Origin of the sequence: Streptomyces sp. NPDC048337, from assembly GCF_043201175.1 — a bacterium.
In the GTDB taxonomy this organism is placed as follows: domain Bacteria; phylum Actinomycetota; class Actinomycetes; order Streptomycetales; family Streptomycetaceae; genus Streptomyces.
This window is the reverse complement of the sequence record NZ_JBICYR010000014.1, coordinates 140,787-195,945: the sequence shown is the minus strand read 5'-3', so window position 1 is coordinate 195,945 and position 55,159 is coordinate 140,787. Positions and strand designations below refer to the sequence as shown.

Genomic DNA, 55,159 nt, shown 5'->3' with positions numbered 1-55,159 from the left:
ATGGACCGGGAGCAGGCGCGGCAGGTGCAGGCCGCCGGGCGCGCGGCGGTGAACGTGATCAAGGCGTGGGGCGCGCCGTTCTCCGACGGCTGGGAGGACTGGCGGCCCGATCCGGCCTGGGCGGTTCCGGTTCTGCCGAAGGACTGGGACCGCACTCCGGCGCATATGACCTCATGAGACCCTTGATGCGCCCCCGGGGTTCAAACGTAGGATCGTCCTCCGCAAGGTCGCGCGCGCGGGGCCGCATCTACGGGCCGTCCCTCCGCAAGTGTCGCGCCGTACGCGGGACTTGACCGGAGGTAGCGCAGAGCGAGAGGTAACGAGGGGGACGCGGAAACCCCGGGTGATGGTGCCCGGGCCGCTGAGCGGGTATACCGCGACTGACCGAGTTGAGTGCAGCGCACATCGAGCGCAAACGGACGGAATTGCACGCGTGACGGAGTACCCCACCTCTCAGGAGGGCCCGCAGCCCGTCGCCTCCGGCGGAGGTACGGACGAGGCCGGCCACGGCAAGGCGCCCATCGCCGCCGAGGCCGTACGCACGCATGCCGCGGGCGCTGGCGCTGGCCCTGCGGCGGAGCCCGGCGGCGCGGCCGCCGCGGCCCCCGGCACCCGTGCGGCCCGCTCCGCGGCGGGCGCGGGCGCCGGACTCCCGCGCCCCCGCGGCAAGGCTGCGGCCTCGGCCGCCTCGACCGATGTACCGACTGCCGCCGGCCTGCCCGGCGAGGTCGGGACCCGCCCACGGGACGCCGCGGCCGCCCGCAACGCGGCGAGCGGCGGCGCTGCCGCCGGGCTCCCCCGACCGCACGCCGACGCGGTGGACACCTCCGGCGACATCCCGGCCCAGCCGAACCCCGACCAGGGCACGTCCCGCCCGCGCGGCGGAGCCGGCGACCCGGCCGGGGACACCTCGCCCGGGACTCCCCGCCCACGCGGCGGAGCCGGTGACCCGGCTGAGGGCATCTTGCCCGGGGCCGCCCGCCCGCGCGGCGGAGCCGGCGACCCGGCCGGGGACACCTCGCCCGGGACCGCCGGGCACGGCGGCTCCGCCGCCCCCCGCCCGCGCGACAGGAACAACGACCCGGTCAGGGACGCCTCGCCGGTCGGCGGGAGCGGCGACGGCGCCGCTCCCGGTGCGGGCGAGGCCGCCGGACAGGGAGCCGCGTACCGCGCCGGAGGCGAACCGGCGCGCAGCGCCCAGGACATCCCCGGCCAGGCGACCCACCCGGCCGGAGGCCCCGGGCAGAACACCGCCCACCCCGCCGGAGGCGAGGGGCGCCGCGAAGGCGACCGGCTGCGGTTCGTCGGCGCCGCCACCCGGCGGATCGCCCGCGGCATCGACCTCGACGAGATCGTGCTCGGCCTGTGCCGCGCCACCGTGCCCACCTTCTCCGACGCCATCCTCGTCTACCTGCGCGACCCGCTCCCGGTCGGGGACGAGCGCCCCGTCGGCCCGGTCGTTTTAAGGCTCCGGCGCACCGACCGGCTCCGGCCGATCGACGACCTCACCGACAGCAGCAGCACGATCGGCGCGGGAGTGGACCTCGCCGGGGCCGCGGGGGCCACCGGCGAGCTCGACTTCAGCCAGCTGCCGCTGGTCGGCCCGCAGGGTGACCTGCCCGCGGCCGAGCTGTGCGAGATCCGGCCCGGCGGCGCGCTCGCCGAGGTGCTGCGCGGCGTACGGCCCGTGTTCGGCTCCTCCGCCGCCGCCAAGGCCGCGCTGCCCGAGCTGCTGGGCGCGGACCATCCGCTGCCGCGCGGCAACCGGGCCGTCCTCGCGCCGCTGCGCGGCCGCCGCCGGGTGATCGGCGCGGCCGTCTTCCTGCGCAGCCCCGAGCGGCCGGCCTTCGAGCAGAACGACCTCCTGGTCGCCGCCCAGCTGGCCACGCACACCGCGCTCGGCATCGACAAGGCGGTGCTGTACGGCCGCGAGGCGTACATCGCCGACGAACTCCAGCGCACGATGCTGCCCGACAGCCTGCCCCAGCCCACCGGGGTACGGCTCGCCTCGCGCTACCTGCCCGCCGCCGAGACGGCCCGGGTCGGCGGCGACTGGTACGACGCCATACCGCTGCCCGGCAGCCGGGTCGCGCTGGTCGTCGGCGACGTCATGGGCCACTCCATGACGTCCGCCGCGATCATGGGCCAGCTCCGCACCACCGCGCAGACCCTGGCCCAGCTGGACCTGCCCCCGGCCGAGGTGCTGCACCACCTGGACGAGCAGGCGCAGCGCCTCGGCTCCGACCGCATGGCCACCTGCCTGTACGCCGTCTACGACCCCGTCTCGCACCGGATCACCATCGCCAACGCCGGCCACCCGCCGCCGGTGCTCCTGCACCTGGGCGGCCGCGCCGAGGTGCTCCGCGTACCGCCCGGGGCCCCCATCGGCGTCGGCGGCGTGGACTTCGAGGCCGTGGAGCTGGACGCGCCCGCCGGGGCCACCCTGCTCCTCTACACCGACGGGCTGGTGGAGTCGCGGCTGCGGGACGTGTGGACGGGCATCGAGCAGCTCCGCGAGCGCCTGGCGACCACCGCCCAGCTGACCGGCCTGGACCACCCGCCGCCGCTGGAGGCCCTGTGCGACGACGTGCTGGACATGCTCGGCCCGGGCGACCGGGACGACGACATCGCGCTGCTCGCGGCCCGGTTCGACGGGATCGCGCCCAGTGACGTCGCGTACTGGTTCCTGGACCCGGAGGAGACCGCTCCGGGCCGGGCCCGCCGGTTCGCCCGCCGCGCGCTGACCCGCTGGGGCCTGGAGGAGCTGAGCGACTCGCTGGAGCTGCTGGTCAGCGAGGTGGTCACCAATGCCGTCCGGTACGCGGAGCGGCCGGTGACCCTGCGCCTGCTGCGTACGGACGTCCTGCGCTGCGAGGTCGGCGACGACTCCCCGCAGCTGCCGCGGCAGCGCCGGGCCCGGGACACCGACGAGGGGGGCCGCGGCCTGTTCCTGGTCAACCGGATGACGCGCCGCTGGGGCGCCACCCGGCTGAGCAGCGGCAAGGTGGTCTGGTTCGAGCTCCCGCTGCCGGGGGCCCACGAGCGGCGCTGACCGGCCCCGAACCGACACGACACCGCCCCGCGAGCCGTACAGGCCGCGGGGCGGTGTCGTATGTCTCCTGCTCGTCTACTGCTCGGGGAACAGCGGCGGGTCCGGCGGCTTCGGACCATTGGTCTTGGTCGCCGTCGGCGTCGGGGTCCCAGTCGGCGTCGGCGGCTTGGTGCTGCCGCTCTTGGTCGGCGTCGGGTCCTGTGTCGCCGGCGCGCTGCTGGTCGGCGGCGCGCTGCTGGTCGCCGGAGCGCTGGAAGACTGGCTCGACGACGGCGACGTGGAGGCGCTGCGGGACGGCGCCTGCGAGGCGCCCATCTCGGCTTCCTTCAGGTCGAACTCGGCGGTGTTCACGCCCTTGAGGGCGGCGAGGGTGTACGCCTTCCAGATCGCGGCGGGGAAGCTGGAACCGCCCGCTCGGCCACCGCCGGCGGTACCGGTCAGGGTGACCTGCTTGTGGGTACCGGGCTCCTCGCCGAACATCGCGACGACGGTGACGAGCTCCGGGGTGTAGCCGGTGAACCAGCCCGCCACGTTGGACTCGGTGGTGCCGGTCTTGCCGGCTGCCTCGTAGGCGCTGCTCTGGACCTTGTTGCCGGAGCCGTCGTTCACGACGCCGGTGAGCACCTTGGTGACGGTGTCGGCGGTCTGGCGGGAGATGGCCTGGGCGCCGATGGCGGGCTCGGGCTTGTACTCGCGGTCCTTGTTCTCGGCGCTCTTGATGATGGTCGGCGTGACCTTCTTGCCGTGGTTGTCGAGGGTCGCGTAGACGGCTGCCATTTCCACGGTGTTGGCGCTCATGGTGCCCAGCGACATGGCCGGCTTGTCCTCGGGCCAGCCGTCGCGGTCGTGCATGCCGAGCGCGAGGGCCGTCTTCTTCGCGGCCTGCGGCTTGACGTCCACGATCATCTGCGCGTAGACGGAGTTGACCGAGTAGTTGGTCGCCTCCTGGACCGTGATCTCCTTGCCGAAGTCCTTGTCGTCCTGGTTCTGCGGGTTGAAGGGGATCTTGCTGCCGACGACCTGGCGCTTGCTGGTGCCGTCGTAGAGGGTGTTCGGGGTGATCGGCTTGCCACCCTGGGTCGTGGCGTTGTTCTCCAAGGCGGAGGCGAGCACGATCGGCTTGAAGGTCGAGCCCGGCTGGTAGTCGGTGCGCAGGGCGTTGCTCGCGGACTTCTGCTCCAGGCCCTGGCCGCCGTACATCGCGACGATCGCACCGGTCTTGGCATCCACGGAGGTGGCGCCGGCCTGGACGCTCTGGTCCTGGGGCCGGTTCTTGGTGTCCTCGCGGCGGAGCTGGGACTCCAGCTCGTCGTCGACCGCCTTCTCCAGCGCCGCCTGCTTCTTCGGCTCGATGTTGAGCGTGATGTTCCAGCCGCCGGCCGCGATCTGGGCGTCGGTGACGTCCTGCCGGTTCATCTCGTCGTTGGCGGCCTGGATCAGGTAGCCCTTCTGGCCGTCCATGCCCGGGCGGGGCTTGGGCTTGATGGGCTCCTGGAACTGCAGGGTCTTGCGCTTGGCCTCGTCCAGCGCGCCCATCTCGACCATGTTGTCGAGGACGGCGTTGAAGCGGATCATGACGAGGCGCTTGCCGTTCGGGCCGGCGGTCGCCCAGTCGTACTGGCTGGGGGCCTGGATGACGGCGGCGAGGTAGGCGCCCTGCTCCAGGGTGAGCTTGTCGGCGTCGACGCCGTAGTAGGCCTGGGCCGCGGCCTGGATGCCGTAGGCGTTGCGGCCGTAGAAGTTGGTGTTCAGGTACCCGGCGAGGATGTCGTCCTTCTCCATGCGCTGGTCGACCTTGAGGGAGATGATGAGCTCCCTCAGCTTGCGCGTGGCGGACTGGTCCTGCGTCAGGTAGTAGTTCTTGACGTACTGCTGGGTGATCGTCGAACCGCCGGCCTTGCCCTTGCCGGTGACCGTGTTGAACAGGCCTCGGGCCGTGCCCATGAGGTCGATGCCGCGGTCCTTGTAGAAGGACTTGTTCTCGATGGCGATGAACGCGGTGCGGACGTCGGCCGGGATCTTGTCGATCGGCACGATCTCGCGGTTCATCTTGCCGGTGCTGGCCATGAGCGAGCCGTCGGCGTACCGGTAGGTGTTGCTCTGGAGCGTGGCGCTCTTGTTCGGGTCGGTGGGTTCGTTCACCGAGAAGTACAGGATGATCGCCGCGGCCATGAGGAGCAGGATCAGCCCGAGGAACGTCCCGAGGATCTTCTTCCAGGTGAAGAAGCGGCGTATGCCGGTGCGTTTGCCCGCGCTCGCCGTGCCCTTGGTGCCCTTCGCGCGTCCGCTCGGCGCCCGCCGCGCACCGCGCTGCTGCTGCGCCTTACGTGCTTCTGCTCGGCCCATCGCTCCCGCTCCGCTCGATTTCCCCCGACGTCAGCTCAGAAAGCTAACACCGCAGGTTGTGACAAAGGCTGGCCAACCTTGGCCAATACCGGTCAATTCGGACGTGAGAATCAGCACCCACGCCAACGGAACCGACGCATCAGGAGGCCAAAGGGTTGCCGTGGGTGTCGCGCGGGCAAAAAAGTGATATCACTTTGCTAAGCGACTGGACCGGTCGCGACCACGAGAATCGGGGGCCGAACGATGACGACGACGGACACGGACACGGACACGGGCACGAACGCCTTCGCCACACCGGGTGGCGTACGCGAGTTCACCGCGCGCAGCGTGGGCGGCGGCCTGGCGCTGCTGCTCGGGCTGTTGGGCATTGCGGCCGGGGCGGGCCTGATCGCGACCGGCGCGGTCCTGACCGCCGTCGCCGCCAAGGCGTCGCTGATAGCGGCCGGCGTCCTGCTGGACCTCGCCTCGATCATCGCGATGAGCGGCCTCAACACGGTGGCGCCGGGCGAGGCGCGGGTGGTCCAGCTGTTCGGGCGGTACCGGGGGACGATCCGTACGGACGGCCTGCGTTGGGTCAACCCGCTGACCTCCCGCGAGAAGATCTCGACGCGCGTGCGCAATCACGAGACGGCCGTCCTGAAGGTCAACGACGCCTACGGCAACCCGATCGAACTGGCGGCGGTCGTGGTGTGGCGGGTCGAGGACACGGCGCGGGCGGTGTTCGAGGTCGAGGACTTCACGGAGTTCGTGGAGACGCAGACGGAGGCGGCGGTCCGTCACATCGCGATCGAGTACCCCTACGACGCCCACGACGAGGGCGGTCTGTCGCTGCGCGGCAACGCCGAGGAGATCACGGAGAAGCTGGCCGTCGAACTGCACGCGCGGGTGGAGGCGGCGGGCGTCCAGATCATCGAGTCCCGCTTCACGCATCTCGCGTACGCTCCGGAGATCGCCTCCGCGATGCTCCAGCGCCAGCAGGCGGGCGCGGTCGTGGCGGCCCGCAAGCAGATCGTGGAGGGCGCGGTGGGCATGGTCGAACTGGCCCTGACCCGCCTGGCGGAGGAGGAGATCGTGGACCTGGACTCGGAGCGCAAGGCCGCCATGGTCTCGAACCTGATGGTGGTCCTGTGCGGGGATCGCGCCGCGCAGCCGGTGCTCAACACGGGCACGCTCTACCAGTGACCTCCGGCGGCACCCCCCGACCCACCCGGGGCCCGGCCCCCGCCCCCGACGACCACCCGGCGCCGGGGGCCGCCCCGTCCACCCCGGGCACGCCCCCGCCCCCCGACACCCCCGCGCGACCCGGAGCAACTTCGGCCGCAGGCCCGGACTCCGCCCCCGGCGTGCGCGCGCGGCCAGGCGCCGCCCCGGACGCCGCAGGCCCGGACTCCGCCCCCGGCGGGCGTACGCGGCCAGGCGCCGATTCGGATGTCGCAGGCGCCGACCCGGGGCCGGAGGTCCCCGGGGGGCGGCGCGGCCGGGCGGGGGCGCAGGCTCGCAAGCAGGTCCTGTTGCGGCTCGACCCGCAGGTCTACGACGCGCTGGCCCGCTGGGCGGGTGAGGAGCTGCGCAGCGCGAACGCGCAGATCGAGTTCCTGCTGCGCCGCGCCCTCTCCGAGGCGGGCCGCCTCCCCACCTCCCCGTCCCCCATCCCCCGCCGAGGCCGCCCCCCGAAACCAACCCCCTGACCCACAGCGCGGCCGGGCTTCCTGGGGCTCCGCCCCAGACCCCGCGCCTCAAACGCCTGCGAGGCTGGATTTACCCCCGCCTGCGTACGCAAGTGCGGCTCAAGAACCGGGGCTCCACCCCGCACCCCGCGCCTCAAACGCCGGCGAGGCTGGATTTACCCCCGCCGTCCCACAAGTGCGGGCGCCAATTTCCGCCCCGCCGGCGATTGAGGCGCGGGGCGCGGGGCGGAGCCCCCGGCGGCGGGGCCGCACGCGCGAGGGCAACGGCTGGCCCCGACGCTATACGCGCCGTCTATACACCGCGCGTATACACACCGTGTACAGTCACCCCCATGTCCATCGGTCACACCCTCCTCGGCCTCCTGGAGGCCGGCCCACGCCACGGTTACGACCTCAAGCGCGCCTTCGACGAGAAGTTCGGCCACGACCGCCCCCTCGCCTACGGCCAGGTCTACTCGACCATGTCCCGCCTCCTCAAGAACGGCCTCGTCGAAGTGGACGGCATCGAGGCCGGCGGCGGCCCCGACCGCAAGCGGTACGCCATCACCGACGCCGGCATCACCGACGTCGAGCACTGGCTCTCGCAGCCCGAGAAGCCCGAGCCGTACCTCCAGTCCACGCTCTACACCAAGGTCGTGCTCGCCCTGCTCACCGGCCGCAGCGCCGCCGAGCTGCTGGACAGCCAGCGCGCCGAGCACCTGCGCCTCATGCGCGTCCTGACCACCCGCAAGCGCAAGGGCGACCTCGCCGACCAGCTCGTCTGCGACCACGCCCTGTTCCACCTGGAGGCGGACCTGCGCTGGCTGGAGCTCGCCGCCGCCCGCCTGGACCGGCTCGCCGAGGAGGTACGACGATGACCCCCGTCCCGGCCGGCTCCCTGCTCGCCGCCACGGATCTCCGTAAGACGTACGGAACTACCCGCGCCCTCGACGGCGCCCAGTTCTCCATCCACCCCGGCGAGGTCGTCGCCGTCATGGGACCCTCCGGCTCCGGCAAGTCCACCCTGCTGCACTGCCTCGCCGGGATCGTCACCCCCGACTCCGGCTCCATCACCTACGCCGGCCGCGAGCTGGCCGGCATGAGCGACGCCGAGCGCAGCGCCCTGCGCCGCACCGACTTCGGTTTCGTGTTCCAGTTCGGGCAGCTCGTACCGGAGTTGACCTGCGTGGAGAACGTCGCCCTCCCCCTGCGCCTGACCGGCGTCAAGCGCAAGGAGGCCGAGGCCACCGCCCTGCACTGGATGGAGCGCCTCCAGGTCGAGGACCTCCGCGCCAAGCGCCCCGGCGCGATATCCGGCGGCCAGGGCCAGCGCGTGGCCGTCGCCCGCGCGCTCGTCACCGGCCCCCGGGTGGTGTTCGCCGACGAGCCCACCGGCGCCCTCGACTCCCTCAACGGGGAACTGGTGATGCAGCTGCTCACCGAAACCGCCCGCGCCGCCAGCGCCGCCCTCGTGCTCGTCACCCACGAGACGCGCGTGGCCGCGTACTCCGACCGCGAGATCGTCGTGCGCGACGGCCGCTCCCGCGACATGGAGCGCTTCGTATGAGCGAGCCGAGCACGCTCAAGGACTGGTCCCGCGACCTCGCGATGGGCGTCCGCTTCGCCTTCGGGGGCGGCCGCGAGGGCTGGACCCGCACCCTGCTCACCGGCGTGGGCGTCGGCCTCGGCGTCGCGCTGCTGCTGATCACCTCCGCCCTGCCGAGCGCGCTCACCGCCCGCTACGAACGCAGTGACGCCCGCTCCACGATGAACTCCCCGAGGGCCGAACAGCCGGGCCCCGAGACCCTGTTGATCTCGCGCGCCACCCAGACCTACCACGGCACCGACATCGAGGGTTCCTTCCTCCAGGCCGAGGGACCGGATGCGCCCCTTCCGCCCGGCCTGAGGAAGATCCCCGCCCCGGGCGAGATCGCCGTCTCCCCCGCCCTGCACCAGCTGCTGAACTCCTCCGACGGCAAGCGCCTGCGCGAGCGCCTCGACGGCCCGGTCTCCGAGGTCATCGGCGACGCCGGCCTGATGGGCCCCGGCGAGCTCCTCTTCTACGCCGGCACGGACCTCCTCGCGAAGACCGGCCCCGAGGACTACCACGTCCGGCGGATCACCGCCTTCTCCTACGCCCCGGACCGCGAGCGGCTCGACCCCGTCCTGACGCTCCTCGTGGTGCTGGCCTTCGTCGCGCTGCTGCTGCCGGTCGGCATGTTCGTCGCCGCCGCCATCCGGTTCGGCGGTGAGCGCCGCGACCTGCGGCTGGCGGCCCTGCGCCTGGTCGGCGCGGACACCCGGATGGTCCGCCGGATCGCCGCAGGGGAGGCCCTGGCCGGGTCCCTGGTCGGACTGGTCCTGGGCGTCGGCTTCTTCGCCGTCGGCCGCGAACTCGGCGGCAGCTTCACCCTCCGGCAGCGCAGCGTCTTCCCCGCCGACCTCGATCCGTCGTGGGGGCTGGCCGCGCTCGTCGCGCTCGTGGTGCCCGCCGCGGCCGTCGCCGTGACCCTGTTCGCGATGCGCGGCGTGGTCGTCGAGCCGCTGGGCGTCGTCCGTACGGCCGCGCCGCGGAGGCGGCGCATCTGGTGGCGGCTCCTGCTGCCGCTGGCCGGACTGGGCCTGCTCGTCCCGCTGATGGGCCGCGGCACCGACGGCGGGGACTTCAACCAGTGGCAGGTCAGCGGCGGTGTCGCCCTGCTCCTGGTCGGCATCACGGCGCTGCTGCCCTGGCTGTTGGAACGGCTCGTCGCGCGGCTGTCCGGCGGCCCGGTCTCCTGGCAGCTGGCGGTCCGGCGCCTCCAGCTGAGCAGCGGCCCGGCCACCCGCCTGGTCAACGGCATCGCGGTCGCCGTCGCCGGGGCCATCGCCCTGCAGATGCTCTTCGCGGCCGTCGAGAGCGAGTACCTGGAGGCCACCGGCCAGGACCCGTCACGGGCCGCGCTCTCGATCAGCCTGCCCCCGAGCAGCGCGGACCGCGGCGCCGAGGGCATGGCCGCGAAGGTCGCCGCGGTGCGGGGCGTCACCGCGGCCGTGCCGCTGACGTCCCTTTACGGGCAGGCAGCGGACTCGGGCCAGGGTGTCCAGATCACCGTCGGCTCGTGCGCGGCGCTGCGCGAGGTCGCCGTGATCGATTCCTGCGCCGAGGGCGACGCCTTCGTACTCACCGGCTCCACCTCCGACGACCCCGGCGTCTACGGAGCCTCCGCCAAACCGGGCGAGAAGCTGTCCGTCAGCCCCGGCCTGGGTGCCCCGTTGGACGCGAAGCCCTACGCATGGACCTTCCCGGCGGCGGCCCGTACGGTCGCGAGCCGCGAGGACCCGACCGGCCGGGTGCGGGACGGTGTGCTGGTGACTTCCTCGCTCGCACCCGAGGGAGCGGGCGCCGCCGCGAACGCCCAGTTGTTCGTCCAGCTCGACGCATCCGTGCCGGACGTGGCGGAGGCGGTCCGTACGGCCGCGTTCAAGGCGCAACCCCTCAGCCGTGTGTCCACGCTCAAGTCCACCAGGGAGAACGCCGGTTTCTCCGCGATCCGCACCGGGCTGTACTTCGGCGCGACCGCCGTGCTGATCCTGATCGGTACGAGCCTGCTGGTCTCCCAGCTGGAGCAGCTGCGCGAGCGCAGGCGACTGCTGTCGGCGCTGGTCGCCTTCGGCACCAAGCGGTCCACGCTGAGCCTGTCGGTGCTGTGGCAGACGGCCCTGCCGATCGCCGTGGGCCTGGCCCTGGCGGCGGCGGTGGGCGTGGGCCTCGGCACGGTCCTGATCCGGATGGCCGGGCACACCCTCCGGATCGACTGGTACCCGGTCGCGGTGCTGACCGCCGCCGGCGCGGCCCTGGTCGCCGCGATGACCCTCCTCACCCTCCCGCCCCTCCTCCGCCTGATGCGCCCGGACGGCCTGCGGACGGAGTAGCCCGCCGGGTACGGAGGCGGTCAGTCCGTGGGCCACACCGGCAGCGGACGGACCGCCTCCCGCAGGGCGGCGGCGACGGCGCGGAACTCCTCCTGCCGCGCCGTCCCCGTCCGCATGGCCAGGGCGATCCGCCGCGAGGGCACCGGCTCGGCGAAGTACCCCGTCGCCAGGTACTCGTTGCGCGCCGTCTCCAGCCGCAGCGCGCTCCTCGGCAGCAGCGTGACCCCGAGCCCCCCTGCGACCAGCTGTACGAGCGTGGACAGTCCGGCCGCGGTCGTCGTGACATCGGCACCCGCCGTGCGCCCCGCCTCCCGGCAGATGTCCAGGGCCTGGTCCCGCAGGCAGTGCCCCTCGTCGAGCAACAGCAGCTGCAGGCCCCGCAGTTCCTCACGCGGGATGTCCCGCCGCCCGGCCAGCGGATGCTCCCGCGGGGCGAGCAGTACGAAGTCCTCGTCGAAGACGGGCAGTTCGGTGACACCCGGCACCCCCAACGGCACCGCGAGCAGCAGCAGGTCCAGCCGCCCGCCGGCCAGCCCCTCCAGCAGGGAGGCGGTCTGCTCCTCGTGCACCTGGAGGTCCATCCGCGGATAGCGCCGGTGGAACAGCCCGAGCACGGTCGGCAGCAGGTACGGCGCCACCGTGGGGATCACCCCGAGCCGCAGGGCCCCGGTGAAGGGGGCCCGTACCGCCTCGGCCTCCTCCAGCAGCCCGCCCATCGCCTCCAGCACGACCCGCGCCCGCGCCGCGATCCGCTCACCCGCAGGGGACAGCAGCACCTTGCGGGTGGTGCGCTCCAGGAGCTGCACGCCGAGCGCTTCCTCCAGCGCGGAGACGGCCCCGGAGAGCGCGGGCTGGCTCATGCCGATGGCCGCCGCGGCGTCCCGGAAGTGCAGGTGCTCGGCCACGGCCGCGAAGGCGCGCAGCTGGGCCAGCGTGGGCTGCTTCGGCAGCTTCACTCCCCTATTACCGACAGCCACTGATAGGCACCTCCGATCACCTCCCTCAAGAGTAGCTATTTCTGTAATCAATGCAGGTGTGCCAGCATGTGAGATCCGTCCAACCCCCTTGGAAAGCCCCCAAAAGGGTCACTTTCCCTTTCCGCAAGGAGAGCTTGTGCTCACTGTCGGCGACACGTTCCCCACCTACGATCTGACCGCCTGCGTCTCGCTCGAAGCGGGCAACGAGTTCGCGCAGATCGACCACAAGACCTACGAGGGCAAGTGGCGCGTGGTGTTCTTCTGGCCGGCCGACTTCACCTTCGTCTGCCCGACCGAGATCGCCGCCTTCGGCAAGCTGAACGAGGAGTTCACCGACCGCGACGCGCAGATCCTCGGCGTCTCCGGCGACTCCGAGTACGTCCACCACGCCTGGCGCAAGGACCACGCCGACCTGCGTGACCTGCCCTTCCCGATGCTGGCCGACTCCAAGCACGAGCTCATGCGCGACTGCGGCATCCAGGGTGCCGACGGCTTCGCCCAGCGCGCCGTCTTCATCGTGGACCCGAACAACGAGATCCAGTTCTCGATGGTGACCGCCGGTTCCGTGGGCCGTAACCCCAAGGAGGTCCTGCGGGTCCTCGACGCCCTGCAGACCGACGAGCTGTGCCCCTGCAACTGGAACAAGGGCGAGAGCACCCTCGACGCCGGCGCCCTCCTGGCCGGTGAGTGACGGATGTCCCTCGACTCCCTCAAGTCCGCCATACCGGACTTCGCCAAGGACCTGAAGCTGAACCTCGGTTCGGTCATCGGCAACCAGGACACCCTCACGCAGCAGCAGCTGTGGGGCACCGTCCTGTCCTGCGCGATCGCCGCCCGCTCCCCGCGCGTCCTGCGCGAGCTGGAGCCGGAGGCGAAGGCGGCGCTGTCCCCGGAGGCGTACACCGCCGCCAAGTCGGCCGCGGCCGTCATGGCGATGAACAACACCTTCTACCGCACGCGGCACCTGCTCTCCGACCCGGAGTACGGCACCCTGCGCGCGGGCCTGCGGATGAACGTCATCGGCAACCCGGGCGTGGAGAAGGTCGACTTCGAGCTGTGGTCGCTCGCGGTCTCCGCGATCAACGGCTGCGGCCAGTGCCTGGACTCGCACGAGCAGGTCCTGCGCAAGGCGGGCGTGGACCGCGAGACGGTCCAGGAGGCCTTCAAGATCGCCTCGGTGATCCAGGCCGTCGCCGTCACCCTCGACGCCGAGGCCGCCCTCGCCGCCGAGTAGTTCCGCCTCGTACGAGGCCCAGGGCCCCGCAGCCGATCCCGGCCGCGGGGCCCTCACTCGTCCGGGTGGCCCCTCGCTTACAGGACACCGAGTGCCGCGCCGTCCTACGATGATGTCCTCGACACCTACCACCAGGAGGCGCGATGTCTGCCGCGGCAGTCGAGCACCCCTATGACAGCGAGCGGAACGAGCTGCTCAGGGCCGCCAAGCGGATCTCGGAACAGCTGCCGGGCCACCGTGTCGAGATCCTCGAAGGGAACATCAGCGTGTCCCCACCGGCGGACGGGCCCCACGCCGACGCACTGACCACCCTCATGCTCCCGTTCCTCGCGGCCGGCCTGCACGGCAGCGAGTCGCGGGTGCTCCAAGCCACCGGCGTGTGGCTGCCGACCGGACCGGCGGACTACGCCATTCCCGACCTCGCGGTGGTCGACGCCGACTACCGGGACCACGAGGTCGAGAGCAGCTGTTACGAACCGGCCTGCTTCCGTCTGGTCGTCGAGGTCACCAGCAGCAATCACAGCAACGACCTCAAGACGAAGGTCCGGACGTACGCCCAGGCCAAGATCCCCGTCTACGTCATCGTCGACCGCAAGAACGGACGGGTGCACCTCCTGACCGATCCCATCGGCGACGGGTACGACCACCACACCCTCTACGCCCCCGCTCAGCAGCTCACGCTCCCCGACTCCATCGGCGCCAAGGTCACCCTCGACGCCGGCGAGCTGCTGGAGGCGGGCGGCTGCCCTGCCGACGGGACCGGCTGAGCTCAGATCACCTCTTCAGCGAGGCCATCAGCGCCCGCATGTCCTCGATCACCGCCGCCGAGACCGCGTCCTCGTCGGCCTTGGCGTCCCCGTCCTCCCCGTGCCACTGCACGGTGAGCGTGAGGACCGCGCCGCCGTCAAGCACCTGAAGCCGGCGCGCCGACAGGTATCCGTGGAGCAGTGCACGGTCCCCCAGCCCGGGAACCTGCTGCACCACGTCGATCTCCGGTCCGATGTACGGATCGAGCCCGAGTCCGGTCCCGAACTCCGGTTCAGGATCGGTCTTCTTGTGCAGCTGGACCTCCACCTGGCCGTAGTAGACGAGCCCCTTCCCGTCCCACTGCTTGTTGAAGTCGCAGGTCGCCCAGTCCAGGGCGGGGCCCTCCCCGTGCCGTGCCAGCCTCCCCTCGAAGCTTCCGGCCATCCCGCCGACTGCCCTCAGCGGAGCGTCCTTGCACAGGTCCTCGGAGTGCCGGTAGGCGATCCGCGGTGCATCGGTGAATCGATCCTGCGCGGCCAGGGTCCCGGCCCAGACCGCCGATGCCACGAGCGCCCCGCCCAGCGCCCACAGCCACGGACGGGCTGTCTGCCGCCCTAAGGGCCGCTCGCGCGGCTCGGCCACCTCGGCCGGCCGCTGCGACTCCCACTCCCCGTCCAGCTCCGGCTCAGTGATCACCTGCGCCCGCCTCCCGCACCGCCGAGCGCACGGCGGTCGCCCCGTGCGGCGCGGGGCCCACCGACCCGGCCCCGTGGTGGAGCTGCTCGCGCGAGTAGGCCCTCAGGTAGGACACCACGGTGTTGGTGACGGCGACCAGCGGTACGGCGACCACCGCGCCGCCGATGCCCGCGATCATGCCTCCCGCGGCCACCGAGAGGACCACCGCGAGCGGGTGCACCCGTACCGCCCGGCCCAGGATGAAGGGCTGGAGCACGTGCCCCTCGATCTGCTGCACCGCCAGCACCACGAGCAGCACCATCAGGGCGCTGAACACGCCCTGGGTCACGAGCGCGACGACCACCGCGAGCGCGCCGGAGACCACCGCGCCGACGAGCGGGATGAAGGCGAACAGGAAGATGAAGACGGCGAGCGGCACGGCCATCGGCACGTCGAGGAAGTAGATGCCGAGGCCGATGAAGATGGCGTCGATGAGCGCGACCAGCACGGTGCCCCGTACGTACGCGGTCAGCGTCCGCCAGGCGCGCGGTCCGGCTCCCGCGACGCCGGGACGGGCCGCGGCGGGGACGAGGCCGAGCGTCCAGGTCCAGATGCGCTTGCCGTCGTAGAGCAGGAAGAGGGTCGAGAACATCGCGAGCAGGATGCCGGTCAGGACTTCGACGAGGACCGTCACGCCCTGGAGGCCGGCGGAGGTGATCTGCTCGGTGTTGGTGCCGATGGTCTCGCTGAGGTTCTTCGCGATGTCGTTGATCTGCTTCTCGGTCACGTGGAACGGACTGTCCAGTGCCCAGAGTTTGAGTTCGTTGATGCCGTCGCGGACCCGGTCGGAGAGGTCGTCGAGGTTCTCCATGACCTGCCAGACCACGAACCAGCCGACGAGCCCGATGACGACGAAGCCGAGGACCGCCGTGACGGCGGTGGCGAGCCCACGCGGCAGGCCCAGGCGCCGCAGCCGGACCACGAAGGGCTGGAGCAGCGCCGTCACGAGCAGCGCGGCGGCGAAGGCGAGGACGACCAGCCGGACTTCGCTGATCACCTTCATCAGCACCCAGAGCATCCCGGCGAGGAGCAGCAGCCGCCAGCTGACCTCGGCGGCGACCCGCATGCCCCAGGGGACCACGCTGACCGGGTCGGGCCGTTCGGGGAGGACCGCGACGGCGGCCGGCGGCGGCGTCACCGCCGGGCCGGCGCCCGCGGCCGAGCCCGGGACGGGGGCGGACGCGACGGGATGCGGGAGCTCGCGGGGCAGGTCGCCTCTCGCCTCGGCCTCGACCTCGGCGCGCCGCTCGTCGAGCCGCGCCTCCATCCGGTTCAGCTTGCTCCCGAGCCGGCCGAGCCAGCCTGCCCTCTTCGCCATGTCGTTCCCTTCCCCCCGCCCCGTGGCCACACCTCGAAAGACCGTACACGCGAGGAGCCCCGCACCGTAGGACGGTGCGGGGCTCTCGGAGGTTGAGCAGGCCGCGGCGGAGTTCGGGCCGCCGGCCGGGCGCTGCTAGTACCAGCCGTTGGCCTGGTGGAAGCTCCAGGCGCTGCACGGGCTGCCGTAGCGCTCGTTCATGTAGTTCAGGCCCCACTTGATCTGCGTGGCGGGGTTGGTGCGCCAGTCGGCACCGGCCGAGGCCATCTTCGAGCCCGGGAGCGCCTGGACGAGACCGTAGGCACCCGAGGAGGAGTTGACGGCCTTGTAGTTCCAGGTGGATTCCTGGTTGATGATGTTGGAGAAGCACTGGAACTGGCCGGCCGGGACCATCTGCTGGGCGATGGCCTTGACCTGGGCGACCGTGTAGGAGCCCTGGACCTCGAAGTCGCCGGCGTCGCGGGTCGCGGAGCGGCTGGCGGCCTGCTCCTTCTCCTCGCGCTCCTTCTTCGCCTTGGCGTCGGCTTCCGCCTTCGCCTTCTCCGCTTCCGCCTTCTTGGCCTTGGCGTCCTCGGCGGCCTGCAGACGGGCGGACTCCTCCGCCGAGCGCTTGGCGTCGGCGTCGGCGGCGTGGACGATGGCGTCGGCCTGCTGCGTCAGGGACGCGACCTGTGCCTGCTCGCCGTCCGGGATGTCAGTGAGGAGAGTCGACCCCGACGCGGTCGTCTCGAGATCGTTCGAGGAGGGGTCGCCAGTGGCAACGCCCACGACTGCGCCGACGGTGGTGACCGCCGTGGCCGAAGCCACCGCGAACCCCCGGACCGAGATCCGGCTCACATGATGTCCTTCCAGCAGCGTCCGCAGTGACCGCGCGGGCGCAAAAGTGCCCCTCGACACTGGCCTCCGTGCTTCTACGGTCACTGGAGGCGCGGGCCCGTGGGCAACTCCCTTGCGGGGGCTGCCGCGTGTAGCTCCGGGCGGCATACGGCAATCGACTGTGGAGTTGTGGTGCTGCTGTACCTCACGGGAGATACACGTGTTCCGTATGCGGGGCCTGACGGAAACCAGACTCTGCCGGAACGCGACGCCGCAAGGCAATTCTCCGTTGCGTGGGAAAGGTCACACCTGGCATGTCGCCGTCGATTTCGGCAAAGGGCTGTGCAGCACGACGCCGCCCGGCTAGGCTCTCGGACCTTTGCCGGGCGGCGCCAACTCCGCTTTCCACTATGGGTGTTTTGCCCCCTGTGTTCGCGTGTGCGTTACAGGGATTCGAGCATCTCGGTGACCAGTGCGGCGATCGGGGAGCGCTCGGACCGGGTCAGCGTGACGTGGGCGAAGAGGGGGTGCCCCTTCAACTTCTCGACCACGGCGACGACTCCGTCGTACCGGCCGACCCGCAGGTTGTCCCGCTGGGCGACATCGTGGGTCAGAACGACCCTCGAATTGGCACCGATTCGGGACAGAACGGTCAGCAGGACGTTCCGCTCCAGGGACTGCGCCTCGTCCACGATCACGAAGGCGTCGTGCAGCGAGCGGCCGCGGATGTGCGTCAGCGGCAGGACCTCCAGCATCCCGCGGCCCAGCACCTCCTCGATGACCTCGCGCCCGGCGACCGCCGAGAGGGTGTCGAAGACCGCCTGCGCCCAGGGGCTCATCTTCTCGGACGCGTCCCCGGGCAGGTAGCCGAGGTCCTGGCCGCCCACCGCGTACAGCGGCCGGAAGACCATCACCTTCTGATGCTGCCTCCGCTCCAGCACCGCCTCCAGGCCCGCGCACAGCGCCAGGGCCGACTTTCCGGTACCGGCCCGGCCGCCCATCGAGATGATCCCGATCTCGGGGTCGAGGAGGAGGTCCAGCGCGATGCGCTGCTCGGCGCTGCGGCCGTGCAGCCCGAAGGCCTCGCGGTCGCCCCGTACGAGCTTCACGTTGCCGTCCGCCGTGACCCGGCCCAGGGCCTTGCCGCGCTCGGACTGGAGGACCAGTCCGGTGTGCACGGGCAGTTCGGCGGCCTCCGGGACGTAGAGGCGTTCCTCCGAGTAGAGGAGGTCCACCTGCTCCCCGGAGAGGGCGAGCTCGCCCATGCCGGTCCAGCCGGCGTCGGTGATGGCGAGTTCCGCGCGGTACTCCTCGGCGAGCAGGCCCACGGAGGAGGCCTTGATGCGCAGTGGGAGATCCTTCGAGACCACCGTGACGTCGTAGCCCTCGGCCTGCAGGTTGCGGGCGACCGCGAGGATGCGCGAGTCGTTGTCCCCCAGCCTGAAGCCGGCGGGCAGCACGCCCGGGTCGGAGTGGTTGAGCTCGACACGCAGGGTGCCGCCCAGATCGCCCAGCGGGATGGGGGCGTCGAGGCGTCCGTACCGGACCCGGAAGTCGTCGAGCAGGCGCAGGGCCTGGCGCGCGAAGTAGCCGAGTTCGGGATGGTGCCTCTTGGCCTCCAGCTCGGTGATCACGACGATCGGGAGCACGACCTCGTGCTCGTCGAAGCGGCGGATCGCGTTGGGGTCTGCCAGCAGGACGCTGGTGTCGAGGACGTAGGTCCGCCTGTCGGGCAGGCGGCGCTTTGTGCTGGTCACCACGGAAGGACGTACCCCCTCGGAAGAGGTCGGGCCATGAAGACCGGACCGGTCATCGGCACCCATGCCAGGGCCGATTTCCGGCCCTCCACGTCGTCCGTGCGAACCGCACGTGCGTCCTGGTGCAAAGGGCCTCCCGGGCGGACGACCCCATGCCGTCCGCTGAGACTCGACACCCGTGGATCGGGCATCGACCTGAAAGGGATATTCCCCGATCAGGCCAGGCCATGCCATGGCATATGACGGACGCTCGGTGAAACCCTGGTGAAGGGTTCAGGGGGGAGGGCGGCGGGGCCGAAGGGGCATCAGAAGCCCCCCGGCGCCCCTCAGGTGCCGTAGCGCCGGTGGCGGGCGGCGTAGTCGCGCAGGGCCCGGAGGAAGTCGACCTTGCGGAAGGCCGGCCAGAAGACCTCGCAGAAGTAGTACTCGGAGTGGGCGCTCTGCCACAGCATGAATCCGGACAGCCGCTGCTCGCCGCTGGTGCGGATCACGAGGTCCGGGTCGGGCTGGCCGCGCGTGTAGAGGTGCTCCGCGATGTGGTCGATGTCGAGGATCTCGGCGAGCTCCTCGAAGGAGGTGCCCTTCTGGGCGTGCTCCAGCAGCAGCGAGCGGACCGCGTCGGCGATCTCCTGGCGGCCTCCGTAGCCGACGGCGACATTGACGAGTATCCCGTCGATGTCGTGCGTGGCCTGCTCGGCCTCCTTCAGCACGGTCTGGGTCCGGGCGGGCAGGATGTCCAGGTTGCCGACGTGGTGGACGCGCCAGCGGCCGTCCGCGGCCAGACCCCGGACGGTGTTCTCGATGATGTTGAGCAGCGGGCGGAGCTCTACCTCGGGCCGGTCCAGGTTGTCGGTGGAGAGCATCCACAGGGTGACGACCTCGACGTCCGTCTCGGTGCACCAGCCGAGCATCTCGGAGATCTTGTCGGCCCCGGCCTGGTGGCCCTGCTCCGTCGTGCCTCCGGACGCCTTCGCCCAGCGCCTGTTCCCGTCCAGGATGACGCCGATGTGCTTGGGCGACGCGTCATGGTCGAGGCGGCCTTCCACCCGGCGTGCGTAGAGCCTGTACACCAGGTCGCGCAGCTTCACGATCTTCCAGCCCCTCCGTGCAGTGCCCCCGTGCGAAATGCGGTCCTCCCCCGAGGCGGCCACATTACTGCGCGGCGGGATCGGGTACCCAACTCGGTCTGTCACAACTCCGTGATAGGGAGGACATCGTGACTGATACCAATCCCTATCGGGCAGAGCCCTCGCGCTACGACTCCATGGAGTACCGGCGCACGGGCCACAGCGGCCTCAAGCTCCCCGCCATCTCCCTCGGCCTCTGGCACAACTTCGGTGACGACAAGTCCCTGGCGTCCCAGCGGGCGATCCTGCGCCGGGCCTTCGACCTGGGCATCACCCACTTCGACCTGGCGAACAACTACGGTCCGCCGCCCGGCTCGGCCGAGCTCAACTTCGGCAAGATCTTTTCGCAGGACTTCACGTCCTACCGCGACGAGCTGATCCTCTCCACCAAGGCCGGCTACCTGATGCACCCGGGGCCCTACGGAGAGTGGGGCAGCCGCAAGTACCTGCTCAGCTCGCTCGACGCCTCGCTGAAGCGGATGGGCGTGGACTACGTGGACATCTTCTACTCGCACCGCTTCGACCCGGAGACCCCGCTGGAGGAGACCATGGGCGCCCTCGCGTCCGCGGTCCAGCAGGGCAAGGCGCTGTACGTCGGCATCTCCTCCTACACGGCGGAGCAGACGGTGGAGGCGGTGCGGATCCTGCGGGAGATGGACGTGCGCCCGCTGATCCACCAGCCCTCGTACTCCATGATCAACCGCTGGACGGAGGAGGAGGCGCTGCTCGACACCCTGGACGAGGTCGGCATGGGCTGCATCTCCTTCGCGCCGCTCGCGCAGGGGCTGCTGACCGGCAAGTACCTCCAGGGCATCCCGGAGGACTCGCGTGCCGCCGCGGGCAAGTCACTGAACCCCGCGCTGCTCTCGGAGGACGTGCTCCGCCGCCTCACCGGCCTGAACGAGATCGCGGCCCGGCGCGGCCAGTCGCTGGCCCAGCTCGCGCTGAACTGGGTGCTTCGGGACGACCGGATGACGTCCGCGCTGATCGGCGCGTCGAGCGTGCGGCAGCTGGAGGAGAACGTGGCCGCGCTGGCCGGGGCCCCGCTCTCGGAGGAGGAGCTGAAGGAGATCGACTCCTTCGCGGTGTCCACCCCCGGCACCAACATCTGGGCCCAGCGGAGCCGGCGGGGCTGACCTGCGGGAACGCCGGCGGGGTGGTGGAAACGAAAAACGGGCCGGTCCGTGGGGGGGATACGGACCGGCCCGAGGGGGGGGTTCCACCATAACCCTTCGTAAAGCGTGCTGCGTGCATTGGCGCGACACGATTACGCTCCGAAGCCGCCCAGGAGCACTCCGGTGAGCGCGCCGGCGGCCATGAAGGGCCCGAAGGCGAAGGCCTCCTTCCGGCTCGCGGAGCCGCGCAGCACAAGGGAAAGCCCGTACAGGGACCCGTAGAGGAAGCCGAGGAAGGCCCCGGCGGCCCATACCCCCCACCCGTACCACCCAAGAGCGACCCCGAGCGAGAGCGCCAGCTTGACGTCGCCGAGGCCGAGCCCGGCGGGGTTGACGAGGTGCAGGAAGAGGTACGAGGCCCCGAGCGCTCCCCCGCCGAGCAGGGCCAGCCGCCAGGACCCGGCGGCGCCGGGCACGAGGGCGGCGCCGCCGAGCGCGGCGGCGGCCGCGGCGGCGAGCGGGAGGGTGAGCGGGTCGGGCAGCCGGTGCACGGCGCGGTCGACGAGCACGAGCAGCACGAGCGCGGGCGCGAGCCCGACGAACACCACCGCTTCGGGCCGCCCCCCGACGGCGACGCCGAGCCCTGCGCACACCGCTGCGCTGGCCGCGCAGACCCCGGCGACGGGCCCTCCATACCCATGCGGAGTCGCGGCCTGCTCCGGCGCCGGGCCCGCGGCGGCCCGCACGCCGTCCCGGCAACGGGCCGGCCCGAGCCAGCCGGCCAGCCGGTGCCCCTCGGGGCAGTACTCCCGCCAGCCCTCGTCCGGCTGCACGGAGAACCGGTACAGGGCCCGCGGGATCAACCACCCCCCTACGGCCCCGTACCCGGCGGCAAGAACGATCAGGACAACGCCCACCCCGCGACGGTACAGCCGGTGCGGCTCAAAGACCCGGGGCTCCGCCCCGGCAGCGGTGCGCCCGAGCCCTAAGGTGGCCCCCATGGGGAAATGGCAGGACGGTGAAGGCACCCTCCAAGTCGGCGCGCAGCGCGTAGCCCTGGAGGTCGCCGCCTCCTACCGGGCCCGCACGCGCGGCCTGCTCGGCCGGGCCGGGATCACCGGCGCCATGCTCCTCACGCCCGCCGCAAGCGTGCACACCTTCCGGATGCGGTTCGCGATCGACGTCGCCTACCTGGACCGGAACCTCCGCGTCCTGGACATCGTCACCATGCCCCCGAACCGCCTCTCCCGCCCCCGCCTCCGCTCCCGGCACGTCCTGGAGGCCGAGGCCGGCGCCATGGCCGCCTGGGGTCTGCGCCCCGGTAGCACCGTGAACGTGGACGTACCGGGGCGTCTCACGCCCGGCTAGGCGGCTCCCCTCCCCGGCGGTAGGTTGGGGCGGTTGAGCTGGGGTGTCAGGGGAGCGGCATGACGGAGAACGCGCACATCAAGGCGCTGGAGCAGATCATGCCGGCGACGCACGGCGCCGACGAGGACATCGACTGGCAGGCGGCGGAGGCCGCCTGGGGCACCCGCTTCCCGGCCGACTTCGTCGCCTTCATGGGCCGCTTCGGCGCCGGTTCCATCAACGGTGAGGCCAGCATCCTGCTCCCGCTCCCCAAGCCCGGCCTCCAGTGGGACCCCGCCGAGATGGCGGAGGAGACGGACAACGCCCGCCAGGTCTGGGAGGCCGAGGGCGGCCGGGCCGCCTTCGACGTGGACCCGGAGGCCATCATCGCCTGGGGGGTCACCGGCGGCTCCGACATCCTGTGCTGGCTCACCTCCGACGCCGACCCGGACCGCTGGCCGGTCCTGGTGTGCGGCCGGCACACGGCCGACTCCTTCGCCGTGTACCCGTACGGCATGGCCGAATTCCTCTACCGGCTCTGCTCCGACGAGTTCGACGTGAGCCCCGTCAGCATCACCTTCTGGGACGGCGGCCACCTCAGCTTCGTGCACTGGCGCAAGGCCCAGCGCCGTTGGCAGGAGGGCCGCAACCCCGAGACGGGCGAGCCCGACCCGTACGCGGGCGAATTCTCCGACTGATCCCACGACCCCCGAACAACCCGTTCCCCGACCGGAAACGGGCGTTTCGGCATGTCTACGCGCGTCATAATTGTTGATCTCATATCGGAAAACACCAACCGGAAAAGCCCGCGTTGGAGTATTGCCCACAAGTGCGCCCCCAATGGAACCAACCGCCCCTCGCCAGGAGAGAATTCCGGCCAACGGGCCACGGAGGGACACCCCTGCCCGGAGTAACTCATAAGTAATAACGGGATCCAAAGAAATTCAGGGGAATCCACCCGTGCGACGAAGAATCTTCCGCACGTCCGCCACCACGGTCGTGCTCGGTCTGCTGATGCCTCTGACCGGTTGCGGCGGCTCCGACGACGGCGCGGGTGGCAGCGGCACGCTGCACCTCGTGGCCGCCGAATACGGCGACACTCCGGCCACCAGTTCAAAGGCTTTCTGGGACAAGGTGACCCGGGATTTCACCGCCGCCCACCCCGGTATCAAGGTCGAGGTCAAGCTCCTGCCGTGGGCCGACATCGACCGCGAGGTCTCCCGTATGGTCAAGGCCGGCAAGGCGCCGGACATCGCCCTCATGGGCTCCTACTCGGACTTCGCGGCACAGGGCAAGCTCTATTCCGCCGAGGAACTCCTCTCCATCAGCGCCGAGGCGAACTTCCTCGCGCCGCTCGCCGAGGCCGGTTCCGTCGGCAACACCCTCTACGGCCTGCCCTGGGTGGCGAGCAGCCGCCTCCTCTTCTACAACAAGGCCCTCTTCGACAAGGCCGGCATCAAGGACGCGCCCAAGACCTGGCCCGACCTGAAGGCCGACGCCCAGGCGCTCAAGGCGAAGGGCGTGAACTACCCGTACGCCCTGCCCCTGGGCCCGGAGGAGGCCCACGCCGAGGCGATGATCTGGGAGCTGAGCAACGGCGGCGGCTACGCCGACAGCAGCGGCAACTACAGCCTGGCCTCCGACCAGAACGTCCTGACCTGGAAGTGGGTCAAGGAGCAGCTGGTCGCCCCGGGTCTGGTCGGGCCCACCCCGCCGTCCCAGCTGAACCGTGCCGACGCCTTCGCCGCGTTCCTGAAGGGCGAGGTCGGCATGGTCAACGGCTATCCCTCGCTCCTGCACGAGGCGCGCGCCAAGGGCATCGACGTCCGCGCCGTCTCGATGCCGGTCTCGGACACCCTCGGCGCCGGGGAGAACCCGCCGGCCGTGGGCGTGGCCGACTGGATGATGGCCTTCAAGCAGAACGGCAAGCGCGCCGAGATCGGGAAGTTCCTCGACTTCGTCTACCAGGACAAGAACCTGACGGACTTCGCCGGCCGCTACCACCTGCTGCCGTCCACCGTCTCCGCCTCGCGCACCCCGTCGGGCGGCGGCATCGACAAGAACGACGAGCAGTTCCTGACCGCGCTGCGCGGCGCCCAGCTCTACCCGGTCAACGACCCGTCCTGGGTGACCGTCAGCGACACGATCAAGCGCAACATCGGACGCGCCGTGGAGCCGGGCGGCGACCCGAGGACCGTCCTGGAGGACATCGCCTCCAAGGCGAACGAGGCGTCCAAGAAGCACTGAAGTCCCCCGTGACACGGGACCTTCGCCCCCTGCCGCAGGCCACCCCGTGCGGCACAATGGCCACTACGGCTCTTGATCCAAGGCCGTCGGCCCAGTCGCCCGCCGAGCACTCACAAGGTGCGCGGGGCGACAGGCCTCCTCAACTCCGTTGTCCTGCCCGGCCTAGCGGGTCTTCCCCTGGTCCGAGGCGAACGCCGTGCGGTACTGCTCGCAGCTGGAGTCCCAGCCCAGGGTGCCGGTGAGCGTCCCGTAGCCGGAGCGGGTGACCGACCACTCCACCGTGTACTGTCCGGTGTCACACGCGATGCGCTTGCCGCCCGCGACCTGCTTGCGCCCCGTCGGCTTCTGGCCGGCGAGTTCCTGGCGCACCTCCCCCGCCTTCGCGCCCTTCGCGGTGCGCAGTACCGCGTGGACGACGATCGGGTGCTCGCCCTCCTTGACCGTCAGCGCCTGCTTCACCACCGTCGAGTCCGACACCGCCCAGGCGAACTCGTACGAGGGCTCCCACGCCAGGGTCTCGGGGTCGGGGACCTTCCGCTCGTAGTCCGGCGCGGCCGAGGGGCCGGGGCGGGTGACCGTCTCGTACTGGACCCCGGTGTGGAAGCGGAACTGAGCCTCCACCTTGTGGTTCTTGTCATCGGTCCACATCGACTTCATGGACTTCTCGCCGCCGGCCGGGTCCTGGAGGTACGCCGACCCCTGCGCGGCGGTGGCCGGCTGGACCAGGGCGGGGGCGAGGACGGCCGCGGAGGTGGCCAGGGCGAAAACGGCGATTCGGGTGCGTTTCATACCCGGTCCAACGGGGCCCCGCGGCGGGCCGGAACGACGCCGGGCCCGCTTTCACCCGTACGGGAGGACCGCAGGGGCCCGTCTTGCGGATCAGGCCTGGCCGGTCTCGAAGCGGCTGATCCTGCCGCCGCCGGGGGCGATGGTGAACTTCCAGGCGGTGCGCATCTCGCCCCAGGTGTCGTTGCGGAAGTTGGCGACCAGGCGGTGCCCGCCGTCGGACTCGGACTGGACGTCCATGTGGCCGCCGGAGTCGAAGATCTCCTTGTCGATCCACTCCTGGAGGTCGCGGTCGGAGCCGTCGTCGGACATGGTCGCGTCGGCGGTCAGGAGCTTGAGGAAGGCCTCCTTGTCGTGCGCGTTGACGGCGCTGACGAGGGCGCTGACCACGGGGTCTGACAGTTTGCCGGGGGCGATGGTCACGGGGGTCTCCTGGTGGGGCGAGTCGTCGGGCGTACGTTCGTACGTCCGTGACCAGGGAACACCCGGCGCCCGGTCGCGTCGTCGACCCTCACCCGTTCGCCGCCGGACGGCGTGTCAGGAGGTGCGGACCGGGAAGCCGGTCAGCCGGCCCTGCTCCTTGAGCCAGGCCAGCACCTGGTCGAGGGCTTCGACGGTCTGGGAGCGGTTGCCGCCGCCGTCGTGGAAGAGGACCGTCGGGCCGTTGCCGATCTCGTTCTTCACGGCGGCCACGATCGCGGCGACGCCCGGCTTGCCGAAGTCCTTGGTGTCGACGTTCCAGCCGAGGGGACGCATCCCGTTCGCGGCGGCGATCCGCCTGCTGTCGGGGGTGAACGCGCCGCCGGGGGCGCGGTAGTACTCGACCTTCGCGCCGCCGCCCGCGGCCTCCTCGATCAGCCGCTTCGCGTCCAGGATCTGCTGCTCCTGGTAGGCGACGGGCTTCTTGTCCATGGACGTGTCGTGGTCCATGGTGTGGTCGCAGAGCCGGTGGCCGGCCGCGACCACCTTCTTGACGAGATCGGGGTGGGCCTTGGCCTGCGGCCCGATCATGCAGAAGGTCGCCTTCGCGTCGTACTTCGCGAGGACGTCGAGCACCTGCGGGGTCCATCGGGGGTCGGGGCCGTCGTCGATGGTGATGTTGACGGCGTTGCCGCCGCTCTCGGAGGCGTGGGCTATGCCCTGGGGTATCCGCGGGGCCTGCTCGGGAGCCTGGTTGCCGCCGCTCCCCTCGGCTTCCCTCTGCCGGGACACGTTCTGGCGCGGGGCGCCGTGTCCGGAGTCGACGAGCGTCGCCACTCCCCACACGGTCGCCGCCACCGCCGCGGCCGATGCCGCGACGGCTATCCGGGCCCCGATGCGCTGCTTCTTCGTACGCGCCTTGTTCGTCTGCGTCTGCGTCTTCATGCGGGCGTCCACTCCCCATCCGCCTTGTGAGCGTTCCGCGGATCAAGACGTGCGGCACCATCGGGGGGTTCCAGCCAATTGCCCCCTAAATTCCGCGTAATGGGACCTTGGTCCTTGATCGTCCCGAATTCCCGCCCAGGTGGAACCACGCCGAAACGATTCGCCTCCCCGAGCTCCGCGGCCTCCGCCTACGACAAGGCCCGGCTCCGGGGGATCCGTTCATCCCCTGAAGCCGGGCCGAGTGCGGCGACCGTTCAGGTCAGTGCGCGAGGGACTCCTGCGGGGCCGGGGCGGCGGCCTGCCCCTTGTCCGTGCCGTCCGCGCCGCCGGCCGGGGCCGGACCCGCGCCCCGGAGCGGGACCTCCTTGACGAACAGGGCCGCCAGGAAGCCCAGTACGGCCACGCCCGCACCGAGCAGGAACGCGGAGTGCGTACCGGCGGCCACCGCGTGCTGGTAGGCCTCGCGCACGACCTCCGGCAGCTTGGCCAGGCTCGCCGCGTCCAGCTGGGCGGAGCCGGCGGCGTTCGCGGCCTGCGGGCCCAGGCGCTCGGACATGGTGTGCGTGACCTGGCTGGTGAAGAGGGAGCCCATCAGGGCCACGCCGAAGGAGCCGCCGAGCGTACGGAAGAGGGTCGCCGAGGAGGACGCGACGCCCATGTCCTTCATGTCGACGCTGTTCTGCGCGACCAGCATGGTGATCTGCATGAGGAAGCCGAGACCGGCGCCGAGGACGGCCATGTACACGCCGGAGACCAGGCGCGAGGTGCCGGTGTCCATCGTCGCGAGCAGGAAGAGCCCGACGACCATGAGCGCGCCGCCGACGATCGGGAAGATCTTGTACTTGCCGCTGCTGGTGGTGATGCGGCCCGCGATCAGCGAGACGGCCATCATCGAGAGCAGCATGGGCAGGAGCAGCAGGCCGGAGTTGGTGGCGGAGGCGCCCTGGACCGACTGCTGGAACAGCGGGAGGTAGAGCACGCCGCCGAACATGGCGAAGCCGACGAGGAAACCGATCACCGACATGAGGGTGAAGTTGCGGCTGCGGAAGATGTGCAGCGGCATGACCGGCTCGGCGGCCTTGGTCTCGGCGAAGAGGAACGCGCCGATGGAGACGACGCCTACGACGATCAGGCCGATGATCTGACCCGAACCCCAGGCGTACTCGGTGCCGCCCCAGGTGGTGACGAGGACGGTGGAGGTGATGGCGACGGTCAGCAGGGCCGCGCCGAGGTAGTCGATCTTCGGCCGGTGGCCGTCCGCCTTCTTGGGGAGGTGCAGGACGGCGGTGACCATGGCGAGGGCGACGGCGCCGAGCGGCAGGTTGATGTAGAAGGACCAGCGCCAGCCCATGTGGTCGGTGATGGTGCCGCCGACCAGCGGGCCGCCGATCATGGCGAGGGCCATCACGCCGGCCATCATTCCCTGGTACTTGCCGCGTTCGCGGGGCGGGATGAGGTCGCCGATGATCGCCATGACGCCGACCATCAGACCGCCGGCGCCGAGGCCCTGGATCGCGCGGAAGCCGATCAGCTGGCCCATGTCCTGGGCCATGCCGCTGAGCGCGGAGCCGATCAGGAAGATGACGATCGAGGTGAGGAAGGAGCCCTTCCGCCCGTACATGTCGCCGATCTTCCCCCAGATGGGGGTGGAGGCCGCGGTGGCCAGCGTGTAGGCGGTGACCACCCAGGAGAGGTGCTCCAGGCCGCCGAGCTCGCCGACGATGGTCGGCATCGCGGTCCCGATGATCATGTTGTCGAGCATGGCCAGCAGCATCGCGATCATGAGTGCCATGAGCACCACGCGCACGCTGCGCGGCTTCACCTCCTCCGAGGTGTCCGCCGTCTTGACTGTCTCGCCCATGTCCACTCCCCTGGTACTTCTTCAGCACACCGGCACTTACTTGCCGCCCGGCTAGTTCACTACAATGGGGACGGTAGACCCGTAACTAGCCGGGCGTCAAGTAAGTAATTTTGGGGAGAGCCATGTCCAGCAGCAGTCCGCAGCAGCGCCGCGGCAACACGCGGCAGCGGATCCAGGACGTCGCACTGGAGCTCTTCGCAGAGCAGGGGTACGAGAAGACGTCGCTGCGCGAGATCGCGGAGCGACTGGAGGTCACGAAGGCGGCGCTGTACTACCACTTCAAGACCAAGGAAGACATCATCATCAGCGTCTTCGAGGACACGACGCGCCCGATCGACGAGCTGATCGCGTGGGCCGAGAGCCAGCCCACGCCGCGCACCCTGGAGACCAAGCGGGAGGTGCTGCGCCGCTACAGCGAGGCGATGGCGGCGGGCGCCCCGCTGTACCGCTTCATGCAGGAGAACCAGGCGACGGTGCGTGACCTGAGCATCGGCGAGACCATGAAGAAGCGGCTCTTCCGGCTGGTGGAGTTGCTGCGCACGGAGGAGGGTCCGCTGACGGACCAAGTGCGCTGCGTCAGCGCCCTGTTCACGCTGCACGCGGGGATGATGTTCCTCCAGCACGTGGAGGGCGACCCGGAGGAGACCCGCCTGGCGGCCCTGGAGGTCGCGACGGACCTCATCACCCAGGCCCACCACCAGGAGCCCTGACCCCGCCGGTCCGGGCCCCGCCGGTCCGGACCCCGCCGGTCCGGGCCCACCGCCTGAACGTAGCCTGACCCTTGGAACGTCTGGACGACCAATTCAAGGGGGTCTGGTGTCTTTCGACAAAGAATGGGCAGAGCTGAGGTCGGCAGCGTCCGATCGGCAGACGGCGATGCGGCTCAACCAGCTTGAGCCGGGTGGCGGAGGAGGGCCGGGCCCCCAGGGCGACTTGGAGATGGACCACCAGGACCTGGCGGCCATCGGCGACGCCGCGTTCAAGCTCCGGCAGCGGCTGAGCACGGACGGGGACCACGCCAAGGCGAGTACGCACGAGGCGGCGGGCTCCTTGAAGAAGGACTTCGCCCTGGGCGGCGCGCTGTCGACCGTGGCCGACAAGTGGCACGACCAGGTCGGCACGCTGCTGGATGCCTGCGCCCACATCTCCAACCACCTCGACTACACGAAGAACGCGCACGCCGGTGACGAGACGTGGCTGGTGACGCAGTTCAAGTTCGCCCAGCTGAACGCCGGCTTCGAGGAAGGGGCGCAGCGCTGATGGACTTGGACGCTCTGCGATTCGCAGATTTCTCGAAACTTTCGACAGCCGTGGGCGACTGGACCGCCATGGCGACGAAACTGTGGGAGCTCGAACACGATGCCCGCGGTGACCTCGGCGGGAAGGCCGCGAAGGCCAACTGGGCGGGCGTGAACGCCACCGTGACCCGGGAGTTCATCGGCAAGACCGCCAAGGAGTTCGCCGACGCCGCGACCGAGGCGACCAGCATCGGGAACATCCTGCGTGACACCCACAGCGAGCTGGTCGACTACAAGGCCCGGCTGAACGAGGCCATCCGGCGCGGGCTGGAGAAGAACCTCACGGTGGTGGGCACGGGTAACGGCGGCTTCACCGTCACGATGAACATCCACCCCGACCGCGCCGCCAAGGGCACCTCGGTGCCCGAGCACACCGAGGCCGACGCGACCGCCCTGCGGGACGAGGTGCAGCGGATCCTGGAGGGTGCGACCGAGAGCGACACGACGGCGGCGCAGGCCCTGACGATGCTGGTCGGCCAGACCCCGTACGGCTTCTCCGACGCCGCCTACTACGACCGCGACCGCGCCGCGGACGCCATGAAGGACGCCGACCGGATCGCGAAGCTCCTCAAGACCAAGGGCGACGACATGTCCCCCGAGGAGTTCGACAAGCTCAACTCCGACCTGGCCAAGTACAAGGACGACCGGCTCTTCCAGGAGAAGCTCGCCACCACCATCGGTCCGCGCGGCCTGCTCGACTTCTGGGCGGACCTGGCCGATCCGTCCGACGGCGGCACGCTGCAGCGCTCCCGCCACGACCAGCTCGGCGACTTCCAGCGCAACCTCTCCCTCACGCTGGCCGGCGCCACCCAGTCCGACAGCCCGGCGATGCGGACCTGGGAGAACGACATGGTCAAGCTGGGCGAGGAGCGGATCCAGACCCGCGGCAGCCAGGTCTACGGCTACCAGGTGATGAGCAACCTCATGCGCAACGGGGACTGGGACAACCGTTTCCTGAACGACTACGGCAACGCGCTCGTCGCCACCGAGAAGAAGATGAAGCTCCCGGCCAACTACTGGAACGGCGGCGTTCCGCCGGTCCCGAAGATGAACTTCATCGGCGAGGACTTCGGCCGCGACCCCATGACCGGCTTCATGACGGCCCTCGCCGCCAGCCCGAACGCCGCGACCGAGTTCTTCAACGCGACCCAGCCCACCGACAACGCCCAGTACGTCCTGGGCGACCGGCAGACCTTCGACGACACCCCCCTGAACGGCAAGGACGGCAACACGGCGCGCGAGGCCACCGGCGCCGCCCTGGTCTCCGCCGCCACGGGCGTCAACCCGAACGACCCGACGGCCCGGCCTGTCGATCACACTCCCGAGCACCGCCAGGTCCTCGACCGCTCGCTGCAGTACCTCTCCGCGCGGGGTGATGACTTCCCCTCCGAAATGCGCGACGACATGGCCAAGATTCTGGTCAATCATGGCGACGTGGTGCATCACACGGCCAGCGCGCATGCGGACGACGAGAACGATCCCCGGCTGCTGGACCGCAAGGAGCTCATCGAGGTCAGCAAACAGGTCTCCCGCGATCAGACCGCCTACGGAATCCTCAATGACGGTATGAACCAGGAAATGTTGCGCGACATCCACAACGACCGCCCGAGCGACCCCAAGGAGACGCTGCTCCGTGCGGGCGCCACGGTGGGGTTCCTGGAGGAAGCCCGCTATCAAGCACTCAAGACGGACAAGGAAGACCCGTCCTGGGATGCCAAGTGGCTCTACCACGGCTTCGGCGGCGCCGCGAACTTCATCCCGGTCGTCGGCGACGCCGCCCAGCGCGGTGTCGACGCGCTCGCCTACCAATGGCAGTTGGACGAGCAAGCCCGGATCAACGCCGAGATCTCGCGCGAGAACGGCAAGACATTCACCGTCCGGGAGCACCAGTTGCAGGCGCTCGCCGACGAGTGGGCCAAAGCCAACCCCAACGCCGGCAACAATCGCTACGTATTGACGGACGAGATCAACGGGGCAGCCTTCGACGGCAACGACCGGGCGGCCGCACTGGCAGGCGACCAGTGATGCGGCGCGGCACGGCGACCGTCTCGGTCCTCCTGGCTGGCCTGGTCATGGCGTGCTCCGCACCTGCTCAGTACGCGGTCCCCGACGACGTCTGCGGAGTGGCCGTCGACGGCTCCGCACTCGCGCCGCTCCTTCCCCGAGGAAAGAAGCTGGACCAGACGACGGCCAATTCCAATGCCGACACATCACGGTGCCGCGTGCGCGTGGACGAGCGCGGGGTCCTGTCCGTGGAGAGCTACGTCACGTCCGTGGACAACAACCCGGTCGAGACCAAAGCCTGGGAGCTGGTGCACCCGGCGAAGATCCAGGTGGGCGACGACGCCCGCGTCGGTGATGCGATGGCCATCGCCGTGGCCACGTGCACCTACCGGGCTGAGCCCCGCAAGTTCGTGGTCCAGGCATACCCGTTTACGCTCGCCTCGGACCTGCCGAAGCGCCGCGACGCCCTCACCCGGTTCATGGAGGCATACTTCCCGGCCGCCAAGAAGGCCGCCGGGTGCGCCTCGTGAGCGGCCGCCGTGCCACTGCCCTGGCCGCCGCCGTGCTCTTGCTGGGGGCCGGTGTGGCAGGGTGCGCGCAAAGCCAGGACTACGCGGTACCCGGCGACGTGTGCGGCGTCGAAGTGCAGGCCGCTCTGCTGAAACCGCTGCTCCCGCCGGGTGATTCGTTCAAGCAGGGCGACACCCGTGAGCGCGGTGGAGACATCACCAGTTGCGGGATGGAAGTCGACAAGCGCCGCGAGCTGACGTTCCAGGCAAGCCTGGTGGCCGCCGATCTGGACCCTCTGCAGGTCAAGAGCCATAGCCTGCTGGGCGCCGGGAATCCCCGGAAGGCGGACATCGGCACCGACGCGCGGATCGCGGACGGCGGGGCGATGGCGTACAGCGCGTGCACGTACAAGGGTGAGCCGCGCCGGTACGTGGTGGAGATCTGGGTGCAGAAGGCTCCGACCGACGTGGACAAGCGCCGCGAGGACCTCGCCCGCTTCATCGCCGCCTACCTCCCGGCCGCCCAGAAGGCAGCCGGCTGCACCTCGTGACCCGACGGCGGCACCGACCCGTGTCCGGGTCCGGTGCCGCCGTCGGAAGGCCACCCGGACCGGGACGGGACCCGGGACCCGGGACCCACCGCGCTCAGCCCCGCAGGCGCCGCTCCGACTCGGCGATCGGGACGTCGTTGATGCTGGCCTCCCGGCGCCGCATCAGGCCGTCCTCGGCGAACTCCCACTGCTCGTTGCCGTGGCTGCGCCACCACTGGCCCTCCGCGTCGTGCCACTCGTACTCGAAGCGGACGGAGATGCGGTTGCCGGTGTACGCCCACAGCTCCTTGCGGAGCCGGTAGTCCAGCTCGCGTTCCCACTTCTCGGCGAGGAAGGCGCGGATCTCGGCGCGGCCGGTGAGGAAGCGGTCGCGGTTCCGCCAGACCGAGTCCTCGGTGTACGCGAGGGAGACCCGCTCCGGGTCGCGGGTGTTCCAGGCGTCCTCGGCGGCCTGCACCTTGGCGCGGGCGGATTCCTCGGTGAAGGGCGGCAGGGGCGGACGGGTCATGGCGGTTCCTTCCAAGCGCGAGCAGCGTCGAGAAAGGTCGTTCTCCACGCTACGAGAACGACCGTTCTCCGCGCAAGCGGAAACCGGCTACCCTGCCGCCATGGACGACGAAGAGGCACGGACCCGACTGCTCGACGCCGCGGAGGAGCTGTTCTACCGCCACGGCATCCAGGCCGTCGGCATGGACCGCATCCGTGCGGCCTCGGGCGTACCGCTGAAGAGGCTCTACAAGCTCTTCCCGGCGAAGGAATCGCTGCTCATCGCATACCTGGAGCGGCGCGACCGCCGCTGGCTGGGCAGCCTGCGGGAGGCGGTGAACGGGGCCGGGGCCGCCGATCCGGTCGGCGCCGTCTTCGGCTGGCTGGCGCGGTGGTTCTCCGAGCCGGACTTCCGGGGCTGCGCGTTCCTGAACGCGTACGGGGAGCTGGGCGCGGGCCCGGCGCCGGTCCTGGACGTCGTACGCCGCCACAAGGCGGAGCTGCGGGAGCTGCTGGCGGGCCTGGCCGACACCCCGGCCCAGGCCGACCAACTGCTGATCCTGGTGGAGGGCGCCACGGCGGTGGCCGCCCTGAACCCCGGCCCGGAGCCGGCCCTGCGCGCCGGGGAGGCGGCGGCACGACTCCTGTCGGCCGCAACGCCATAGCGGCGCTAACGGCCGGTGTACCGCCCGTCCGCCGCACGGTGGCGCAGCAGTTGTCTGTCCGGTTTCCCGCCGGGGGTCAGGGGGATCCGGTCCGTCCAGAAGACGGCGGTCGGGCGGTGGAGCGGGGGCAGGGTCCGCGCCACCAGGGCGCAGGCTTCCGCGGCCGGCCTCTCGCCCGGCGACCAGCCCGGCGCCGGGACCAGGAAGGCGCAGACCTCCTCACCCGTGAGACCACTGGGCCGGCCCACCACCACCGCCTCGGCCACGCCCGGATGGCGGGTCAGAGCCGCCTCGACCGGCACGCAGTACACGTTGTTCCCGTCGACCGTCACCACGTCGGCGGCCCGGTCGTCGAGGTAGAGGTAGCCGTCCTCGTCGAGGTGGCCGAGGTCGCCGGTACGCAGCCAGCCGTCGCGCAGCACCTCGGCGGTGCGGGCGGGTTGCTTCCAGTAGCCGGTCATCATGGCCGCGGACCGGGTCCACACCTCGCCCGTGCGCCCGGCGGGCAGGTCGCGGCCCCGGCCGTCGCGTACGCGGACGTCCGCGCCCGGGGCGGGCCGGCCGACGGAGGTCAGGAGTTCGGGGCGGTGGCCGGTCACCGCGGCCCGGTGGTCGGCGGGGGTGAGCCGGCAGATCACGGCGGCTTCGTTCGAGCCGTAGCCCTGCTGCCAGCGGCCGCCCCAGCGGGTCACGGCCTCCCGCAGCCGCTCCGGAAGGATGGGCGAGGCGCCGTACGAGATCACGTGCAGCCCGGGGATGCCCTCGCCGGTGGCCGGGTCGTCGAGCAGGCGGTACACCATCGACACCAACAGGTACGTGGACACGGGGCCGAGGCGCCCGCAGGCGGCGGCGAAGCCCGCGGTGGAGAACGGGGCGAGCACTTCGACCCGGCCGCCGGCACGGAACTGCTCCAGGCACCGGCCGCCCGCGCGCTGGTCGAGGGAGGTGACGGAGAGGAAGACCGGTTCCTCGCCGTCGGCCGGCTCGCCACGGTTCCTGCTGGTGCGGCCCTCGGCGCGGGCGCCCAGTGCGCCGAAGGTGGACGCCACCCCCTTGGGCCGTCCGGTGGTACCACTGGTGTACGTCACGCGGGCGATGTCGTCCTCGCGGGCCCGTACGGCGACCGGTGCCGGATCGCGGTCGGCGGCCTGGGACAGCAGCCCGGCCAGGTCGAGCCGGGGTGTGCCGTCGGTGGCGGGGAGCGGCATGTCGTGGACAGTCAGAGAGGGTTCGCAGTCCCGCAGGATGAAGTCCAGCCGGTGGACGGACGCGTCGGCGACGACGTGGGTGAGCCGGGCGCCCAGAACGTGGGCGGCCAGCCGGACCAGCAGCGCCTCGGGCCGGTTCCCGGCGGTGACCAAGGCCAGGCCCTTGCCCCGGTCCAGGCCCGCGTCCGCGAGCGCCCCGGCCAGCCGGTGGACGTCGGCCAGGACCGTGGCGTAGTCCCGGACCGTCGCACCGGCGCCCAGCGCCGGGCGGGGCGCGTTGCGCCCGAGCGCCTCGACCAGCCCTGTCACGTACCGCGCGCTCACAGCCATCCGGTGCCCTCCCCTCTCCGCACGCGCGCCCACCCGGGCGCACGGGAAGGGCCGTACTCAAGGCAACGACGCTACCGGGGAAACGAGCCCGCGTGTGTCCTGGTTCCGGCCAGGCCTGCGTCGGCCGCGTCAGGACTGGGTGAAGCTCACGACCGGGCCGTCCGCCATGTCGGCCATCGCCTTGTGAATGCCGATCAGGCCGAGTACGACGGGTGCCCGCGGCCTTCTCGGCCTTGCCGCTGTCCGTACCGTCGCCCATGGGTGACGCCTCCCCCGATGTCGGCTGCGGATCCCTGCCGCCGCCCGCGCCCGTGGGCGCTCAGCCATGCGCGCCATCCGCGACGCCTCACCAGCACCCCCTGGCTCCCTCCACTCACAGCCTGAACGCACGGCTACGGCGGATTGACGCTTCTGCGACCAGGTTGCGCGTGGCGTACGAGCCACTCAGCGGTGTGGCTGCCATCCTGACGACGGCAGCCGTATCGGCCCTCCTCCGGTGCGGGAGCAGCCACCGTCCACGGAAAGGTGACCGCGTCGTGTACATGATGCGTCAGGTGTTCAGAGCCGAACGAGGGAAAGCGCCGGAGATCGTGGAGGCGTTCAAGAACCTCACCGCAGCGCTTGGAGAAGCCGGGTATACGAACCGGCGCATCTACGTCGACTACGCCGGCCCCATGGACACGGTCGTCTGCCAATGGGAATTCGACAGCCTCGACCAGTACTTCACCATGGAGCGAGGGTTCTTCGTGGATCAGAGTGCGGACGTGCAGTCGCTGGTCAAGACGTTCAACAGCTACGCGACATCCGGCCTCAAGGAGATCTACGAGGTCATCCAGTAGCGGATCACCGAGGCGCTGTGGCGCAGGTCACAGCAATCCGGTTCGGTGTCCCGTCACATTCGCCCGGGCCCATGCGTCAGAGCTCTGTAACCGTCGATACGGCAAGGAGCTCACCATGGAAGCCCGTCTCAACCTCTACGCCAGCCCCACCGCCGCCAAGTTCGCGAAGTACATCAACTCCGCGGGCAAGGCCGTCACCGACTCGACCCTCCCGGCCGCGACCCAGGAGCTGGTGAAGATCCGGGCCAGCCAGATCAACGGCTGCGGCTTCTGCACGGACATGCACACCAAGGACGCCACGCACGCCGGGGAGACCGCGATCCGCCTGAACCTGGTCGCGGTGTGGCGCGAGGCCAAGGTGTTCACCGACGCCGAGCGCGCGGCCCTGGAGCTGACCGAGCAGGGCACCCGCATAGCCGACGCGGCCGGCGGCGTCTCGGACGAGGCCTGGGCGAACGCGGCCAAGCACTTCGACGAGGAGCAGCTGGCGGCCCTCGTGTCCCTCATCGCCCTGATCAACGCCTACAACCGGATGAACGTGATCATCCAGCAGCCGGCCGGCGACTACCAGCCGGGCCAGTTCGGCTGATCCCGAGCCGGATGGGTCACAGGGCGCGGCTGAACTCCAGCCGGTCGGCGAAGTTCTCGTAACCGGCCCTGGCGAACGCCTTCGCCAGGGCCGTGTTCGCCGCGTCGCACTCCCCCCGGATCTCGGAAGCCCCGGCCGCGGCGAGGATCCGCGTCCCGCGGAGTACGGCGGATGCCGCGTACCCCTTGCCGCGGTGTCGAGTTCACACCAGCCTAAGCCCACATCTGCGCACTGCGCAGGAGTTGGCTGTGGACCTGTGAGAGGCGGTAGTCGGCCAGGGCTCCGGACTGGACCACCAAGTAAAGGGTGTTGATGGGTGGGATCTCCGGTTCCAGGAGGGTGACGAGGGCTCCCGAGGACAAGGCCGCGGAGCACAGGCAGCGGGGCAGGACCGAGATGCCCGCGGAGGAGATGACCGCGGACATGACGGCGCGCAGGTCCGGTACGACGACGCTGGGCGCCATCGTCGGTGTGGCGTCGAAGACGTTCTTCCAGTACTGCCGGATCAGTGGCAGCGTTTCGGCGTACGCGATGAGTGGAGCCTTGGACAGGAGGTCCACGTCGTCCTCGGTCACCCCGTGCGGGAACATCTCCTGCGCCATCGTGGGCGAGGCGACGAGGATGAGTTCCTCGTCCGCGAGGGGGGTCGTCTCCAGCCCTCGTCTACGGGGCCGGATCGTGGAGACGACCAGGTCGAGGAAGCCCTCGGAGAGCCGGTCCAGGAGTTCGTAGCTGACACCGACGGAGGTCTTGATGTCCATTCCGCCGGCCGCCAGCCGGGATAAGGCGGGCATGAGTCGCGCCGCGGCCAGTTCCGGTGTCGCTCCGATCCGAAGCGGCCGGTTCTCCTCACCGTCGCCGAAGTGGCGGCCGATGGCGATGCTCAGGTTCTTCAGAGAGTCCTGCACGTCCTTGGCGAGGACGGTCGCACTGGGTGTGGGCACGACCCCGCGCGGATTGCGCTCGAAGAGCGGGAGTCCGAATTCCAGCTCCAGTCCGCGGATCTGTTGGGTAACGGTGGGCTGGCTGATTCCCAACTGGCGGGCCGCCTTGGTGAACGACCCGGTGTGGTAGACGGCCATGAAGGTTTGGAGCCACAGCAGTTGCATAGAAGGCCGCTCCCCCGGTCGGCCTATCGCATGGCGCGCCCAGCGGCGTGATCCATGCTCCTTACAAACAACCCCCGGTAACCGGTGGTTGTTCCGTTACGCCGGACGGAACTCCTCACCGCCCAAGGTCCCCGCCGCGCGCAGCGCGCTGCGCTGGATCTTCCCGGAGGCGGTCATGGGCAGCTCTTCGGTGAATTCGATGACACGGATCGACTTCTCTTCCGGGAGGTCGTGTCCGGCCTGGGTCAGGAGCTGCTGGGCGGTCGCCCCCGTCGCTTCCCCGCCAGGGGCCAGGGTGACGAAGGCCTTGGGGATCCACATCCCGATCGGGTCGGGTACGGGAACGACGGCGGCCTGCTTGACCGCCGGTTGGCGCAACAGGACCGCTTCCAGTTCCAAGGGGGCGATGCGATGGTCGAAGGACTTGAACATGTCGTCGCTGCGGCCCGCGTAGTGCAGGGCGCCGGTCTCGTCCTGGGTGACCAGATCACCCGTGTGGTAGCGGCCTCCGGCGAAGACCGCGGCGGTTTTGGCTCCGTCCCCGAGGTAGCCGCTGAGCATGCCGGCGGGCCGGTTGGCGAGGTCCAGACAGAGTTCGCCCGGTACGCCGGGTGGGGCCGGGGTCCCGCTGTTCGATTGGGCGACGATGACCTCGTAGCCGGGCATCGGCCGGCCCATGCTCCCCGGGTGGGGTCTGTGCCCGGGAGGATTGCCGATCTGGCAGGTCGTCTCCGTCTGCCCGTAACCGTCCCGCAGCACGACGCCCCAGGACGACTCGACCTGCTCCATGAGCGCAGACTCCAGCGGCTCCCCCGCCGAGGTGGCCTCTCGCAGGGCGGGCGGCCTGTCGCCCAGGCCCTCGGCCACCATCCCGCGCCAATGGGTGGGCGGTGCGCAGAAGGTGGTCACGCCCCGCGTGCGCAGGGCGTCCAGGATGGCGGACGGGCCGGCCTCCGGCGAGGAGAGAACGAGCAGGGTGGCTTCGGCGTTCCAGGGCACGAAGAGGGAACCCCACGAGTGCTTGGCCCAGCCGGGTGCGGAGATGTTCAGGTGGACGTCTCCGGGCTGGACTCCGTTCCAGTACATGCTGGAGAGGTGGCCGACGGGATAGCTGACGTGGGTGTGGACGACCATCTTGGGCTTGGAGGTGGTGCCCGAGGTGAAGTAGCAGAAGAGCGGGTCGTCGGCACCGGTCGGCGCCCCCGGCACGAAGGGCCCCTCCGGGGCGCCGTACGAGTCTTCGTACGAGGTCCAGCCCACGACGGGCGGACCCGTGCAGATGCGGGTCCACCCTCCGGGGATGCCGGCGAACCTCTCCGTCAGTCCGCTCTCGGTGAGGACGTGGCTGATCCCCGCGCGGTGGATGCGGTCGGCCAGGTCGGCCGGGGGAGCGGTCGGGTAGGTGGGGACGATGATGGCGCCGAGTTTGATCGCCGCGAGGATCGTCTCCCACAGGGGCAGCACGTTGTGCAGGGCGAGCAGCACCCGGTCCCCGCGCCTGACTCCGATCTCCCGGAGCCACAGGGCGACCTGGTCGGAGCGCCGGGACAACTCGGCGTACGAGAGCAGGGTGTCCCCGTCGTCGCCGATGAGGTGCAGGGCCGCGCGGTGGTTGTCGCGGGCGATGACGTCGAACCAGTCCAGGGCCCAGTTGAACCGCACCAGCTCGGGCCAGGCGAAGGCGGCGCGAGCGGCCTGGAGGTCGGTGCGGTGCGTCAGCAGGGTGTCGCGCGCGGCACGGAAGCGCTCGGTCGCGGTCCGGGTGGTCATGAGGTCTGTCCCTTGCCCAGCAGGATCCGGCGGTCGTCGGCGGTGGCGCGGCCGGCGGCGGCCGGCGGCTCGGCCGCGTCGGTGCGGGGGTGCAGCATCGCCTGGGCGATGGCCTCCGCGTCCTGACGGAACAGTGTGTTCAGGCCCGGCTTGCCGCTGCCGACCTGGGTAAACCAGCGGGTGTGTTCGGTCGGTATCCCGAGTGCGTAGAGCCCGTCGTGGACCCTGCCGTCCCCCGCGATGACCCGGAAGGGCGCCGTGGTCACGTTCAGGCCGCCGGTCGGGAGGGGCGGCGCGGTGTCGGGGCCGGTGCGGAAGTACTCCGACACGACTCCGCCGGTCACCAGGGACGTCATGAGCGCGGATTCGTCCCGGTGCAGATCCGGGGTCGGGATACGGGCGTCGATCAGGGTCGTCGCGAACCGCTCCGAGCCCGGGACCTGCGCGGAGCTCACCCGGAACCGGCCGGTCGCCTCGTCGGCGGTGAACCGCGTCCCGGGACCGGCCACCTCCACCACCCCGGTCTCGATGAGCGCCACCAGCTGCTCGACGCGTTCGGCGGGCGGGCCCGCCGACAGCAGGGCGTTGGCGGGAAGGAAGCCCCGGACGAACTCCTCTTCGTGGGACCGCGGGAGCAGCCCGCCGAAGTCCACCGCCTCGCGGACCACGTTGCGGGTGTCGCGCAGGACGTCGAGGGCCGCCTTGAGCGGTCCGCGGCTGTTGCCCAGCGCGGCCTCCGCCAGGTCGGCGCGCATCAGCGCGAGGAGCTGCTCGGTGAACTCGCCGGGGCCGGCGAAGACCTGCCCCTCGAAGGGGCGCGCGAGCCGTCGCAGGTCCAGCGGGGGAGGCGTGCCGTCCGCACCGCTCTGCCGCCACACCTCCAGGTGGACCGCCTCCAGCTCCCGGACGAGCAGGGGGAGGACGTCCTCGACGAAGGACAGCTGGTCGCTGCCCGTGCGCCGGATGCGGCGGGCGCGCGCCTGGGCGACGGCCTCCTTCGTCAGGTACCGGGGGCGGTGCGTGTGGTCGGGCGCCTTCTGGTTCACACCGCGGGCCGGGATCGGCAGCCCGCTGCGGGAGCCGGCCACGATGTGCGGCTCGCGGCCGCTCGGCAGGTAGGCGAAGTTCCCTTGCGCGGTGCGCTTGAACTCCCCTCCGCGGCCGACCGTCAGCGCGAGCATCACGTCGTAGAAGGAGAGGCCGAGGCCTCGGACCGCCACCGTGCTGCCCGGTGCGATGGTGCTCTCGTCCAGGTCCATGTCGGCGGCGGAGTCGCCGCACACGTAGCGGACGTGGCCGCCGTGGCCCGCGGCGAAGTCGAGCATCCGCCGCTCGAAGGCGTCGGGGGTGTTCCTCGGATGGCCGGTGGCCAGCAGCACCTGGTCCGCGGCGATCAGGTGGGGCCGTGCGTCGACTTCGAGGAGCCAGCCGCCGACCGGCCGGGCGGTGAGCGAGGTGATGCGCGCCTTCGTGCCGATGAGCTCGACATGGGCGGGCAGGTGCTCCTCGATGGTCCGGTAGACCGCCCGCAGGTAGCGCCCGTAGGTGCGGCGGGTGGCGTAGCCGTCCGTGTGGAGCGGGATCTCACCGGGCTCGGCGCGCGACCACTCCTCCAGGGAGGGGCCGGCTCCCGGCCGCCACGGGCCGCCGTCCGGGCTGCCGGAGTACATGGTGATCTGACCGGCCACGGTGTTCATCGTGTACCAGTCGTCCTGGTCGGTGCGCCAGACGCGGCCGGCGCCCACCTCGACGGCGTCGATGGCGTGGATCCGTACCGGGCGCTCCGGGTCCGACGCGGCCAGCTGGACGGCGAGGCTTTCCAGGACCGAGATCCCGCGCGGTCCGGTGCCGATCACCGCGAGTGTCAGGGGGTCGGTGGTGTGCGTGGTCATCGGGGTGAGCCCTTCTGGATGCGGTTCGGGCCCAGCGCGGGCCGGCCGGCGCCGGCGCGTTCGAGGGCGGGCCCGTCGAAGGTGCGCTGCACGTGGCCGAGCATGCGCAGGAACCCGTCGGCGGTGAGCCGGGAGGCGCGGGTCGGGGGAACGGCGCGGAGGGGCATGGCGCCGACGGACAGCCACTGGAGCCGGCCCTCGCCGTCGATGTAGGCGCGAGAGCGCTGCGCGTTGTCGGCGTGCAGGCAGTACGGGACGTCGAGGTAGCCCCGGCGGAAGGCGGTCAGCAGGGCGCGCCCGGGGTCCGTGTCGAGTTCGAGGACGGCGTCGATCAGGGCGCGCGCCTCCGCGTACATCGCTTCGGCGCCGCCGTCGAAGGACGGATCGCCGAACGCCCCGTCCGCGAAGGCCGGACCGGCCGCCTTGCCCGGGACGGCGTCGAGGACCGTCTCGGCGGCCCGGGCCGCTTCCTCCAGCGCCTGTACGTTGTCGGCGATCGTGGGGATGCGGTGGGCCTCGGCCGGGGTCTTCACGATGAGCCGCTCGGTCCCGGTGACCCGGGCCAGGACGGCGCTGCTGCGCAGGAGGTCCAGGGCGCCTTCCGGGGTCTGCGGGAAGACGCCCATGTAGGTGTAGAGGACGACGTGCCACTCGGTGCCGGTGAGGAACTCCCCCGCCAGCCGGCGCAGGGCAGCGAGCGCCTCCACGTCCTGGCCGAAGCTGGTCTGCTGCGCGTAGCTCAGCGAGATGCTGGTCAGTCCGTGGTGCTGGAAGAAGACGCCTTCCAGTACGGACAGGGCGACCAGCAGGGCGGGTGGGCACAGCTGGCCGAGCATGCAGCCGCCGAAGCTCTCCAGGTGGGCCCCTTCGACGCGTTCGGCGAGGAGCTCGCAGCTGCGCGACCAGGCGTCGACGGACTCGTGGAGCGGGGTCCGGCTGTAGGGCAGGCAGTACGAGACGGGGCCGCCCTCGGTCGCGTCGAGTCCCGCGTCGAGCAGCGCGCGGACGATGCCCAGCGGGAGCGGGGAGCCGTGGCGTACCTGGATGGCGAACCCGGGGTCGCCGAGGCTGTCGATCATGTTCCGGGTGGTCGCGGCGCCGTGGGCCACGATCGGGAAGCCGTTGAGGTCGCTCCCGGCCGCCAGGGCCTGGCGCGCCGAGTCGTGGTCGCCCACGCGGGTGTAGCTGTCCAGCGTGATGGTGCCGACGGTGGTGGCGCGGGCCGCCTGGACGGCGGTGAGGCCCTGGCGCATCTCGGCCACGGTCGGCATGCCCATGCGGGGCTGGACGACGAGGCGGCCCCGCCGCGCGGCGTCCCGGACCGCCGATCCGAACGTGACCCGCGGGAGAGCAGCCGGCTCCGCGGGAAGGGTGCTCACGAGGCGGTTTCCAGGATGCGGGGAGCCCCCGTCATGGCGAGGTAGTCACGGAAGGCGCCGATGCCTTCGCCGTCCTCGAAGACCGCGTCGAATCCGGCGTCCATCAACGCGGCGCCGAATCCTTCGCCTTCGCTGCCGCGCGTGCCGAGTTTGCCGCCGATCACGACGGGCAGCCCGGACACCGACTCGGTGCGGCGAAGGCGGGAGATCAGGCGCCTGCCGTCGAGGAATCCATGACCGTTGACGCTGCTGATGACGACCATGTCCGGCTGCACGCGTTCGCATTCCGAGATGAGCAGTTCGTCGGGCACGCAGGCGCCCACGTTGACGACGTCGTGGCCCATCTCCTCCAGCAGGATCTGCAAGAAGACGAGGTTCCACGTGTGGGAGTCCGATGAGGTGCTGGAGACCAGAACTCGTCTCTTCCGCTCCGCGGTGGCGGGGATATCCTGTGGGGGCCTGTCCAGAGTCATGCGTGTCACTTCCAAGGGATGCCGTGGTGCTGTGTCCGGTCGATGGGGCGTGCCCCGGGCGGTAGGACGCCCGGAGCACGCCGTTCTCACCCGCCGGTCCCGGGGGACGTCAGGCGGTGTGCGCGAGGTCAGGAAGCGGCGGAGACGACCTCACGGATGGGCTTCTTCGGCACGCGGGCCTCGGCCGGGCGGGTCCGGATCGCCAGGACCGTGCAGCCCGAGCTGCTGGACATCTGGTGCTCGGTGCCGGGCCCTTCCACCACGAGGTCGCCCTTGAAGTAGGACACGCCGTCGCTGTGGTCGAGCTGACCGTCCAGTACGAGCATCAGCTCGTAGCCGGTGTGCTCGTGGAAGTCGCCGTGGGCGGTCGGGGGGAAGCGCAGGAGCAGGCCTACCGAGTCTTCGCCGGTTTCCGCGTCGGGGGCCCACAGGACGTGGTGTTCGACTCCGATCCGGCCGGGCTCGGCCCAGGTGGACCATTCGATGTCCTTCAGCTCGAACCCGCTGCGGAACACGTTCTTGATGTACTCGATCTCAGCCATCTACAGCCTCCTACTTGTGCGTTCCGTTGATGTAGCTCTGGCTCTTGGCCCAGACGTCGCGGGCCAGCTTGCGGCCCTGTGCGTCGGCCTCGGTGTGGTCGAACTCCCAGTGCACGCCGCCCCACAGGCGGGACTCGCCGACCTCCTGCGCGGCCGCGCTGAAGGTGTTCCACTGCAGGCCGATGTCCTGGGCGGGAGCGGCGGTCTCGATCTTGGAGCTGCCGGCCTTGATCGTCCCGGTGGCGCCGTAGCGGTCGGAGCCGGTGAACTGCTTCAGGGTCTCGGCCCCGGCGGCGGTGAAACCGGTGTGGCCCGATCCGTACGCGGCGAAGGAGGGCGTGTTGAGGTAGGGCCGCCACTGGGAGCCGTCGATGGTCTGGGTGCCCTTGCCCGGGCCGGCGTAGCCCTGGATCTGCTGGCCGGCCTTGGCGTAGCGGATCATGGTGATCGGGCGGGCGTAGTCGTAGTCGACCTTGGTCTTCCAGTCGACGACCGCCTCGTCGCCCTGCGCGAGGTTCAGCGCGAAGTACATCTTCACGTCCTCGTCGAGCGAGTGGCGATCGCGCTTGGAGACGAAGGCCGCCCATTCCTGCGGGATCGAGGAGGAGCTGCTGCCCCGGTACTGCCAGTGCTCGGCGATGGCCTTCTGGCGTTCGGTCAGGTTCGCGTTGCGCTGGATCTGCGTCTCGATGGCGGCGTTCGCCTCGGGCGATCCGTACTTCGGCGGGGCGGGCGGGATGTAGGCGGCGGGGTCGTCGATCGCGAACGGCTTGACCGTCGCGAAGTGCGGGGTGAGGAACGTGTGGGTCATGCCGTTGACCGTGAGGGGAGCCCAGCGGTCGGGTGCGACCAGGGCCGCCTTGTCGAACGCGTTGACGTCCTGGGGCGGGTTGACCGGCTTGTAGTAGCCGTCGGGGGTGGCGTACGCCGGTTCCGCCTTCTGCTGCGATCCGTCCTCGTGCCGCACCGCGAGGAGGGCGTCGGTCGCCGTCGCCGCGACGGCGGCCGGCGAACCGGGCGCCGGAGCCTGGGACCGGGCCTCCGCCGGGTCGTAGCCCTGGGCGCGGAGCTGCTCGTCGAAGGAGGCCTGCTGCAGGGGGAAGAGGTCGCTCAGAGCCCGGTGCGCGGCGAAGCTGACCGCCTTGCGCTTGTTGGCCTCGGTGCGTTCCGCCCAGGGGCGGCGCAGTTCCCCGCCGCGCTGCGTGCCCACGGCCCGGCGGTCGTAGGCGGCCCAGGTGTCGTAGATCGCGGTGTGGACGACGGCGAAGGTGCGTGCGCCGACGGGGGGCGGAGTGGGGTGCATGGAGCCCTGGTTGTTCACGTTCAGGGCGTTGGTGATCTGCCGGTTCCAGATCAGGACCGCGTTGTCGCCGCCGCGGCCGGCGAAGGAACTGTCAGTGGCCTCGGCGTACGACGGCGAGGTCAGGGTGGTGGTGAGGAGTGCGGCCGCGAGGACTGAGGAAGCGCCCCAGCCTATTCGGCGGGACACAGTGGTGCGGCGAGTCGCCATGGTTCTCGTACATCCCTTGGAGTGTAGGTGCGGAATTCGATCGGGGAGTTCAGTTCGCCCAGGGCGAGTTCTCGATGATTTCCACGAAGTTGGGGCGGACGTAGCCCTCGGTGAGGCGCTCCAGCACATCGGCCTTGATGTTGCCGAAGGTGGTGGCCGGACGACGGGTGATGCCGTCGTTGAACGCCTGGACGATGTTCCGCTTGAAGTCGGGGCGGGGGTGCTCCGCCACGACGGCCGCACGGACCTCGTCGGAGACGTCGTGGTAGCCGATTCCCAGTACGTCGAGTTCGACTCCGGCGGTGACCAGGGCGATCTCGGGGGCCATGCGGGTGGGGATCTCGGGGGTGGTGTGCAGCGCGATCGCCTCCCACACCACACGGGCCCGGTCCTCCTCGATCCCGTTGGCCAGGAGGAACTTGCGCGCCTCGTCGGCTCCGTCGATCTCGAAGCGCTGCTGGTTGTCGCGGTAGGGCTCGGTCAGGCCGAGGTCGTGGAACATGGCCCCGACGTAGAGCAGTTCGGCGTCGAAGGCGAGGTTGCGGTTGCGTCCCTGAAGGGCACCCCAGAGGAATACGCGGCGCGAGTGGTGGTAGATCAGGTCGTCGGTCGCCTCGCGGATCAGCTCGGTGGCCTCCTTGGCGAGCCGGCTGTCCGGGATCTCGACGTCTGCGATACGAAGGGACATCGTCGACTACCTCTTGACTGTGTGTAAGGGGAAGGGATCACTCGGGGGGAAGGGGGCCGGCCGCACCGGGGCCGCCCGCTACCACCAGTACGTGGGGTAGGCAGACCCCGGGCGCAGCCGTGCGGCGAGCACGCCCACGAGGACCAGCAGGGCCGCCGCGAGGGCGAGCAGCGGCAGGTAGAGGAGTGCGTCCGGCTCGGTGACCACGACGATCACGGCGGTCGCCGCGGCGGGCGAGTGGGGGGTGCGGGCGGCCATCATGGCCCCCAGGGCGAGGCCGCCCGCGACGGCTGCCGCCCAGAGCGAGCTCCCGGCGACCGCGTGCACGGCGAACCCGACGCAGGCGGACAGCAGCTGACCACCGATCACGCTGCGTGGCTGCGCCAGCGGCAGGGCGGGCGCGCCGTAGACGAGGGCCGCGCTCGCCGCCAGGGGCGGTATGAGCAGGGCCTGTCCCATGACGAATCCGAGACCGACCAGGGCGACCAGCCCCGTAACCGCAGCCGCGGTGGCGACTGCCACCGCTGCCCACGGGGGCCGGGGCGGGGCCTTGCTGGACAGGGCCGTCCGATCCACCGCTGACGCGGTCTGGGCACTGGGCACGCTGATGACACCTCTCCCTTTCGAGCAGAAATGGAATGCGGAATACCGATTGCCGGAGGGGTGAGCGAACGGGCCCATCGGTCTCATCCGGGGATCGGCGATCGGACCACAATGTCCGCCCGGCCTTGGCTTGTTCCGCCCCTTGAAGCTAGATCGGATCGCTCCGGAGGGGCAAATAGGGAGCCTGAGGGGGGCCATAGATTTTTTGGCCAGAGGTTTTTCCGCAGTACCCCTGCGCTTGCCCCAATGGGCCATTCCGCTTGCCGGGTGCGTTTTTCTCCAGCGGGGATTCTCATTACGCTGAGGCCCCATGGATGCCCCGGAAGACGACGACAAAACCCGGACCCGGCTGCTGGACGCGGCGGAAGAGCTGTTCTACGCCCATGGAATCCACGCCGTGGGAATGGACCGGATCCGCACGGCCTCGAAGGTGCCCCTCAAGCGTCTCTACCGGCTCTTTCCGGCGAAGGACCTGCTGGTCGCGGCCTACTTGGAGCGCCGCGCCGGCCGCTGGGCGTCGAGCCTTAGGCAGGCGGTGGCGGCCCGGCCCTCGGATCCGCTGCCGGCCGTCTTCGACTGGCTGGCCGAGTGGTCCTCGGAACCCGGTTTTCGCGGCTGCGGGTTCCTCAACGCGTGGGGCGAACTCGGTTCCGGTCCGGCCGTCGTGCTGGAGGTCGTACGCCGCCACAGGGCCGAGCTGCGCTCCGTACTGGCCGAAGTCGTGGGGCCGGACCCGCACTCCCCGGAGCTGGCGGACCAGCTGCTGATCCTGTTCGAGGGCGCGACGGCGGTGGCGGCCCTCTCCCCCGGCCCCGAGCCGGCGCGCCGGGCGGGGGAGATGGCGGAACTGCTGTGGAAGGGGTGACGTGGCGTTCAGTGCTTTCAGTCGCAGGTGTTCAGCATGCTGATGAGCTTCTCCTTCTCCGGCTTGGTGATGCTGAGGCCGTACAGGCTCTTGATGTGCGTCCAGGCCCGCGAGTACGTGCACCAGTAGTCGACGTTCGACGGGGCCCACTGGTCGGGTGACTGGTCGCCCTTCGAGCGGTTGGACGACGCGGACACCGCGATGAGCTGCGAGTGGTCCAGGTCGTTCGCGAAGGCTCTGCGCTTGGTGGTGTCCCAGGTGTCCGCGCCGCTTCTCCAGCCGTTGGCCAGGGGCACCATGTGGTCGATGTCGACCTTGGACGCGGAGTCGATGCTCTTGTCGTCGTACGCGCTGTACCACGACCCGGCGAAGGCCTTGCACGCCGAGTCCTGCGTGACGGCCTCCCCGTCACGGGACAGGACGACCTCGCGCGTGTCGCATTCCCCGTACTGCTTCACCCAGTGCGGGAACATCGCCCGGGAATAGCCGGCCATCGAGTGCGGGGCCTCGACGGTGAGCTTGTCGAGCTCCGCGCGGACGAGATCGGTCGGCGGGGGCTCGGGGAAGACGACCCGGCGCCCGGCTGACGGGGCGAGGGCTCCCGGGGCAGCGACGGCCGGTGCGGAGCTCCAGGTCCCGGCCCGGACCGGACTCGGGGCGGCGTCGGCGGTCGGTGCCGTGGCGAGGAGGGGCAGGGCAGCGGTGAGGGCGACGGCCGAGAGGCCACGCCACATGGGTTTCTTGATCACGCTCCGGGTTGTAACGGGCCACGACGGGCCCTGGGCGGGAGGCTGGCGGGGAACTGAGCCAGGTGGGCGGCCGGCTTCACCGCTGTGACGGCGCCGCGCAGGCACTTGGCGCAACCCTGCCCAGGTCCCTCCGGGGGCATCCCGAGTGCCGGACTCCGTGCGCCCGCGTCACCCGTTCGGGGGCCGGTGGGGCAGCGTGGCCCAGGTGCGGGTGCCGCCACCAGGCTCGCGGGAGGGGCCGAGGCCCCAGTTCCCGCCGTGGTCGCGCACCAGTGCCGAGAACACGCGGAGGGTGGAGCGGCGGCGGGCCTCGCAGAGGGCGGCGAGTCGGGGGTGGGTGTGGGTGGGGTGCCCGTCGTAGACGATCACGCGGAGGGCGTCGTCCCGGTAGCGGAGGCTGAGGTACAGCTCGCCGTACGGGTCCATCCGCCAGGCGGAACCGAGCAGCTCGGAGGCCGCCTGTACGGCTGTGGCCGTGAGCGGGTCGAGGGCGTAGGCGTGTAGCGCCGCCCGCACCGCTTGCCTGGCGATCCCCGCGGAGCGGGGCGAGGCCGGCAGCGTCATGCTGCAGGAGAGCGCCTCGGTCAGGTCCGACCCCGACTCAGGGGCGGCGGACGGGCATGCGGAGGGGTACGGGGTGGACATGTTCGGCTCCCAAGTCGTCGGCGTTGACGGTTTCGTTTCGGAGCTCGACGCGCACGGATGGCTCACGCGGGCGGGGAGCGTGGCTCGTCGCCGAGGCCCGAGGCATGCTGCGGCGATGCACTTCAACTCCACTGCGTAAGCGGTGCGTTACCAACTGTAGAGCAGCCGTGGCGCTTGCGCCACGGAGTCGGGTGATGTCTGCACCACCGATGGACCGAGTGGGCGGCTTCCGTGCACACTTCCCTCATGCCACCCAGGACGTCTCCGACGTACCGCCAAGCAAGGCTCGGGGCCGAGCTGCGCAAGATGCGCCTGCACGCGGGCGTGACAGCCGAGTTCGCGGCCGGGCTGCTCGGCATGGACCGAGGCAAGATCCCGAACATCGAGTCGGGCGTCCGGACGCTGAGCGCGGAGCGCTTGCGCACGCTCGCCGCCAACTACGGATGCACGGACGAGGTGTACCTCGGCGCCCTGCTGGCGATGGCGCAGCCGAGAACGCGTGGCTGGTGGGACCAGTACCGGGGCAAGGTTTCGGCCGGAATGCTCGACATCGCCGAACTGGAATGGCACGCAGAGCGGTTGCACACCGTGCAGACCGTTCACATTCCCGGGGTGCTCCAGACCGAGGACTACGCCCGCTCCATCTTCAGTGCGGTCCTGCCGGAGCTGTCACGGCTGGAGGTCGAGCTCAGGGTCTCCCTCCGCCAAGAACGACGGCGCGTACTCGACCGTCCGAACCCGGTGGGCTACACCGGGTTCGTGCACGAAGCGGCCCTGCGCATGCACTTCGGCGGGCGCCAGGCAGCACGCAGCCAGCTTGAGTACCTGGGCGAGCAGAGCACCGCCGACCACATCACCATCCGGGTGCTGCCCGTCTCGCAGGGCAGTTTCCCCGGCGCCGGACACGCCCTGCTGTACGCCGAGGGAATCGTCCCGCAGCTCGACACCGCACAACTCGACTCCGCACACGGGCCGGACTTCATGCATGCGGAGGACCAGTTGTGCAAGTACCGCAGCCACCTGGAGTGGATGGAGGCCAATGCACTCGACGCCTCCGCCTCCCGCGACTTCATCCACCGCGTCTGCAAGGAACTGTGAGGGGCCATGGCCAACATCAGCTGGGAAGCGCCGTACTGCGGCGAGGGCAACAACTGCTACCGGATAGGGGTGGACGGGGACGGCAACAGCTACATCGCGGTAGCCGGCCAGGAGGGCCACCCGCTGACCGACAGTAGAGCGGCCCTCCAAGCCCTGATCCGCGACATCAAAGCCGGCAAGGCCGACCACCTCCTGGCCGACTAATACCGCCCGGTAAGGGCTATGAAGGCGCCATCAGCCGACCGGAGTTGGCCGAATGCTCCAGATACCGCGATCACTTCCCGGACTACGGTGAATGCTTCCACATGTACACCTGGGGGGCGGTTCAGTGACATTCGACAAGGAATGGGCGGATGCCAAGGCGGCGACGAGCGGCTCGTCGCCTGACTTGGTTGTCACGCAGGATGACTTGGGTGCCGTCGGGCACGAGGCCTTCATCCTCCACGACCAACTCCGCAAGAAAACTGACATCGCCGGGTCCGGCGCCACCGCCCGGACCGCGACCGAATTCTCCTCCCGAAACCTGACCATGGGTTCGGAGCTGTCGGTGACCCTCTCCACTTGGGACTCCCAGGTCAAGACGGTCCTGCAGATGTACGCACACATCTCCAACCACCTCGACTACTCCAAGAAATCCCACGCGAACAACGACGAGGCGATCGCCGCGAGCCTCCGCCACCGCAACGGCTCCGCGATGTCGGTATCCGAGATACAGGGGTACGTGAAGTGACGTTCACGTGGACGGACCTCATCACGCTCGACCTCGGCAAGCTGAACGAGGCGGTAACGGAGTGGAAGACAGCATCGGAGGAACTCGCGAAACTGAACGGCACCGTCCGGGACGGCCTGGTGAAGACGTCAGAGGCGGCCCGCTGGGAGGGGGTCAACGCTTCCGTCACCCGCGAGTTCGTCCGCAGCGCCGCCAAGGAGGTGGACGACCTCCAGCGCGAGGCCAAGAGCATCCACGCGGTCCTCGCCGACGCCCATGAGGAGCTGACGCGGATCCAGAAGCAGGCGAAGGCCCTGGCCGACGAGGCGAGGCAGGGCGACCCGACCCACGACCCCGAGCCGGATCCGGGGCTGCTGGTGTCCGACGGCGGCGGTGGCAAAGTCCGAGTGGACTCATCCATCTGCGATGCGAAGGGCCCCAACCAGCGCACCCAGGACATGATCCGCTGGTACGCCGACACGCTCACCGGCCTGGTCAGCCATGCGGCCGAGGTGGACGCGGCCGTCACCCGGGCCTTGCGCGCCTCCCACGGCGCCGACCCGCACAACGCCGGCCACGCCGAATACACCTCGCTCGACCAGGACCAGCTCCCGCGTGCCATGAAGCTGGCCGCTCTGGGTGGGGACGTCAAGCCAGCCCAGCGGGCCGAGCTGGCAAGGCTGTGGCAGTCGCTCAGCCCTGACGCCCGCGCCCAGTTGTGGACCGCCCACAGGGCCGACCTGCTCGCCGCCGGACTCCTCAACCCGTCGGTCAAGCAGGTGGCGCCCGACCGGGGATCCGGCAAGCACGGGGCGGAGGCCATCGAATGGAACGACTGGGTCACCAGGACGAAGATGCAGACGCTCGTTGTCTTCGGCGACGGCCTTGACCTGAACGACGCCTCACGCCACATGAAGCACTACCTGGACAACACCGGCACCGCGATGGAGCTCCCGGTCGACAAGATGCTCTCCGACGATGACGGTTTCCAGAGCCACGTGGACCGGCGCCACCTTCTGAACCGTGAGGCGGAGTGGCGCGAGCTGGCGTTGGCGGAGTACGAGAGGAACGGCGGTCGGGCCGTCGTGATACCGGTCGAGACACCCAACGCGGACTACTCCTTCACCGGGAAGAACTGGTACTACGCAGTCGGCTCGGCCCGGTCGAACGTGACGGGGGTGGTGACCGTGGTGCCGGGCGCCGACGGCAAACCGGTGGTCGGACTCGACTACCAGGTCAACGTCTGGGACCGGTACAACTGGGACGAAGGCAAGGGAGTCACGATCGGGAAGTTCGAGATACCCGACGGCGAGATGGGCCAGCAGCACAAGGTCGGCCTGGCCCAGGAGTTCAACATGGCGGGAAGCAGTTCGGTCAAGCACTACGAACTGGGCAGCGGAGCCGCACTGCCTGCCCCGAACGATCCCGGGCGCGCCGGCGAGCGCAGCGATCCGGGCCGCCATGCCCGGGACGGCGGAGGGGACATCGACCGATGAACGGTCCTGCAGCTCAGGCCGGTGCCGGGGGGCGGAAGCCCTGGCAGCGGCGCCTCGCCATCGGCGCCTGGGTCTTCTCGGGCCTGTGCATTCTCGGGTTCCTCGGGATGGTCCTGACGGGCATGTACTGGTTTCGTCATCCCACCGAGGATCAGAAGAAGTGCTGCTGGGAACAGAACGCCACGCCCGAGTGGGTGGCGAAGGAGATGGGCTTCCAAGTACCGGAAACGGCGAGCGACCGGCGGGCAGGGCTGCACACCAACTTGCAGTACGACGCCGTGCTGCTCGCCTTCACCGTGACCACTGCGGAGGCGGACCGATTCCTCAAGCCGCTGCAGCCGGAGGGCACGCAATTGGTCCGCAACACCCATCCCAGGGAGCCGGGGTACACCCGTAGGGACGGGTTCAGTCACCTTGGCCTGCCTGAGCCCGAGACATTTGTCGATGGCATGCGCATCGGCGGCCTCTGCCGTGGCGACGCCAAGACTCCCGAAGGCCAGGCAGTCCAGTTCTGTACGGACATCTACGCACACGAATTCCAGCCCGGCACCACCCGGATCTACCTCTGGGCCGGCAGCGACGCCCCCATCGAGAAGCCTCCGACCCCCTAGCCGCCCGCGCCGCGCGGGAAGGTGATCTCGACGCGACGGTTCTTCTTACGGCCTTCCTCGGTGCTGTTGTCGGCGATCGGATAGTCCTCGCTGTAGCCGCGGACGTCGAACACGACACCGGGGTTGGTGACGGTCTTGGCCAGCTCCGCCTGCACGGCGTCGGCCCGCTTCTTGGAGAGCTCCTTGCCGTGCTCGTAGCTGCCCTGGTCGTCCGTAAACCCGAAGACTCGGATACGGGTCGCCTTCGCCTGGTTGATCTCGTTGGCGATGGCCTGGATCCGGGCTGCCGCCTGGGCGTTGAACACGGCACTGTCCTCGGGGAACAGCACCTCGGACTGGAGCGCCATCATGACGTTCTGGTTGGTCTCCTGCCGCCGCTGCTCACCGCCGATGTCCTCGACGACTTCGACCAGGTCCAGGACCTTGGGGGGCGCAAGCGTGCCTCCTTGCGGGAGCTTGAGTCGGGGGGAGGTGGGGTTAACAGGGACGGGGGCAGAGGCGGAGGGTTCCGTGCCCGGGGGCACCGAGGGCTTGACGTCATCGGCGAGAGCGCTGGTCGCGCCTATGAAGTGGACGCCGGCGATGACGAGACCGACGACGGCCGTGGCAGCGGTTGTGCGGTGGCGTGTGGTCATGGGGTCACCCGGAGATTTTGATGGGGGCCGCGGCAAAGGTGGGCAGACCGAAGACGACCTCGGTCGTGGTGGCTGGGGGTGCGGGGAACTGCGCGAAGAACGGGACACTCTCCCCGCTCTTGACGATGCTCAGCCCCGTGGTGCACGCGCACCTGCCCTCGGTGTCCCGCAGCACGAGGTACCGCTTCTTGCCCACAGCGTCGACCAGAGTGGCGCCTGCGACCGACGCCGGGCTGGCGTTCTTCTCGTCACCACGCAAGGCAGCGATCTGCGTGAACGGCGTGGAACCAGTGTTCTTGATCTGCCCGCTGACAGTGACGTACCCGTCTTGGTCGCGCACTGCTGAATTGATTTCCAGCATGACCCCGGCCGGCCCCTGTGAGGTCGCGATCACCTCAGCAGGTGCATTGCTGCTCCCTGTCTGCGGCGTCGATTTCTGGGGTGCACTCCCCTGACTCTGCGGAGTGGAGGACTTCGCCGGTTCCTTCGGCTTCTCGTCGCCGCCGCATCCGGCCAGCGTGAGGGCCAAGACCGCCGCAACCGCAACGGCCGCTCCCCCGCGGACCTTCACCTTCTGCCGAATGCTCATGTACGCCGTTTCCTTCTCTCTCGTTCGCTGTCAGTCGGTCAGTCGCACGCTGAAAAGCTTTCTCGCCAGCTTTGTCAACGAGCCCGGCTTGCCCGGATCCAACGTCTCCACTACCCCGCCCTTGCACCGGAATTCAATGCTGGTCGGCGGTACCGGGGTACCTCCTCCAGGTGAGGGCGTCTGGGTCGGTGTTGGGGTGGGCCCGGTTTTCAAGGTGCAGCGAGGTTCGATCACGGCCTTCGCCGTGGCGTTGCCCTTCACGCTCTCGGTGCCCGGGATCACCGACTTTCCGACCCCGTCATTGGTGGTGGCCGTGACCGTGAACGATCGGCCGTTCCCTTGGCAGGCCGTCGCCGTGGCATCGTTCAGCGTCGCGAAGTCACTGGCTTTCCCACAACCTGCCGCGTCCAGGCGATCCCCCCTCAGGATCTTCTCCCAATCACCCTCCGTGAGAGCCAGGAGGTCCGTACCCAGGAACGCCTTGTCCCTCACCTCGCGCGCGGCCGCGAGCGCCGCCGCATCAGCGGCCCCCTGTGCCTCGCTGCGGGTAGCGCCAGCCATTCCCACAACGACGAAGGCGAAAGCGGCAAAGAGCAGGCCCGTCACCACCACGATGTAGATGGGGAAGGCCTGCCCTCTGTCCTGCGATCCCGCCTCGGCCATCAGTTGGCCGTGATCTCGCCCAAGGCCGCCGTGATGGCGTTCGCGATGGTGTTGGCGAGCCCCGACCCCACGATCGCCCCGATGATCAGCACGATGATGACGATGATCCCCAGGTACTCGAAGACCGTCTGGCCCTCGTCCCCGCTCCCCCGACGCCCCCGCAGCCGGTTCTGCCGTTCGACGATCGCCTTGAGCAGCTTGGGCTTCTGCATGGTGGTCCCCTCCATGGCCGGCGCCGTAGT

Annotated in this window: 57 protein-coding genes (1 of these 57 running past the window's edge); 28 read left to right on the top strand and 29 right to left on the bottom strand. The window is 70.4% G+C overall.

Translation table 11 applies throughout. The features are described 5' to 3' along the window. Positions 1-177: the 3' portion of a DUF402 domain-containing protein gene (locus ACGFYU_RS23035; protein ID WP_393829186.1), read on the top strand. 534 nt of this gene lie to the left of the window's left edge; 177 of the gene's 711 nt are visible here — the last part of the coding sequence; its start codon lies off the left edge, out of view; its stop codon occupies positions 175-177. 658 nt (positions 178-835) lie between these two features. Next, complete coding sequence (locus ACGFYU_RS23030) at positions 836-3,052, top strand: SpoIIE family protein phosphatase (protein ID WP_393829208.1); 2,217 nt, start codon at positions 836-838, stop codon at positions 3,050-3,052. 75 nt (positions 3,053-3,127) lie between these two features. Here the strand turns inward: ACGFYU_RS23030 and ACGFYU_RS23025 are convergent, their stop codons facing one another. After that, positions 3,128-5,398: a transglycosylase domain-containing protein gene (locus tag ACGFYU_RS23025; protein WP_393829185.1), complete on the bottom strand. Its 2,271-nt coding sequence runs from the start codon at positions 5,396-5,398 to the stop codon at positions 3,128-3,130. Between the two features lie 243 nt (positions 5,399-5,641). Here ACGFYU_RS23025 and ACGFYU_RS23020 point away from each other — a divergent pair, with 243 nt between their 5' ends. The 5 genes from ACGFYU_RS23020 (at position 5,642) to ACGFYU_RS23000 (ending at position 10,980) form a co-directional block, all read left to right on the top strand. Beyond that, positions 5,642-6,580 carry an SPFH domain-containing protein gene (locus tag ACGFYU_RS23020; protein WP_393829184.1) on the top strand — a complete coding sequence of 313 codons (939 nt, stop codon included), beginning with the start codon at positions 5,642-5,644 and terminating at the stop codon, positions 6,578-6,580. 161 nt (positions 6,581-6,741) lie between these two features. Next, a complete protein-coding gene (locus tag ACGFYU_RS23015) occupies positions 6,742-7,086 on the top strand; it encodes an AT hook motif protein (protein ID WP_393829183.1) in 345 nt (114 codons plus the stop codon). Between the two features lie 332 nt (positions 7,087-7,418). Further along, positions 7,419-7,943, top strand: a complete 525-nt coding sequence (locus ACGFYU_RS23010; RefSeq protein WP_393829182.1) for a PadR family transcriptional regulator — start codon at positions 7,419-7,421, stop codon at positions 7,941-7,943. Then, positions 7,940-8,632: an ABC transporter ATP-binding protein gene (locus tag ACGFYU_RS23005; protein WP_393829181.1), complete on the top strand. Its 693-nt coding sequence runs from the start codon at positions 7,940-7,942 to the stop codon at positions 8,630-8,632. The genes ACGFYU_RS23010 and ACGFYU_RS23005 overlap by 4 nt, the downstream gene beginning before the upstream one ends. After that, the gene (locus ACGFYU_RS23000; RefSeq protein ID WP_393829180.1) at positions 8,629-10,980 is read left to right on the top strand and encodes an FtsX-like permease family protein; all 2,352 of its coding nucleotides are present in this window, start codon (positions 8,629-8,631) and stop codon (positions 10,978-10,980) included. The genes ACGFYU_RS23005 and ACGFYU_RS23000 overlap by 4 nt, the downstream gene beginning before the upstream one ends. Positions 10,981-11,000: 20 nt before the next feature. Here ACGFYU_RS23000 and ACGFYU_RS22995 read toward each other — a convergent pair whose 3' ends face one another. Further along, positions 11,001-11,957: a LysR substrate-binding domain-containing protein gene (locus ACGFYU_RS22995; RefSeq protein WP_393829179.1), complete on the bottom strand. Its 957-nt coding sequence runs from the start codon at positions 11,955-11,957 to the stop codon at positions 11,001-11,003. A 136-nt stretch (positions 11,958-12,093) separates the two neighbouring features. Here ACGFYU_RS22995 and ACGFYU_RS22990 point away from each other — a divergent pair, with 136 nt between their 5' ends. From ACGFYU_RS22990 to ACGFYU_RS22980, 3 genes are all read left to right on the top strand, one after another. Beyond that, on the top strand, positions 12,094-12,648 hold the full coding sequence (locus ACGFYU_RS22990) for a peroxiredoxin (RefSeq protein WP_393829178.1): 555 nt from the start codon (positions 12,094-12,096) through the stop codon (positions 12,646-12,648). Between the two features lie 3 nt (positions 12,649-12,651). Further along, on the top strand, positions 12,652-13,191 hold the full coding sequence (locus tag ACGFYU_RS22985) for an alkyl hydroperoxide reductase (RefSeq protein ID WP_393829177.1): 540 nt from the start codon (positions 12,652-12,654) through the stop codon (positions 13,189-13,191). Between the two features lie 143 nt (positions 13,192-13,334). Next, positions 13,335-13,958, top strand: a complete 624-nt coding sequence (locus tag ACGFYU_RS22980; protein ID WP_393829176.1) for a Uma2 family endonuclease — start codon at positions 13,335-13,337, stop codon at positions 13,956-13,958. A gap of 7 nt (positions 13,959-13,965) precedes the next feature. Here ACGFYU_RS22980 and ACGFYU_RS22975 read toward each other — a convergent pair whose 3' ends face one another. The 5 genes from ACGFYU_RS22975 to ACGFYU_RS22955 all read right to left on the bottom strand — a co-directional run bounded on the left by ACGFYU_RS22975 (position 13,966) and on the right by ACGFYU_RS22955 (position 19,652). Further along, positions 13,966-14,634, bottom strand: a complete 669-nt coding sequence (locus tag ACGFYU_RS22975) for a hypothetical protein (RefSeq protein WP_393829175.1) — start codon at positions 14,632-14,634, stop codon at positions 13,966-13,968. Continuing rightward, positions 14,624-15,991: an AI-2E family transporter gene (locus ACGFYU_RS22970; protein ID WP_393829174.1), complete on the bottom strand. Its 1,368-nt coding sequence runs from the start codon at positions 15,989-15,991 to the stop codon at positions 14,624-14,626. The genes ACGFYU_RS22975 and ACGFYU_RS22970 overlap by 11 nt, the downstream gene beginning before the upstream one ends. A gap of 135 nt (positions 15,992-16,126) precedes the next feature. Further along, positions 16,127-16,828: a transglycosylase SLT domain-containing protein gene (locus ACGFYU_RS22965; protein WP_393829173.1), complete on the bottom strand. Its 702-nt coding sequence runs from the start codon at positions 16,826-16,828 to the stop codon at positions 16,127-16,129. Between the two features lie 422 nt (positions 16,829-17,250). Then, positions 17,251-18,567 carry a PhoH family protein gene (locus ACGFYU_RS22960; protein ID WP_393829172.1) on the bottom strand — a complete coding sequence of 439 codons (1,317 nt, stop codon included), beginning with the start codon at positions 18,565-18,567 and terminating at the stop codon, positions 17,251-17,253. Between the two features lie 323 nt (positions 18,568-18,890). Continuing rightward, entirely contained in the window at positions 18,891-19,652 is a 762-nt protein-coding gene (locus tag ACGFYU_RS22955) for an isoprenyl transferase (RefSeq protein ID WP_393829171.1), read from the bottom strand. Positions 19,653-19,780: 128 nt separating this feature from the next. On the opposite strand from ACGFYU_RS22955, the gene mgrA reads away from it, so the two are divergent. Next, on the top strand, positions 19,781-20,827 hold the full coding sequence (gene mgrA, locus ACGFYU_RS22950; RefSeq protein WP_393829170.1) for an L-glyceraldehyde 3-phosphate reductase: 1,047 nt from the start codon (positions 19,781-19,783) through the stop codon (positions 20,825-20,827). A 131-nt stretch (positions 20,828-20,958) separates the two neighbouring features. Here mgrA and ACGFYU_RS22945 read toward each other — a convergent pair whose 3' ends face one another. Further along, positions 20,959-21,723, bottom strand: coding sequence for a prepilin peptidase (locus ACGFYU_RS22945; protein WP_393829169.1), 765 nt, complete (start codon positions 21,721-21,723; stop codon positions 20,959-20,961). Positions 21,724-21,805: 82 nt separating this feature from the next. Here ACGFYU_RS22945 and ACGFYU_RS22940 point away from each other — a divergent pair, with 82 nt between their 5' ends. The 3 genes from ACGFYU_RS22940 to ACGFYU_RS22930 all read left to right on the top strand — a co-directional run bounded on the left by ACGFYU_RS22940 (position 21,806) and on the right by ACGFYU_RS22930 (position 24,400). Then, positions 21,806-22,174, top strand: coding sequence for a DUF192 domain-containing protein (locus ACGFYU_RS22940; RefSeq protein WP_393829168.1), 369 nt, complete (start codon positions 21,806-21,808; stop codon positions 22,172-22,174). Between the two features lie 59 nt (positions 22,175-22,233). Further along, positions 22,234-22,851 (top strand): SMI1/KNR4 family protein, encoded by a 618-nt coding sequence (locus ACGFYU_RS22935; protein WP_393829167.1) that lies wholly within the window; start codon positions 22,234-22,236, stop codon positions 22,849-22,851. A 316-nt stretch (positions 22,852-23,167) separates the two neighbouring features. Beyond that, the gene (locus tag ACGFYU_RS22930) at positions 23,168-24,400 is read left to right on the top strand and encodes an extracellular solute-binding protein (RefSeq protein WP_393829207.1); all 1,233 of its coding nucleotides are present in this window, start codon (positions 23,168-23,170) and stop codon (positions 24,398-24,400) included. A 162-nt stretch (positions 24,401-24,562) separates the two neighbouring features. Here the strand turns inward: ACGFYU_RS22930 and ACGFYU_RS22925 are convergent, their stop codons facing one another. The 4 genes from ACGFYU_RS22925 to ACGFYU_RS22910 all read right to left on the bottom strand — a co-directional run bounded on the left by ACGFYU_RS22925 (position 24,563) and on the right by ACGFYU_RS22910 (position 28,412). Then, entirely contained in the window at positions 24,563-25,189 is a 627-nt protein-coding gene (locus tag ACGFYU_RS22925; protein ID WP_393829166.1) for a hypothetical protein, read from the bottom strand. Positions 25,190-25,279: 90 nt separating this feature from the next. Next, positions 25,280-25,609 carry a nuclear transport factor 2 family protein gene (locus tag ACGFYU_RS22920; protein WP_393829165.1) on the bottom strand — a complete coding sequence of 110 codons (330 nt, stop codon included), beginning with the start codon at positions 25,607-25,609 and terminating at the stop codon, positions 25,280-25,282. 114 nt (positions 25,610-25,723) lie between these two features. Beyond that, entirely contained in the window at positions 25,724-26,551 is an 828-nt protein-coding gene (locus ACGFYU_RS22915; RefSeq protein ID WP_393829164.1) for a polysaccharide deacetylase family protein, read from the bottom strand. 259 nt (positions 26,552-26,810) lie between these two features. Then, entirely contained in the window at positions 26,811-28,412 is a 1,602-nt protein-coding gene (locus tag ACGFYU_RS22910; RefSeq protein WP_393829163.1) for an MDR family MFS transporter, read from the bottom strand. Between the two features lie 122 nt (positions 28,413-28,534). On the opposite strand from ACGFYU_RS22910, the gene ACGFYU_RS22905 reads away from it, so the two are divergent. From ACGFYU_RS22905 to ACGFYU_RS22885, 5 genes are all read left to right on the top strand, one after another. Further along, a complete protein-coding gene (locus ACGFYU_RS22905) occupies positions 28,535-29,122 on the top strand; it encodes a TetR/AcrR family transcriptional regulator (RefSeq protein ID WP_393829162.1) in 588 nt (195 codons plus the stop codon). Positions 29,123-29,351: 229 nt separating this feature from the next. Beyond that, a complete protein-coding gene (locus tag ACGFYU_RS22900) occupies positions 29,352-29,672 on the top strand; it encodes a hypothetical protein (RefSeq protein WP_393829161.1) in 321 nt (106 codons plus the stop codon). 68 nt (positions 29,673-29,740) lie between these two features. Beyond that, positions 29,741-31,735: a hypothetical protein gene (locus tag ACGFYU_RS22895; protein WP_393829160.1), complete on the top strand. Its 1,995-nt coding sequence runs from the start codon at positions 29,741-29,743 to the stop codon at positions 31,733-31,735. Beyond that, on the top strand, positions 31,735-32,244 hold the full coding sequence (locus ACGFYU_RS22890) for a hypothetical protein (RefSeq protein ID WP_393829159.1): 510 nt from the start codon (positions 31,735-31,737) through the stop codon (positions 32,242-32,244). The genes ACGFYU_RS22895 and ACGFYU_RS22890 overlap by 1 nt, the downstream gene beginning before the upstream one ends. Then, the gene (locus ACGFYU_RS22885) at positions 32,241-32,774 is read left to right on the top strand and encodes a hypothetical protein (RefSeq protein WP_393829158.1); all 534 of its coding nucleotides are present in this window, start codon (positions 32,241-32,243) and stop codon (positions 32,772-32,774) included. Before ACGFYU_RS22890 ends, ACGFYU_RS22885 begins: the two co-directional genes overlap by 4 nt. Before the next feature lie 94 nt (positions 32,775-32,868). Here ACGFYU_RS22885 and ACGFYU_RS22880 read toward each other — a convergent pair whose 3' ends face one another. Next, positions 32,869-33,282: a nuclear transport factor 2 family protein gene (locus tag ACGFYU_RS22880; RefSeq protein ID WP_393829157.1), complete on the bottom strand. Its 414-nt coding sequence runs from the start codon at positions 33,280-33,282 to the stop codon at positions 32,869-32,871. Positions 33,283-33,382: 100 nt separating this feature from the next. Between ACGFYU_RS22880 and ACGFYU_RS22875 the strand changes: the two genes are divergently transcribed. Next, positions 33,383-33,925: a TetR/AcrR family transcriptional regulator gene (locus ACGFYU_RS22875; RefSeq protein ID WP_393829156.1), complete on the top strand. Its 543-nt coding sequence runs from the start codon at positions 33,383-33,385 to the stop codon at positions 33,923-33,925. A 5-nt stretch (positions 33,926-33,930) separates the two neighbouring features. Here the strand turns inward: ACGFYU_RS22875 and ACGFYU_RS22870 are convergent, their stop codons facing one another. After that, a complete protein-coding gene (locus ACGFYU_RS22870; protein WP_393829155.1) occupies positions 33,931-35,463 on the bottom strand; it encodes a class I adenylate-forming enzyme family protein in 1,533 nt (510 codons plus the stop codon). A 428-nt stretch (positions 35,464-35,891) separates the two neighbouring features. Between ACGFYU_RS22870 and ACGFYU_RS22865 the strand changes: the two genes are divergently transcribed. Further along, on the top strand, positions 35,892-36,302 hold the full coding sequence (locus tag ACGFYU_RS22865) for a hypothetical protein (protein WP_393829154.1): 411 nt from the start codon (positions 35,892-35,894) through the stop codon (positions 36,300-36,302). A 115-nt stretch (positions 36,303-36,417) separates the two neighbouring features. Beyond that, complete coding sequence (locus ACGFYU_RS22860) at positions 36,418-36,891, top strand: carboxymuconolactone decarboxylase family protein (RefSeq protein WP_393829153.1); 474 nt, start codon at positions 36,418-36,420, stop codon at positions 36,889-36,891. Between the two features lie 212 nt (positions 36,892-37,103). Here ACGFYU_RS22860 and ACGFYU_RS22855 read toward each other — a convergent pair whose 3' ends face one another. From ACGFYU_RS22855 to ACGFYU_RS22815, 9 genes are all read right to left on the bottom strand, one after another. Next, a complete protein-coding gene (locus tag ACGFYU_RS22855; RefSeq protein WP_393829152.1) occupies positions 37,104-38,000 on the bottom strand; it encodes a LysR family transcriptional regulator in 897 nt (298 codons plus the stop codon). 96 nt (positions 38,001-38,096) lie between these two features. Further along, a complete protein-coding gene (locus ACGFYU_RS22850) occupies positions 38,097-39,770 on the bottom strand; it encodes an AMP-binding protein (protein ID WP_393829151.1) in 1,674 nt (557 codons plus the stop codon). Beyond that, positions 39,767-41,662 (bottom strand): FAD/NAD(P)-binding protein, encoded by a 1,896-nt coding sequence (locus ACGFYU_RS22845; RefSeq protein ID WP_393829150.1) that lies wholly within the window; start codon positions 41,660-41,662, stop codon positions 39,767-39,769. The genes ACGFYU_RS22850 and ACGFYU_RS22845 overlap by 4 nt, the downstream gene beginning before the upstream one ends. After that, positions 41,659-43,041 carry a methylaspartate mutase gene (locus ACGFYU_RS22840; protein ID WP_393829149.1) on the bottom strand — a complete coding sequence of 461 codons (1,383 nt, stop codon included), beginning with the start codon at positions 43,039-43,041 and terminating at the stop codon, positions 41,659-41,661. Before ACGFYU_RS22840 ends, ACGFYU_RS22845 begins: the two co-directional genes overlap by 4 nt. Next, positions 43,038-43,514, bottom strand: a complete 477-nt coding sequence (locus ACGFYU_RS22835; protein WP_393829148.1) for a cobalamin B12-binding domain-containing protein — start codon at positions 43,512-43,514, stop codon at positions 43,038-43,040. Before ACGFYU_RS22835 ends, ACGFYU_RS22840 begins: the two co-directional genes overlap by 4 nt. Positions 43,515-43,642: 128 nt before the next feature. Continuing rightward, the gene (locus ACGFYU_RS22830; protein WP_393829147.1) at positions 43,643-44,056 is read right to left on the bottom strand and encodes a cupin domain-containing protein; all 414 of its coding nucleotides are present in this window, start codon (positions 44,054-44,056) and stop codon (positions 43,643-43,645) included. A gap of 10 nt (positions 44,057-44,066) precedes the next feature. Then, positions 44,067-45,566: a vanadium-dependent haloperoxidase gene (locus ACGFYU_RS22825; protein ID WP_393829146.1), complete on the bottom strand. Its 1,500-nt coding sequence runs from the start codon at positions 45,564-45,566 to the stop codon at positions 44,067-44,069. A 49-nt stretch (positions 45,567-45,615) separates the two neighbouring features. Continuing rightward, positions 45,616-46,254 (bottom strand): HD domain-containing protein, encoded by a 639-nt coding sequence (locus ACGFYU_RS22820; RefSeq protein ID WP_393829145.1) that lies wholly within the window; start codon positions 46,252-46,254, stop codon positions 45,616-45,618. Between the two features lie 78 nt (positions 46,255-46,332). Then, complete coding sequence (locus tag ACGFYU_RS22815) at positions 46,333-46,857, bottom strand: HPP family protein (protein WP_393829144.1); 525 nt, start codon at positions 46,855-46,857, stop codon at positions 46,333-46,335. Positions 46,858-47,167: 310 nt separating this feature from the next. Here ACGFYU_RS22815 and ACGFYU_RS22810 point away from each other — a divergent pair, with 310 nt between their 5' ends. Continuing rightward, entirely contained in the window at positions 47,168-47,722 is a 555-nt protein-coding gene (locus tag ACGFYU_RS22810) for a TetR/AcrR family transcriptional regulator (RefSeq protein ID WP_393829143.1), read from the top strand. A gap of 17 nt (positions 47,723-47,739) precedes the next feature. On the opposite strand, the gene ACGFYU_RS22805 is transcribed toward ACGFYU_RS22810, so the two are convergent. Continuing rightward, positions 47,740-48,471, bottom strand: a complete 732-nt coding sequence (locus ACGFYU_RS22805; protein ID WP_393829142.1) for a DUF1524 domain-containing protein — start codon at positions 48,469-48,471, stop codon at positions 47,740-47,742. 168 nt (positions 48,472-48,639) lie between these two features. After that, positions 48,640-49,116 (bottom strand): ATP-binding protein, encoded by a 477-nt coding sequence (locus ACGFYU_RS22800; protein WP_393829141.1) that lies wholly within the window; start codon positions 49,114-49,116, stop codon positions 48,640-48,642. A gap of 246 nt (positions 49,117-49,362) precedes the next feature. Between ACGFYU_RS22800 and ACGFYU_RS22795 the strand changes: the two genes are divergently transcribed. The 5 genes from ACGFYU_RS22795 to ACGFYU_RS22775 all read left to right on the top strand — a co-directional run bounded on the left by ACGFYU_RS22795 (position 49,363) and on the right by ACGFYU_RS22775 (position 53,030). Beyond that, positions 49,363-50,214, top strand: a complete 852-nt coding sequence (locus ACGFYU_RS22795) for a helix-turn-helix domain-containing protein (RefSeq protein WP_393829140.1) — start codon at positions 49,363-49,365, stop codon at positions 50,212-50,214. 6 nt (positions 50,215-50,220) lie between these two features. Continuing rightward, on the top strand, positions 50,221-50,418 hold the full coding sequence (locus tag ACGFYU_RS22790; protein ID WP_393829139.1) for a hypothetical protein: 198 nt from the start codon (positions 50,221-50,223) through the stop codon (positions 50,416-50,418). A 124-nt stretch (positions 50,419-50,542) separates the two neighbouring features. Further along, positions 50,543-50,944 (top strand): hypothetical protein, encoded by a 402-nt coding sequence (locus tag ACGFYU_RS22785; protein ID WP_393829138.1) that lies wholly within the window; start codon positions 50,543-50,545, stop codon positions 50,942-50,944. Then, positions 50,941-52,419 (top strand): hypothetical protein, encoded by a 1,479-nt coding sequence (locus ACGFYU_RS22780; RefSeq protein ID WP_393829137.1) that lies wholly within the window; start codon positions 50,941-50,943, stop codon positions 52,417-52,419. The genes ACGFYU_RS22785 and ACGFYU_RS22780 overlap by 4 nt, the downstream gene beginning before the upstream one ends. Next, complete coding sequence (locus ACGFYU_RS22775) at positions 52,416-53,030, top strand: hypothetical protein (RefSeq protein ID WP_393829136.1); 615 nt, start codon at positions 52,416-52,418, stop codon at positions 53,028-53,030. The genes ACGFYU_RS22780 and ACGFYU_RS22775 overlap by 4 nt, the downstream gene beginning before the upstream one ends. On the opposite strand, the gene ACGFYU_RS22770 is transcribed toward ACGFYU_RS22775, so the two are convergent. From ACGFYU_RS22770 to ACGFYU_RS22755, 4 genes are read right to left on the bottom strand one after another with little or no spacing between them, the layout of a single operon-like run. Next, the gene (locus ACGFYU_RS22770; protein ID WP_393829135.1) at positions 53,027-53,665 is read right to left on the bottom strand and encodes an OmpA family protein; all 639 of its coding nucleotides are present in this window, start codon (positions 53,663-53,665) and stop codon (positions 53,027-53,029) included. The two genes, ACGFYU_RS22775 and ACGFYU_RS22770, sit on opposite strands and share 4 nt — an antisense overlap. 4 nt (positions 53,666-53,669) lie before the next feature. Further along, positions 53,670-54,254 (bottom strand): hypothetical protein, encoded by a 585-nt coding sequence (locus tag ACGFYU_RS22765; RefSeq protein WP_393829134.1) that lies wholly within the window; start codon positions 54,252-54,254, stop codon positions 53,670-53,672. Between the two features lie 30 nt (positions 54,255-54,284). Beyond that, positions 54,285-54,917 carry a pilus assembly protein TadG-related protein gene (locus ACGFYU_RS22760; RefSeq protein ID WP_393829133.1) on the bottom strand — a complete coding sequence of 211 codons (633 nt, stop codon included), beginning with the start codon at positions 54,915-54,917 and terminating at the stop codon, positions 54,285-54,287. Next, positions 54,917-55,129 carry a hypothetical protein gene (locus ACGFYU_RS22755; RefSeq protein ID WP_393829132.1) on the bottom strand — a complete coding sequence of 71 codons (213 nt, stop codon included), beginning with the start codon at positions 55,127-55,129 and terminating at the stop codon, positions 54,917-54,919. Before ACGFYU_RS22755 ends, ACGFYU_RS22760 begins: the two co-directional genes overlap by 1 nt. Positions 55,130-55,159: the final 30 nt, after the last annotated feature.

Coding starts and splice junctions, on each gene's coding strand:
- ACGFYU_RS22810 (WP_393829143.1), top strand. CDS start 47,168: ATGGATGCCCCGGAAGACGACGACAAAACCCGGACCCGGCTGCTGGAC.
- ACGFYU_RS23010 (WP_393829182.1), top strand. CDS start 7,419: ATGTCCATCGGTCACACCCTCCTCGGCCTCCTGGAGGCCGGCCCACGC.
- ACGFYU_RS22850 (WP_393829151.1), bottom strand. CDS start 39,770: ATGACCACCCGGACCGCGACCGAGCGCTTCCGTGCCGCGCGCGACACC.
- ACGFYU_RS22930 (WP_393829207.1), top strand. CDS start 23,168: ATGCCTCTGACCGGTTGCGGCGGCTCCGACGACGGCGCGGGTGGCAGC.
- ACGFYU_RS22830 (WP_393829147.1), bottom strand. CDS start 44,056: ATGGCTGAGATCGAGTACATCAAGAACGTGTTCCGCAGCGGGTTCGAG.
- ACGFYU_RS22770 (WP_393829135.1), bottom strand. CDS start 53,665: ATGACCACACGCCACCGCACAACCGCTGCCACGGCCGTCGTCGGTCTC.
- ACGFYU_RS22820 (WP_393829145.1), bottom strand. CDS start 46,254: ATGTCCCTTCGTATCGCAGACGTCGAGATCCCGGACAGCCGGCTCGCC.
- ACGFYU_RS22895 (WP_393829160.1), top strand. CDS start 29,741: ATGGCGACGAAACTGTGGGAGCTCGAACACGATGCCCGCGGTGACCTC.
- ACGFYU_RS22940 (WP_393829168.1), top strand. CDS start 21,806: ATGGGGAAATGGCAGGACGGTGAAGGCACCCTCCAAGTCGGCGCGCAG.
- ACGFYU_RS22860 (WP_393829153.1), top strand. CDS start 36,418: ATGGAAGCCCGTCTCAACCTCTACGCCAGCCCCACCGCCGCCAAGTTC.
- ACGFYU_RS23000 (WP_393829180.1), top strand. CDS start 8,629: ATGAGCGAGCCGAGCACGCTCAAGGACTGGTCCCGCGACCTCGCGATG.
- ACGFYU_RS22970 (WP_393829174.1), bottom strand. CDS start 15,991: ATGGCGAAGAGGGCAGGCTGGCTCGGCCGGCTCGGGAGCAAGCTGAAC.
- ACGFYU_RS22910 (WP_393829163.1), bottom strand. CDS start 28,412: ATGGGCGAGACAGTCAAGACGGCGGACACCTCGGAGGAGGTGAAGCCG.
- ACGFYU_RS22755 (WP_393829132.1), bottom strand. CDS start 55,129: ATGCAGAAGCCCAAGCTGCTCAAGGCGATCGTCGAACGGCAGAACCGG.
- ACGFYU_RS22900 (WP_393829161.1), top strand. CDS start 29,352: ATGGACCACCAGGACCTGGCGGCCATCGGCGACGCCGCGTTCAAGCTC.
- ACGFYU_RS22925 (WP_393829166.1), bottom strand. CDS start 25,189: ATGAAACGCACCCGAATCGCCGTTTTCGCCCTGGCCACCTCCGCGGCC.
- ACGFYU_RS22775 (WP_393829136.1), top strand. CDS start 52,416: ATGAACGGTCCTGCAGCTCAGGCCGGTGCCGGGGGGCGGAAGCCCTGG.
- ACGFYU_RS22875 (WP_393829156.1), top strand. CDS start 33,383: ATGGACGACGAAGAGGCACGGACCCGACTGCTCGACGCCGCGGAGGAG.
- ACGFYU_RS23025 (WP_393829185.1), bottom strand. CDS start 5,398: ATGGGCCGAGCAGAAGCACGTAAGGCGCAGCAGCAGCGCGGTGCGCGG.
- ACGFYU_RS22980 (WP_393829176.1), top strand. CDS start 13,335: ATGTCTGCCGCGGCAGTCGAGCACCCCTATGACAGCGAGCGGAACGAG.
- ACGFYU_RS22800 (WP_393829141.1), bottom strand. CDS start 49,116: ATGTCCACCCCGTACCCCTCCGCATGCCCGTCCGCCGCCCCTGAGTCG.
- ACGFYU_RS22915 (WP_393829164.1), bottom strand. CDS start 26,551: ATGAAGACGCAGACGCAGACGAACAAGGCGCGTACGAAGAAGCAGCGC.
- ACGFYU_RS22890 (WP_393829159.1), top strand. CDS start 31,735: ATGCGGCGCGGCACGGCGACCGTCTCGGTCCTCCTGGCTGGCCTGGTC.
- ACGFYU_RS22790 (WP_393829139.1), top strand. CDS start 50,221: ATGGCCAACATCAGCTGGGAAGCGCCGTACTGCGGCGAGGGCAACAAC.
- ACGFYU_RS23020 (WP_393829184.1), top strand. CDS start 5,642: ATGACGACGACGGACACGGACACGGACACGGGCACGAACGCCTTCGCC.
- ACGFYU_RS22985 (WP_393829177.1), top strand. CDS start 12,652: ATGTCCCTCGACTCCCTCAAGTCCGCCATACCGGACTTCGCCAAGGAC.
- ACGFYU_RS22855 (WP_393829152.1), bottom strand. CDS start 38,000: ATGCAACTGCTGTGGCTCCAAACCTTCATGGCCGTCTACCACACCGGG.
- ACGFYU_RS22795 (WP_393829140.1), top strand. CDS start 49,363: ATGCCACCCAGGACGTCTCCGACGTACCGCCAAGCAAGGCTCGGGGCC.
- ACGFYU_RS22835 (WP_393829148.1), bottom strand. CDS start 43,514: ATGACTCTGGACAGGCCCCCACAGGATATCCCCGCCACCGCGGAGCGG.
- ACGFYU_RS22905 (WP_393829162.1), top strand. CDS start 28,535: ATGTCCAGCAGCAGTCCGCAGCAGCGCCGCGGCAACACGCGGCAGCGG.
- ACGFYU_RS23005 (WP_393829181.1), top strand. CDS start 7,940: ATGACCCCCGTCCCGGCCGGCTCCCTGCTCGCCGCCACGGATCTCCGT.
- ACGFYU_RS22760 (WP_393829133.1), bottom strand. CDS start 54,917: ATGGCCGAGGCGGGATCGCAGGACAGAGGGCAGGCCTTCCCCATCTAC.
- ACGFYU_RS22765 (WP_393829134.1), bottom strand. CDS start 54,254: ATGAGCATTCGGCAGAAGGTGAAGGTCCGCGGGGGAGCGGCCGTTGCG.
- ACGFYU_RS22870 (WP_393829155.1), bottom strand. CDS start 35,463: ATGGCTGTGAGCGCGCGGTACGTGACAGGGCTGGTCGAGGCGCTCGGG.
- ACGFYU_RS22825 (WP_393829146.1), bottom strand. CDS start 45,566: ATGGCGACTCGCCGCACCACTGTGTCCCGCCGAATAGGCTGGGGCGCT.
- ACGFYU_RS22880 (WP_393829157.1), bottom strand. CDS start 33,282: ATGACCCGTCCGCCCCTGCCGCCCTTCACCGAGGAATCCGCCCGCGCC.
- ACGFYU_RS22845 (WP_393829150.1), bottom strand. CDS start 41,662: ATGACCACGCACACCACCGACCCCCTGACACTCGCGGTGATCGGCACC.
- ACGFYU_RS22935 (WP_393829167.1), top strand. CDS start 22,234: ATGACGGAGAACGCGCACATCAAGGCGCTGGAGCAGATCATGCCGGCG.